The 56,547-nt window shown below is 46.9% G+C and carries 56 protein-coding genes, 1 pseudogene and 1 riboswitch (2 of these 58 cut by a window edge); of the genes and pseudogenes, 37 read left to right on the top strand and 20 right to left on the bottom strand.

What is annotated here, in order from left to right:
* The 8 genes from QUE62_RS08900 to QUE62_RS08865 all read left to right on the top strand — a co-directional run.
* A protein-coding gene (locus tag QUE62_RS08900; protein WP_286261606.1) for a class I SAM-dependent rRNA methyltransferase crosses the window boundary here: on the top strand, positions 1–1,100 show its 3' portion. The gene continues 109 nt to the left of window position 1, outside the view; the window shows 1,100 of its 1,209 coding nt (coding positions 110–1,209); its start codon lies beyond the left edge, outside the window; the stop codon is at positions 1,098–1,100.
* Between the two features lie 46 nt (positions 1,101–1,146).
* Positions 1,147–2,199 (top strand): CobW family GTP-binding protein, encoded by a 1,053-nt coding sequence (locus QUE62_RS08895; RefSeq protein ID WP_286223678.1) that lies wholly within the window; start codon positions 1,147–1,149, stop codon positions 2,197–2,199.
* Positions 2,200–2,383: 184 nt separating this feature from the next.
* On the top strand, positions 2,384–2,869 hold the full coding sequence (gene dksA / locus QUE62_RS08890) for an RNA polymerase-binding protein DksA (protein ID WP_286223677.1): 486 nt from the start codon (positions 2,384–2,386) through the stop codon (positions 2,867–2,869).
* Positions 2,870–2,883: 14 nt separating this feature from the next.
* Positions 2,884–3,789, top strand: a complete 906-nt coding sequence (argB, locus tag QUE62_RS08885; RefSeq protein WP_108509220.1) for an acetylglutamate kinase — start codon at positions 2,884–2,886, stop codon at positions 3,787–3,789.
* 10 nt (positions 3,790–3,799) lie between these two features.
* Positions 3,800–4,453 (top strand): nucleoid occlusion factor SlmA, encoded by a 654-nt coding sequence (gene slmA / locus QUE62_RS08880; RefSeq protein WP_286223676.1) that lies wholly within the window; start codon positions 3,800–3,802, stop codon positions 4,451–4,453.
* Positions 4,450–5,592, top strand: a complete 1,143-nt coding sequence (gene metX / locus QUE62_RS08875; protein ID WP_286226779.1) for a homoserine O-succinyltransferase MetX — start codon at positions 4,450–4,452, stop codon at positions 5,590–5,592. Before slmA ends, metX begins: the two co-directional genes overlap by 4 nt.
* On the top strand, positions 5,583–6,170 hold the full coding sequence (gene metW / locus QUE62_RS08870) for a methionine biosynthesis protein MetW (protein WP_286223674.1): 588 nt from the start codon (positions 5,583–5,585) through the stop codon (positions 6,168–6,170). The genes metX and metW overlap by 10 nt, the downstream gene beginning before the upstream one ends.
* Entirely contained in the window at positions 6,157–7,482 is a 1,326-nt protein-coding gene (locus tag QUE62_RS08865; RefSeq protein ID WP_286223673.1) for an AmpG family muropeptide MFS transporter, read from the top strand. Before metW ends, QUE62_RS08865 begins: the two co-directional genes overlap by 14 nt.
* Here the strand turns inward: QUE62_RS08865 and QUE62_RS08860 are convergent.
* Positions 7,454–8,236 (bottom strand): exodeoxyribonuclease III, encoded by a 783-nt coding sequence (locus QUE62_RS08860; RefSeq protein ID WP_286261604.1) that lies wholly within the window; start codon positions 8,234–8,236, stop codon positions 7,454–7,456. The genes QUE62_RS08865 and QUE62_RS08860 overlap by 29 nt on opposite strands.
* 8 nt (positions 8,237–8,244) lie before the next feature.
* On the opposite strand from QUE62_RS08860, the gene pyrE reads away from it, so the two are divergent.
* Positions 8,245–8,916, top strand: a complete 672-nt coding sequence (pyrE, locus tag QUE62_RS08855; RefSeq protein ID WP_286223671.1) for an orotate phosphoribosyltransferase — start codon at positions 8,245–8,247, stop codon at positions 8,914–8,916.
* Here pyrE and dapF read toward each other — a convergent pair.
* The 3 genes from dapF to QUE62_RS08840 are packed head-to-tail and all read right to left on the bottom strand — an operon-like array spanning position 8,913 to position 11,590.
* Positions 8,913–9,800, bottom strand: coding sequence for a diaminopimelate epimerase (gene dapF, locus QUE62_RS08850; RefSeq protein ID WP_286261602.1), 888 nt, complete (start codon positions 9,798–9,800; stop codon positions 8,913–8,915). The genes pyrE and dapF overlap by 4 nt on opposite strands.
* A 22-nt stretch (positions 9,801–9,822) precedes the next feature.
* On the bottom strand, positions 9,823–10,722 hold the full coding sequence (locus QUE62_RS08845; RefSeq protein ID WP_286261600.1) for an LpxL/LpxP family acyltransferase: 900 nt from the start codon (positions 10,720–10,722) through the stop codon (positions 9,823–9,825).
* A gap of 7 nt (positions 10,723–10,729) precedes the next feature.
* Positions 10,730–11,590: a lysophospholipid acyltransferase family protein gene (locus tag QUE62_RS08840; protein WP_286261598.1), complete on the bottom strand. Its 861-nt coding sequence runs from the start codon at positions 11,588–11,590 to the stop codon at positions 10,730–10,732.
* A gap of 178 nt (positions 11,591–11,768) precedes the next feature.
* Between QUE62_RS08840 and metK the strand changes: the two genes are divergently transcribed.
* From metK to metF, 3 genes are all read left to right on the top strand, one after another.
* On the top strand, positions 11,769–12,935 hold the full coding sequence (metK, locus tag QUE62_RS08835; protein ID WP_286226777.1) for a methionine adenosyltransferase: 1,167 nt from the start codon (positions 11,769–11,771) through the stop codon (positions 12,933–12,935).
* Positions 12,936–12,962: 27 nt separating this feature from the next.
* A riboswitch (S-adenosyl-L-homocysteine riboswitch) is annotated at positions 12,963–13,054 on the top strand.
* 62 nt (positions 13,055–13,116) lie between these two features.
* Positions 13,117–14,556: an adenosylhomocysteinase gene (ahcY, locus tag QUE62_RS08830; protein ID WP_286223666.1), complete on the top strand. Its 1,440-nt coding sequence runs from the start codon at positions 13,117–13,119 to the stop codon at positions 14,554–14,556.
* 18 nt (positions 14,557–14,574) lie between these two features.
* Entirely contained in the window at positions 14,575–15,417 is an 843-nt protein-coding gene (gene metF / locus QUE62_RS08825) for a methylenetetrahydrofolate reductase [NAD(P)H] (RefSeq protein ID WP_286225372.1), read from the top strand.
* Here metF and QUE62_RS08820 read toward each other — a convergent pair.
* The gene (locus tag QUE62_RS08820) at positions 15,407–16,024 is read right to left on the bottom strand and encodes a 5-formyltetrahydrofolate cyclo-ligase (RefSeq protein WP_286223664.1); all 618 of its coding nucleotides are present in this window, start codon (positions 16,022–16,024) and stop codon (positions 15,407–15,409) included. The two genes, metF and QUE62_RS08820, sit on opposite strands and share 11 nt — an antisense overlap.
* A gap of 29 nt (positions 16,025–16,053) precedes the next feature.
* Between QUE62_RS08820 and QUE62_RS08815 the strand changes: the two genes are divergently transcribed.
* From QUE62_RS08815 to QUE62_RS09140, 3 genes and pseudogenes are all read left to right on the top strand, one after another.
* On the top strand, positions 16,054–18,015 hold the full coding sequence (locus QUE62_RS08815) for a lytic transglycosylase domain-containing protein (RefSeq protein ID WP_286261596.1): 1,962 nt from the start codon (positions 16,054–16,056) through the stop codon (positions 18,013–18,015).
* The gene (locus QUE62_RS08810) at positions 18,012–18,923 is read left to right on the top strand and encodes a complex I NDUFA9 subunit family protein (protein ID WP_286261595.1); all 912 of its coding nucleotides are present in this window, start codon (positions 18,012–18,014) and stop codon (positions 18,921–18,923) included. The genes QUE62_RS08815 and QUE62_RS08810 overlap by 4 nt, the downstream gene beginning before the upstream one ends.
* Positions 18,920–19,555, top strand: a pseudogene (locus tag QUE62_RS09140) (hypothetical protein); the annotation flags it as partial. The gene QUE62_RS08810 and the pseudogene QUE62_RS09140, both read left to right, overlap by 4 nt.
* A 488-nt stretch (positions 19,556–20,043) precedes the next feature.
* On the opposite strand, the gene QUE62_RS08800 reads toward QUE62_RS09140, so the two are convergent.
* The gene (locus QUE62_RS08800; RefSeq protein ID WP_286226775.1) at positions 20,044–21,222 is read right to left on the bottom strand and encodes a class I SAM-dependent methyltransferase; all 1,179 of its coding nucleotides are present in this window, start codon (positions 21,220–21,222) and stop codon (positions 20,044–20,046) included.
* A 35-nt stretch (positions 21,223–21,257) separates the two neighbouring features.
* On the opposite strand from QUE62_RS08800, the gene QUE62_RS08795 reads away from it, so the two are divergent.
* The 8 genes from QUE62_RS08795 (at position 21,258) to QUE62_RS08760 (ending at position 32,660) form a co-directional block, all read left to right on the top strand.
* Complete coding sequence (locus QUE62_RS08795) at positions 21,258–22,052, top strand: SDR family oxidoreductase (RefSeq protein ID WP_286261590.1); 795 nt, start codon at positions 21,258–21,260, stop codon at positions 22,050–22,052.
* An 8-nt stretch (positions 22,053–22,060) separates the two neighbouring features.
* Complete coding sequence (locus QUE62_RS08790) at positions 22,061–22,462, top strand: dihydroneopterin aldolase (RefSeq protein ID WP_286261589.1); 402 nt, start codon at positions 22,061–22,063, stop codon at positions 22,460–22,462.
* 12 nt (positions 22,463–22,474) lie between these two features.
* A complete protein-coding gene (gene ttcA / locus QUE62_RS08785) occupies positions 22,475–23,386 on the top strand; it encodes a tRNA 2-thiocytidine(32) synthetase TtcA (RefSeq protein WP_286223657.1) in 912 nt (303 codons plus the stop codon).
* Between the two features lie 51 nt (positions 23,387–23,437).
* Complete coding sequence (gene glmU / locus QUE62_RS08780) at positions 23,438–24,853, top strand: bifunctional UDP-N-acetylglucosamine diphosphorylase/glucosamine-1-phosphate N-acetyltransferase GlmU (protein WP_286223656.1); 1,416 nt, start codon at positions 23,438–23,440, stop codon at positions 24,851–24,853.
* A 9-nt stretch (positions 24,854–24,862) separates the two neighbouring features.
* Positions 24,863–26,695, top strand: a complete 1,833-nt coding sequence (gene glmS / locus QUE62_RS08775; RefSeq protein WP_286261587.1) for a glutamine--fructose-6-phosphate transaminase (isomerizing) — start codon at positions 24,863–24,865, stop codon at positions 26,693–26,695.
* Between the two features lie 39 nt (positions 26,696–26,734).
* Positions 26,735–28,297, top strand: coding sequence for an efflux transporter outer membrane subunit (locus QUE62_RS08770; RefSeq protein WP_286261585.1), 1,563 nt, complete (start codon positions 26,735–26,737; stop codon positions 28,295–28,297).
* A 167-nt stretch (positions 28,298–28,464) separates the two neighbouring features.
* Positions 28,465–29,607: an efflux RND transporter periplasmic adaptor subunit gene (locus QUE62_RS08765; RefSeq protein WP_286262610.1), complete on the top strand. Its 1,143-nt coding sequence runs from the start codon at positions 28,465–28,467 to the stop codon at positions 29,605–29,607.
* The gene (locus QUE62_RS08760) at positions 29,604–32,660 is read left to right on the top strand and encodes an efflux RND transporter permease subunit (protein ID WP_286261582.1); all 3,057 of its coding nucleotides are present in this window, start codon (positions 29,604–29,606) and stop codon (positions 32,658–32,660) included. The genes QUE62_RS08765 and QUE62_RS08760 overlap by 4 nt, the downstream gene beginning before the upstream one ends.
* Here the strand turns inward: QUE62_RS08760 and QUE62_RS08755 are convergent, their stop codons facing one another.
* From QUE62_RS08755 to QUE62_RS08745, 3 genes are read right to left on the bottom strand one after another with little or no spacing between them, the layout of a single operon-like run.
* Positions 32,661–33,305, bottom strand: a complete 645-nt coding sequence (locus QUE62_RS08755; RefSeq protein WP_286223652.1) for a glutathione S-transferase family protein — start codon at positions 33,303–33,305, stop codon at positions 32,661–32,663. It abuts the gene before it with no gap.
* On the bottom strand, positions 33,305–33,808 hold the full coding sequence (locus tag QUE62_RS08750) for a flavin reductase family protein (RefSeq protein WP_286225360.1): 504 nt from the start codon (positions 33,806–33,808) through the stop codon (positions 33,305–33,307). Before QUE62_RS08750 ends, QUE62_RS08755 begins: the two co-directional genes overlap by 1 nt.
* A 10-nt stretch (positions 33,809–33,818) precedes the next feature.
* The gene (locus QUE62_RS08745; protein ID WP_286223650.1) at positions 33,819–34,097 is read right to left on the bottom strand and encodes a hypothetical protein; all 279 of its coding nucleotides are present in this window, start codon (positions 34,095–34,097) and stop codon (positions 33,819–33,821) included.
* A gap of 89 nt (positions 34,098–34,186) precedes the next feature.
* On the opposite strand from QUE62_RS08745, the gene acuI reads away from it, so the two are divergent.
* A complete protein-coding gene (gene acuI / locus QUE62_RS08740; protein WP_286261579.1) occupies positions 34,187–35,170 on the top strand; it encodes an acrylyl-CoA reductase (NADPH) in 984 nt (327 codons plus the stop codon).
* Here the strand turns inward: acuI and QUE62_RS08735 are convergent.
* Positions 35,160–35,357 carry a DUF1289 domain-containing protein gene (locus QUE62_RS08735; protein ID WP_286261577.1) on the bottom strand — a complete coding sequence of 66 codons (198 nt, stop codon included), beginning with the start codon at positions 35,355–35,357 and terminating at the stop codon, positions 35,160–35,162. The two genes, acuI and QUE62_RS08735, sit on opposite strands and share 11 nt — an antisense overlap.
* Entirely contained in the window at positions 35,354–37,147 is a 1,794-nt protein-coding gene (gene aceK, locus QUE62_RS08730; RefSeq protein ID WP_286261575.1) for a bifunctional isocitrate dehydrogenase kinase/phosphatase, read from the bottom strand. Before aceK ends, QUE62_RS08735 begins: the two co-directional genes overlap by 4 nt.
* 37 nt (positions 37,148–37,184) lie before the next feature.
* Here aceK and QUE62_RS08725 point away from each other — a divergent pair, with 37 nt between their 5' ends.
* On the top strand, positions 37,185–38,285 hold the full coding sequence (locus QUE62_RS08725; RefSeq protein ID WP_286261571.1) for an MBL fold metallo-hydrolase: 1,101 nt from the start codon (positions 37,185–37,187) through the stop codon (positions 38,283–38,285).
* Here the strand turns inward: QUE62_RS08725 and QUE62_RS08720 are convergent.
* Positions 38,191–38,625, bottom strand: coding sequence for a PhaM family polyhydroxyalkanoate granule multifunctional regulatory protein (locus QUE62_RS08720; RefSeq protein WP_286261570.1), 435 nt, complete (start codon positions 38,623–38,625; stop codon positions 38,191–38,193). The genes QUE62_RS08725 and QUE62_RS08720 overlap by 95 nt on opposite strands.
* 78 nt (positions 38,626–38,703) lie before the next feature.
* Between QUE62_RS08720 and QUE62_RS08715 the strand changes: the two genes are divergently transcribed.
* Positions 38,704–39,780 carry a homocysteine S-methyltransferase family protein gene (locus QUE62_RS08715; protein ID WP_286262608.1) on the top strand — a complete coding sequence of 359 codons (1,077 nt, stop codon included), beginning with the start codon at positions 38,704–38,706 and terminating at the stop codon, positions 39,778–39,780.
* On the top strand, positions 39,777–42,521 hold the full coding sequence (gene metH, locus QUE62_RS08710) for a methionine synthase (protein WP_286261568.1): 2,745 nt from the start codon (positions 39,777–39,779) through the stop codon (positions 42,519–42,521). Before QUE62_RS08715 ends, metH begins: the two co-directional genes overlap by 4 nt.
* 1 nt (position 42,522) lies before the next feature.
* Here metH and QUE62_RS08705 read toward each other — a convergent pair whose 3' ends face one another.
* Positions 42,523–42,837 carry a DUF1840 domain-containing protein gene (locus tag QUE62_RS08705; RefSeq protein WP_286261566.1) on the bottom strand — a complete coding sequence of 105 codons (315 nt, stop codon included), beginning with the start codon at positions 42,835–42,837 and terminating at the stop codon, positions 42,523–42,525.
* Positions 42,838–42,874: 37 nt separating this feature from the next.
* Between QUE62_RS08705 and argS the strand changes: the two genes are divergently transcribed.
* From argS to QUE62_RS08690, 3 genes are read left to right on the top strand one after another with little or no spacing between them, the layout of a single operon-like run.
* A complete protein-coding gene (gene argS / locus QUE62_RS08700) occupies positions 42,875–44,620 on the top strand; it encodes an arginine--tRNA ligase (protein WP_286261564.1) in 1,746 nt (581 codons plus the stop codon).
* A 47-nt stretch (positions 44,621–44,667) separates the two neighbouring features.
* Complete coding sequence (locus tag QUE62_RS08695) at positions 44,668–45,300, top strand: SPOR domain-containing protein (RefSeq protein WP_286223641.1); 633 nt, start codon at positions 44,668–44,670, stop codon at positions 45,298–45,300.
* The gene (locus tag QUE62_RS08690) at positions 45,297–45,944 is read left to right on the top strand and encodes a thiol:disulfide interchange protein DsbA/DsbL (protein WP_286261562.1); all 648 of its coding nucleotides are present in this window, start codon (positions 45,297–45,299) and stop codon (positions 45,942–45,944) included. Before QUE62_RS08695 ends, QUE62_RS08690 begins: the two co-directional genes overlap by 4 nt.
* Before the next feature lie 2 nt (positions 45,945–45,946).
* Here the strand turns inward: QUE62_RS08690 and QUE62_RS08685 are convergent, their stop codons facing one another.
* Genes QUE62_RS08685 through QUE62_RS08665 form a run of 5 tightly spaced genes read right to left on the bottom strand, consistent with a single transcriptional unit; the run spans position 45,947 to position 50,745 of the window.
* On the bottom strand, positions 45,947–46,723 hold the full coding sequence (locus tag QUE62_RS08685; protein WP_286223639.1) for an SDR family NAD(P)-dependent oxidoreductase: 777 nt from the start codon (positions 46,721–46,723) through the stop codon (positions 45,947–45,949).
* A gap of 8 nt (positions 46,724–46,731) precedes the next feature.
* Positions 46,732–47,982, bottom strand: coding sequence for an SAM-dependent methyltransferase (locus QUE62_RS08680; RefSeq protein WP_286261560.1), 1,251 nt, complete (start codon positions 47,980–47,982; stop codon positions 46,732–46,734).
* Positions 47,979–48,764, bottom strand: a complete 786-nt coding sequence (locus tag QUE62_RS08675) for a DUF1365 domain-containing protein (RefSeq protein ID WP_286261558.1) — start codon at positions 48,762–48,764, stop codon at positions 47,979–47,981. Before QUE62_RS08675 ends, QUE62_RS08680 begins: the two co-directional genes overlap by 4 nt.
* Before the next feature lie 23 nt (positions 48,765–48,787).
* Positions 48,788–50,173 carry an NAD(P)/FAD-dependent oxidoreductase gene (locus tag QUE62_RS08670; protein WP_286225346.1) on the bottom strand — a complete coding sequence of 462 codons (1,386 nt, stop codon included), beginning with the start codon at positions 50,171–50,173 and terminating at the stop codon, positions 48,788–48,790.
* The gene (locus QUE62_RS08665; RefSeq protein WP_458574686.1) at positions 50,170–50,745 is read right to left on the bottom strand and encodes a glutathione peroxidase; all 576 of its coding nucleotides are present in this window, start codon (positions 50,743–50,745) and stop codon (positions 50,170–50,172) included. Before QUE62_RS08665 ends, QUE62_RS08670 begins: the two co-directional genes overlap by 4 nt.
* Positions 50,746–50,878: 133 nt before the next feature.
* On the opposite strand from QUE62_RS08665, the gene rfaE2 reads away from it, so the two are divergent.
* Entirely contained in the window at positions 50,879–51,376 is a 498-nt protein-coding gene (gene rfaE2 / locus QUE62_RS08660) for a D-glycero-beta-D-manno-heptose 1-phosphate adenylyltransferase (protein WP_286223635.1), read from the top strand.
* Here rfaE2 and QUE62_RS08655 read toward each other — a convergent pair.
* Both QUE62_RS08655 and QUE62_RS08650 read right to left on the bottom strand, forming a co-directional pair.
* Positions 51,373–52,182 carry a type III pantothenate kinase gene (locus QUE62_RS08655; RefSeq protein ID WP_286261555.1) on the bottom strand — a complete coding sequence of 270 codons (810 nt, stop codon included), beginning with the start codon at positions 52,180–52,182 and terminating at the stop codon, positions 51,373–51,375. The genes rfaE2 and QUE62_RS08655 overlap by 4 nt on opposite strands.
* The gene (locus tag QUE62_RS08650) at positions 52,179–52,979 is read right to left on the bottom strand and encodes a biotin--[acetyl-CoA-carboxylase] ligase (protein ID WP_286261553.1); all 801 of its coding nucleotides are present in this window, start codon (positions 52,977–52,979) and stop codon (positions 52,179–52,181) included. The genes QUE62_RS08655 and QUE62_RS08650 overlap by 4 nt, the downstream gene beginning before the upstream one ends.
* 38 nt (positions 52,980–53,017) lie before the next feature.
* Here QUE62_RS08650 and QUE62_RS08645 point away from each other — a divergent pair, with 38 nt between their 5' ends.
* The 6 genes in view from QUE62_RS08645 to lipA are tightly spaced (at most 39 nt apart) and all read left to right on the top strand, a layout consistent with a single transcriptional unit that may run on beyond the window.
* Positions 53,018–54,142 carry a VanZ family protein gene (locus tag QUE62_RS08645; RefSeq protein WP_286261551.1) on the top strand — a complete coding sequence of 375 codons (1,125 nt, stop codon included), beginning with the start codon at positions 53,018–53,020 and terminating at the stop codon, positions 54,140–54,142.
* A 39-nt stretch (positions 54,143–54,181) separates the two neighbouring features.
* The gene (locus QUE62_RS08640; protein ID WP_108509177.1) at positions 54,182–54,487 is read left to right on the top strand and encodes a (2Fe-2S) ferredoxin domain-containing protein; all 306 of its coding nucleotides are present in this window, start codon (positions 54,182–54,184) and stop codon (positions 54,485–54,487) included.
* Positions 54,488–54,506: 19 nt separating this feature from the next.
* A complete protein-coding gene (locus tag QUE62_RS08635; RefSeq protein WP_286261549.1) occupies positions 54,507–55,226 on the top strand; it encodes an alpha/beta hydrolase in 720 nt (239 codons plus the stop codon).
* A complete protein-coding gene (locus tag QUE62_RS08630; protein ID WP_108509175.1) occupies positions 55,223–55,498 on the top strand; it encodes an HP0495 family protein in 276 nt (91 codons plus the stop codon). The genes QUE62_RS08635 and QUE62_RS08630 overlap by 4 nt, the downstream gene beginning before the upstream one ends.
* 9 nt (positions 55,499–55,507) lie before the next feature.
* A complete protein-coding gene (lipB, locus tag QUE62_RS08625; RefSeq protein WP_286226758.1) occupies positions 55,508–56,167 on the top strand; it encodes a lipoyl(octanoyl) transferase LipB in 660 nt (219 codons plus the stop codon).
* Positions 56,167–56,547, top strand: partial view of a lipoyl synthase gene (gene lipA / locus QUE62_RS08620; protein WP_286261546.1) — the 5' end (the start) only. 591 nt of this gene lie beyond the right edge of the window; the window shows 381 of its 972 coding nt (coding positions 1–381); its start codon is at positions 56,167–56,169; its stop codon lies off the right edge, out of view. The genes lipB and lipA overlap by 1 nt, the downstream gene beginning before the upstream one ends.

Below are 56,547 nucleotides of genomic sequence, written 5' to 3'. Positions count from 1 at the left end.
GCGCAACAGTTCAGATCCTTAGTCAAGATGGTCGTTGGATTGCTAAGGGAGCCTACAGTCCGCTCTCGAAGATCCGTGTGCGCGTTTGGTCATGGAATGAAACCGAAGCCATCGATCATGCCTTCTTCAAGCGCAAAATTAGTACCGCAATACAGCATCGGCAGCAATGGATAAAAGGCACAAATGCAATTCGATTAATTGCTGGCGAGGCCGATGGATTGCCTGGTCTGATTGTTGACCAATATGACTGCGTAATTGTTTGTCAATTTCTAAGTGCAGGTGTGGAATATTGGCGAGATGCCATCATCAGCGCCTTACAAGAGCAAACCCAGTGCTCTTTGATGGTCGAGCGATCGGATGCTGCAGTGCGAGCCCGAGAGGGATTAGCTGAGCAGAGTGGTATTTTGTCTGGCGAGCATGATGGAGAGCTCATTTTGGTCAATGAGCATGGGGTTCAGTATGGAATCGATGTGCTAGAAGGTCATAAGACCGGTTTTTATATTGATCAGCGAGATAACCGCAAGCTGGTGTCTGGGCTCGCAAGCAATCGCCGGGTGCTCAATATGTTTTGCTACACCGGCGGCTTCTCTTTGGCGGCTTTGCAAGGAGGGGCAAAGAGCGTTATGTCGGTTGATTCATCGGGGGATGCCCTAGCGTTGGCGCAGCGTCAAATGGCAATGAATGGCTATTCTCCGGAATTGGCCACTTGGCATGATGCCGATGCCTTTTCTACCCTTCGAGAATTACGAAGCGCCCAAGAAAAATTTGACTTAATCGTCTTGGATCCCCCAAAGTTTGCCCCATCGGCTCAGCATCTCGAGCGTGCCCTAAAAGCTTATAAAGAGATTAATCGTGCCGCCTTGCAATTGCTCAACCCGGGCGGTCTGCTATTCACATTTTCCTGCTCGGGCGCTGTTAGCCCCCAGCATTTTGAGCAAATGATCACCTCATCCGTGAATGAGGCCATGGCACATATGCAAGATCATGGAACAAGCTACCGGGTCATGCGGCGTTTGGCGGCGGGATTGGATCACCCGGTTCTGGCTAGTTTTCCGGAAGGGGAGTATCTCAAGGGATTGCTGCTCCAGCGTACCCAATAATCGGTAAGATAGCTCTTTATCCATTCTTTTTAGAAATGACATCACGATGGCATTAATACCAGTAACGATTCTCACGGGATTTTTAGGCAGCGGCAAGACCACTTTGTTAAAGCATATTTTGACCGGTGAGCATGGCAAGAAAATTGCGGTGATTGAAAACGAGTTTGGTGAAGAGAATATCGATAACGATATTTTGGTTCAAGATACGCAAGAGCAAATTGTGCAAATGAGCAATGGCTGTGTCTGTTGTTCAATTCGCGGCGATTTGGTTGAAGCATTAAATCAGCTATGGGAGCAGCGCAAGAGTAAAAAAATTCAGTTTGACCAGGTTGTCATTGAAACGACTGGTGTGGCAAATCCTGGTCCGGTTGCGCAAACGTTTTTTATTGATGATGACATTGCGAATCATTACGTGTTAGATGCCGTTGTTACGCTGGTCGATGCTAAGCACGGACAGAAACAACTCAACGAGCACGAGGAAGTGCAGCGCCAAGTTGGCTTTGCCGATCGCATCTTTATTACTAAAACAGACCTTGCAGGCCCAGAAGAAATTGCGGCTCTAAAAAATCGGTTGATGCATATGAACCCGAGAGCACCTATCCAAACAATTACAAAGGGTGTTGTGCCGCTCGATTCCGTCTTGGATTTGCGGGGATTTAATTTAAACGCGAAGCTTGATATTGACCCCCATTTTTTGGAAGAGGATGATCACGACCATAGCGAGTGCGGTCATGATCACCACCATGATCATGAGCATCACCATGACCATGGCCACAATCATCACAATCACCATGGTCATACCGATCGGATTCAATCATTTGTTTTTAAGAGCGACAAACCCTTTGATCACCGCAAGTTAGAGGACTTCTTAGGAGGGGTCTTGTCTGTGTTTGGGGAGAAGATGTTGCGCTACAAAGGCGTCTTGTATGTGAAGGGCTCGGCCCGCAAAGTGGTTCTTCAGGGCGTTCATGAAATGATGGGTAGTGATTTGGCTGGCCCATGGGGGGCGGAGCCCAAACAAACTCGGATGGTATTTATTGGGATTGATCTACCAAAAGATACTTTGCTGGCCGGATTAGAAGGCTGCTTGGCTAACTAATTGAATTAATTGAATTACTGTACAATGCGCCGCCACGGTTGCATTTAAAAAGCCATTGAAACTTTTATAGAAAGCGTAATAATGCACCCTTGAAAGTGCAATTAAGTAACTTTTAGTAGTAACCCTGATTGGCGATTTTGCTCTAGGGTTTAAGGTGTTGATTATTTGGAACGAAGGAAAAACGATGACGACAAAAGAAGCGAGTACCAAAGCGAAGTCTGCTGAGTCCAGCAAGAAAGCTTCTGGATCGTCCGCTAAGGGCGCCCCCCTAACTGAGGCTGAATTACTAAAAATGTCTGAAAAGGACTATATGAATGCCGCTCAGTTGGAGTTCTTTCGCTCCAAATTGCAGACGCTCAAAGAGGATATTTTGAAGCACGCGAGCGAAACAACCGAGCACTTACGTGAAAACATACTGGTCCCCGATCCTGCTGATCGGGCGACGATTGAAGAGGAGCACGCGTTAGAGCTTCGAACCCGGGATCGTGAGCGTAAGCTCTTAAAGAAAGTTGAGCAAGCGTTGGCAAGGATTGAGTCGGGTGACTATGGATGGTGCGAAGAAACCGGTGAGGCGATTGGCTTATCGCGCCTAATTGCCCGTCCAACCGCTAATCTCTCACTCGAGGCTCAAGAGCGTCGTGAGCTGCGCCAAAAGTTATTTGGTGAATAGGATTTCTATTCATCATGACTAAAGCAGTACCAACACTCGCTGACATCCCCCCATTATTGAAGGCCGAGATTCTGGCCGAGGCCTTGCCTTATATTCGGCAATACCATGGCAAAACCATTGTGATTAAGTACGGCGGCAACGCCATGGTTGAAGAGCGTCTCAAAGAGAGTTTTGCGCGCGATGTGATTTTGCTAAAACTAGTTGGTATGAACCCTGTTGTCGTTCATGGTGGCGGCCCTCAAATTGATGAGGCCCTCAAGAAAATTGGTAAGACCGGCACCTTTATTCAGGGAATGCGGGTTACGGATGAGGAGACCATGGAAGTGGTTGAGTGGGTGTTGGGCGGCGAAGTGCAGCAGGACATCGTGATGTTAATTAATCATTTTGGCGGTCAAGCGGTTGGTCTAACTGGCAAAGATGGCGGTTTGATTCATGCCAAGAAAATGATGGTGCCTAATGAGCAAACCCCCTCTGGTGCCCCAATCGATCTCGGCTTTGTCGGTGAAATCGAATCGATTAATCCGGCCGTGGTGAAAGCCTTACAAGATGACGCCTTTATTCCCGTAATTTCACCGATTGGCTTTAGTGAAGAGGGTCAGGCCTACAACATCAACGCGGACCTAGTTGCGGGCAAAATGGCTGAAATCCTCAAAGCTGAGAAATTGGTGATGATGACCAACATACCGGGCGTCATGGATAAATCAGGTAAGCTCTTGACCGATTTAAGTGCGCGCGAGATCGATGCGCTCTTTGCAGACGGTACGATTTCAGGGGGCATGCTACCCAAAATTTCATCTGCGTTAGATGCCGCCAAGAGCGGCGTCAACTCGGTTCATATTATTGATGGGCGTATTGAGCACTCTCTACTCTTAGAAATTCTGACCGAACAAGCTTTTGGTACCATGATACGTTCTAGATAAAAAATAAATCATGAACAGTAGCGGTAGCCCCCTTCATCAAGAATCAGCTTCTGAGGTTAGCGGGGGCGATACCAAGACGCGTAAGCGCCCACGCCCGGGCGAGCGTCGTTTACAAATTCTGCAAATTTTGGCCGAGATGTTGCAAAACCCAAGTGGGGATCGCGTCACCACAGCCGCTTTGGCTGCCAAGATTGGTGTTTCAGAGGCTGCTCTCTATCGACATTTTGCTAGTAAGGCGCAAATGTTTGAGGGATTAATAGCATTTATCGAGCAAACCATTTTTGGACTGATTAATCAGATCAATCAAAAAGAGGAATTGGGCATTGCACAAGTGAAGGGGATGGTGCAAATGCTCTTGGTTTTTGCTGAGAAAAATCCTGGTATGGTGCGCGTTTTATTGGGCGACGCATTGCTGCAGGAAGACGAGCGGCTACAAGAGCGTATCAATCAAGTTTTGGATCGCGTCGAAACATCCTTAAAGCAATCATTGCGGATTGCACAGAGTCAACATCAGGATGGAGCTGTTACCGATACGGCTGGCTTGCAGTCTGCGCTTCTGATGAGTTATGTGGTTGGTCGCTGGCATCGCTTTGCTCGAAGTGGTTTTAAGAAGTTACCCAGCGAAGGAATTGAGCCAAGCCTACGAATTCTGCTGACTGCATGAGTGAGTTGTATCTTTCAAAGAAAACCTATCATTTTGATGCACCGCTGAGGTTGCAAAGCGGGGCTAGCATTGGTCAATACGATTTAGTCGTTGAGACTTATGGACGGCTGAATGTAAATGCAAGCAATGCGGTTCTAATTTGCCATGCGCTCAATGCATCGCATCACGTTGCAGGCATTGATCCAGACAGTGCCAATGAGTTGGGTTGGTGGGACAACATGGTTGGACCTGGCAAGCCAGTCGATACCAATCACTTTTTTGTGATTGGGGTAAATAATCTAGGCTCATGTTTTGGCTCAACGGGCCCGATGAGCATTAACCCACAAACCAATGAACCCTATGGGGCTCGCTTTCCAGTGCTCACCGTTGAGGATTGGGTTAACGCACAAGCACGTTTAGCCGATCAGATGGGGATTGAGAAGTTTGCGGCGGTTATGGGGGGCAGTTTAGGTGGTATGCAGGCCATGTCATGGGCGATCCAATATCCAGAGCGTGTTGCCCATTGTGTGGTTATTGCCTCGACGCCAAAGCTTAGTGCACAAAATATCGCATTTAATGAGGTTGCGCGCAATGCAATTTTGTCAGACCCTGATTTTTATGGCGGCGATTATTACAAGCATGGCGTCGTTCCCAAGCGAGGCTTGCGCTTAGCGCGGATGGTGGGACATATTACTTATCTATCAGACGATGATATGGCTGAAAAGTTTGGGCGTGATTTGCAGCGCTTAGCTGGCGCGCCAGACGAATATCGTTTTAGTTTTGATGTGGAGTTTGCCGTTGAGAGTTATTTGCGGCATCAGGGCGATAAGTTCTCGGGATATTTTGATGCCAATACGTATTTGCTAATTACGCGTGCGCTAGACTATTTTGATCCAGCAAAACGTCATCAGGGGGACTTGAGTCAAGCCCTAGCGCATGCTCAAGCTAAATTTTTAGTCATCAGTTTTTCAACGGACTGGCGGTTTTCACCTGATCGTAGTCGCGAAATCGTGCAAGCTCTACTCAACAACAAAGCAGATGTGAGCTATGCTGAAATTGATGCACCGCATGGACATGATGCATTCTTACTTAATGATGAGCGCTACCATCGCCTAGTGCGAGCCTATTTTGCGACGATGGCGGGGGCGCAATGCAATTAAGATCTGATTTTGATGCGATCGCTAATTGGGTTGAAACGAACAGCTCTTTACTAGACTTGGGTTGTGGTGATGGATCGTTCCTCGAGTTCATTCGTACAAAGCGTCAAGCGATTACTTATGGTGTTGAAATTAAAGATAGCGCGGTATTGGCGTGTGTGGAAAAGGGCTTAAACGTAATCCAGCAGGATTTAGAAGGTGGTTTAGCGCTTTTCAAGGATCAAAGCTTTGATACTGTTGTGCTGTCTCAAACTCTACAGACGATCCATCAAACCGAGCGAATCTTGCGTGAGGTGGTGCGGGTTGGAAAGCAATGCGTTGTATCTTTCCCAAACTTTGGACACTGGTCACACCGCTATGCAGTCGCGCTTGGTCGCATGCCTGTTTCGAAATCCTTGCCCTATGAGTGGTTCAATACCCCCAATGTACGAGTTCTGACCATTGCTGATTTTGAAGCCTTGGCACACAAATTAGGAATTGAGATTTTGGGGCGGGTTGTTTTGCATCATGGCAAGACAGTCCACTGGTTACCTAATTTATTTGGTAGCTTAGCAATCTACCGCGTGCGTGGAGCCAAATAGCATTCGCTCGTGGTTCAGTGATTTACGGGTCTATTTTGAGTGGCCTAGTATTCGTATTTTCTTTTTAGGATTCTCGGCCGGTCTTCCACTTCTCTTAGTATTGGGCACCTTAAGTTTTCGTTTAAGGGAGCTTGGCATTGATCGCAGCACCATTGGCTATTTATCGTGGGTGGGTCTGTTCTATGCTGGTAAATGGCTCTGGGCTCCCTTAGTGGACCGGGTACCAATTCCTGGGGTTACAAAATACTTAGGGCGTCGGCGCAGTTGGTTGCTATTCGCTCAAGCGCTCATCATGATTGGTCTAGTCGGTATGGCCATGAACGATCCTAAACAAGATTTACAGATCATTATTTGGTTTGCATTGTTGGTTGCCTTTGCTTCAGCCACACAAGATATTGCACTGGATGCCTTTCGGATCGAGTCGGCCAAGCCAGAGTACCAGGCTGCTTTAGCAGCGAGTTATCAAACGGGCTATCGCTTAGCCATGATTTGGGCAGGAGCTGGAGCATTGTGGCTGGCGGCCCGTGCTGAAGAAAGCACCAGCCTCTACTTTGCCAACGCTTGGCAATTTGCGTATTTGGTAATGGCATTGTCGATGGGCGTTGGTGTGATCACCACTTTACTAAGCCCTGAGCCCCAAATGGTTCAGCTACCCAAAGCGCGTACCACAGGCGAGTGGTTGCACCAAACCCTGATTCAGCCATTTGCAGATTTTATTGGCCGCTACCGCTGGCATGCTCTTTTGATTCTGGCACTGATTGCGGTCTACCGCATCAGTGATGTTGTGATGGGGATTATGGCGAACCCGTTTTATGTGGATATGGGCTATACCAAGGATGAGGTGGCGGCAGTCACTAAAGTATTTGGGGTCATCATGACCCTATTGGGCGCATTTATTGGTGGGGTTCTGGCGCTGCGTTTTGGAGTGATGCGCATTCTGTTTTTAGGAGCCATTCTCTCGGCGGCCAGCAATTTTCTTTTTGCATGGCTCAGTACGCGAGGCCATGATCTGACCGGTTTAGTTTGGGTGATCTCAGCCGATAATCTGAGCTCCGGCATTGCGTCAGCTGCGTTTATCGCCTACCTTTCTTCATTAACCAATGTGCAATATTCAGCAACGCAATACGCATTATTTAGTTCGATGATGCTGTTGCTGCCAAAATGGCTGGCAGGATTTTCTGGGGTGTATGTCGATCGCTTTGGCTATGAGAGCTTTTTTATTTCAACCGCATTGATTGGTATCCCAGTACTCATCTTGATTGGAATCGCGATTCGGATGCAGGCTAAAGTTTCCAGTCATATTCAATCGTAAGCGGCGCATGGTCTGAGAAGCGCTGTTTTTTATAAACACTCGCCTTCTTAGCGGATTTGCCAAACTCTGGTGTGGCGATTTGATAATCAATGCGCCATCCAACATTATTGGTATACGCTTGGCCGCGCTGACTCCACCAGGTATAACAAGTGTCACTCGCATGAGGCTCGAGATGTCGATAGACGTCCATATAGCCTTCTTCGGTAAACAGTCTGGTTAGCCAAGCGCGCTCTTCCGGTAAGAACCCAGAATTTTTTAAATTACCTTTCCAGTTTTTAAGATCAATCTCTTGATGCGCAATGTTGACATCCCCGCACAAAACAATTTGCCGCCCTTTGTTTCGAAGTTTGATGAGGTGGGGTAAAAACGCATCTAGAAAACGAAATTTAGCCTCTTGTCGTTCAGGAGAACTTGAGCCAGAAGGCATGTAGACCGAGACCACTGACAGGGAGCCTATCGAGATCTCGACATAGCGCCCTTCGGCATCAAATTCAGGGTTACCAAAACCAATTTGTAAGTCATCGATGGGATGAGGGGTGAAGATCCCGGCGCCACTATACCCTTTTTTCTCGGCGTAATGGAAATAGGTATTTAGTCCATCGGGTGAGAGGATTGTGCTTTCTAGGTCAGCTTCTTGAGCCTTGAGTTCTTGGACACAGATAAAATCAGCACGCTGATCCTGCATCCACTCCATAAAGCCTTTTTTGGCTGCTGAGCGAATACCATTGAGATTGGCAGAAATGATGCGTAACATACAGGCCTATGAGTGTAAATTCAGAACAAATTCAATCGGACTTTATTCAATTCGCGCTTGAGGCAAAAGTATTGTCCTTTGGCGAGTTTAAAACGAAGGCTGGGCGACTGTCCCCCTATTTTTTTAATGCCGGACTCTTTAATGATGGTGCACATCTGGGAAGGCTAGGTGAGTTTTATGCCCAAGCACTACTGGAATCCAAAATTGATTTTGATATGCTCTTTGGGCCCGCATACAAGGGCATTACTTTGGCGGCGAGTACGGCAATCGCACTAGCGCATGCCGGTTGTAATACCCCGTTTGCCTATAACCGTAAAGAGGCCAAAGATCACGGTGAAGGCGGAACCCTGATTGGTGCTCCAGTTTGTGGTCGGGTTGTCATTATTGATGATGTGATTTCAGCGGGCACCTCGGTGCGTGAGTCGGTTGATTTAATTGAACGGGCCGGTGCCAAGCCCTGCGCGGTATTAATTGCGCTCGATCGCATGGAAAAATCAGGAGACGCAGTCAACATTGGCCAATATTCTGCGGTACAAAGTGTCGGGCAAGAATTTGGTTTACCAGTAATTGCAATCGCTAATTTGGATAGCTTAATGCGTTATTTACAGCAATCAAATGATCAGCAATTACAAACACATCTACCCGCAGTTCAAAATTACCGCGCTCGATACGGAATTTAAAGCGTATTTAAATCAATTTCGCCCTGATACACGGTTTGAGTGGGTCCGCGCATCAAAACAGGGGCATGGGGATTCTGAAAGCCATCCCACAAAATTTCGAGCTCCCCGCCACGGGTGCTTACCTTCACGGGGGAATCTAGCAGTCCGCGTCGAATGCCCGATACTGCTGCAGCACACGCTCCGGTGCCGCACGATAGGGTCTCGCCTACCCCACGTTCATAAACTCGTAATCGAATTGAATGGCGATCAATCACCTGCATGAAGCCAGCGTTGACTCGATTTGGAAAAGCAGGGTGTGACTCAATGAGAGCACCATCCGTTAATACTGGTGCGCTATCAATATCTTCGACCACTTGAACGGCATGAGGGTTACCCATTGATACAGCAGCAATCCAATCGGCATGTGCACCGCTATTGCGGCTAAGTGGAAGCGCATAAAGAGTTTCGTGTAATTCTTGTTTGCTTGTAAGGCCCGAGGGATCAAATGGAATATCGTGAGGGGCAAAGACGGGGCTGCCCATATCAACTTCTACATATCCGTTCGTTAAGCGTTTAAGCGTTAGAAGACCATTGCGCACCTCAACCCGGATTTGGTCTTTAGTGCTGAGGCCTTCTTCATGAACAAAGCGAACAAAGCATCTCGAACCATTGCCGCATTGCTCCACTTCACCGCCGTCTGCATTCAAGATGCGGTATTTAAAATCAACATCCGGCAGGTTACTTTGCTCCACGAGCAAGATTTGATCGGCCCCGATACCAAGTTGGCGATGTGCTAGCTTGCGCCAAATGCTTGGGGTAATCGATCGAATGTCTTGGCGAGTCGCGTCAATCACAATAAAGTCATTGCCGGCGCCATGCATTTTGGTAAAACGTAATCGACTCATAACATGCGTTCAATGTATGTGACTAATCATACAAGCTTATCTCCCCTGGAGGGCGATATTTGAAGCGCTTATGAACCCAATAGTATTCAGCAGGCCGTTTACGAATTTCTTCTTCAAAGTATTGATTTAACCGAGCAGTGTCAGACACCGGATCATCGCTTGGAAAATTGGGTAGCGCTTCATGGATTTTGCAAATGTATTTACTCTTATCCGCATTCAGTGTTGTGATCATCAAACAAACTTCTGCATTGCATGCTTTTGCTAGACGCGATATTGCAGTGATTGTATTGGTTGGTATGCCAAAAAAGGGTACAAAAACCGAGTCTTTAGGACCAAGATCAATATCGGGGGCAATGACGACAAAATTACCTTTACGAATTTCTCGAATTAAGTCAAAAAGTCTATTTTGTCGATTAATAGACTTCGCGCCGAAGCGATTACGCCATTCAATAATTTTTTGATTGAAAAATGGGTTCTTCATATTTTGATAAAAGCCAGCACCTCGCTGCCAGCCATTTTTTTCCCCAAGGGCGGAGAGCGCCATGAATCCACATTCAAAGCCGACAAAGTGGGGGATCACCAAAATCCGAGGTTTGTTATCTCCCAAAGGAATTTCGGTCTCAATGTCGACCATCGAGAAAATTTGTTCTGCACTGCCAAGCCAAACACGGCTGCGCTCAATCACTGCACGACCCAATAGGCGCCAGTGCTCATTAGCTAAGGTTTGTAGTTGATCGGTGGCGAGATTTGGAAAACACAGTTCTAAATTACGAAGAACAACATATTTACGTTGGTGAGGCAGTCGCCCAAATAGTGATCCGAGGCCGTACCCAATTTGAACGGTCCATGCGTAGGGCAGGAAAGCAAAAAGCTTAAGAATGCTCAGGCCAATGTAATTGAGGAGGGTATGTAGCCAGCTCATCGAGTGATTAGTCTTGGGGCGGAAGCTCGGCGCCCTCGGGGTGTTTATAACGGTTGTACGACCAAATAAATTGCTCTGGAGCCTCAAGAATAACTGCTTCAATCGCCTCGTTCATTTGAGTGGCCGCCTGATAGGGATCTTCTGAAAATGCCTTTAGGCGTTGCGCTTTAATGATCCAGCCTTGGCCAAGCGATTTGCGAATGGCTGAAAACAAGATGACAGGGGTTTGATTGCGATTCGCTAAGCGAGCGGGCAGTGGGGTCGTATAGGCATAGCGATTAAAAAACTTTACCCACACCCCATCACCGCCACTGGGCACTTGATCTGGGAGAATGCCAATTGCCTCACCCTCTTGAAGGGCTTTGACCATTTTTCGCACTCCTTGCAGATTGGTGGGTACAAAGTGCATATTGGGATAGGCGCGTTGCTCTTCGATCAGATGATTTAACCATTCTTGACGGGCCGGCCGATACAAGATGGTGGCCGGGAAATGACTGGCCAATATGCGAGGGATGATTTCAAAGCCGCCAAGATGGGGTGTGAGCATCACCAAGCCCTTACCCTCTTGAACCGCTTGATCGACTGGGCTCCAGTCTTGAATGTGAGCGCGTGAAAGTGCTTTTTGGGGGTTATGCCAGATCCAAAGGCTGTCGATAAAAAGCATGCCAGAGGCTGCAGCCGCTTTCCATGGATGAGTTGTCTTGCCATGAAGTTGCATCGCATGGCGATAGTTTTCTTGAAATAAGCCACGAAAATGAGAGGAAAAGGCATAGGCCATCATTCCGCCCAAGCCACCCAGAATCTGAGCCAAACTCAAGGGGAGACTGGCGATACCTTTTAGAATGAAATTCAAAGCCCACTGTGACATTTCCTAATGATATTCAATTCACTATGCGATTTGGTGGCCAGTCCATAGATGCGATAGAATTTAGTTATTCGCCGAGTTAAAGACAACTTGCGGGGCGAATTAAAAAAATCTGCTAAAGCGTCGCCGTTGTATTCCCCGGCACGTGGTGTTGTCAGTGCTTAATTAAATGGAGAATAGAATGGCTAATGATTATTTCTTTACCTCAGAATCGGTTTCTGAGGGACATCCCGATAAAGTTGCAGACCAAATCTCAGATTCAATCTTAGATGCGATCTTGGCACAAGATCCAAAGGCACGTGTTGCCGCTGAGACACTTTGCAATACTGGCTTAGTAGTTCTCGCTGGTGAAATTACCACCAATGCTAATGTTGATTACATTCAAGTCGCACGCAATACCCTGCGCGAGATTGGCTATGACAACACTGAATACGGCATCGATTACAAAGGCTGCGCAGTTTTGGTGGCTTATGACAAACAAAGCCCAGACATTGCGCAAGGTGTTGATAAAGCGCACGATGATGGCTTAGATCAAGGTGCAGGCGATCAAGGATTAATGTTTGGTTATGCCTGCGATGAGACCCCTGAGTTAATGCCCCTTCCAATTTATTTGTCGCACCGTCTAGTCGAGCGCCAATCTCAATTGCGTCGCGATGGGCGTCTAAATTGGCTACGCCCCGATGCAAAATCCCAAGTGACCTTGCGCTATGTCGATGGAAAGCCTGACTCGATTGATACGGTAGTGCTATCGACACAGCATGCTGCGGATATTCCTTTGGAGAAATTACGTGAAGCGGTGATTGAAGAAATTATCAAACCCGTTTTACCTAAGCATTTAATCAAGGGCGATATTAAATATTTAGTAAACCCAACCGGTCGTTTTGTGATTGGCGGCCCCCAAGGCGATTGCGGTCTCACCGGACGCAAAATTATTGTGGATACTTACGGTGGCGCAGCTCCTCACGGTGGCGGTGCATTTTCTGGGAAAGATCCATCCAAGGTGGATCGATCGGCTGCCTACGCTGGCCGCTATGTAGCTAAGAATGTAGTCGCTGCAGGTCTGGCCAGTAAATGCCTCATTCAGATCTCGTATGCGATTGGTGTGGCACGTCCTACATCGGTCATGGTTAGCACCTTTGGTACTGGCAAGATTGCGGATGAGCAGATTGCAAAACTTGTATCTGAGCATTTTGATCTGCGTCCGAAGGGTATTGTGAAAATGCTTGATCTCTTGCGGCCTATTTATAAAAAGACCGCTGCATATGGCCATTTTGGCCGCGAGGAGCCGGAATTCACATGGGAGCGCAAGGACAAGGCGGCTGCTTTGAAGGCTGCCGCAGGCCTCTAGTCCAAAATTGATTACAATTTAGGCAATTCCTTCAAGGAGCGTTGCAAGGGGCGCATCGTCGCCCCCCAGGCTTGAAGGGGAGTTACTTAGTAACTTCATTGCAACTGCGCTCGCTAACCCGAATGCTGGCGGTTAGCGAGTCACTATTGGCTCCGCTGGCGTTCTTTAGCTGGAGCTATTCATGAATACCGTTGCTGATTTAAAGTTAAATGGCGATTTTGCAATTGCCGATATTGGCTTAGCCGACTTTGGCCGTAAAGAAATCAAAATTGCTGAAACCGAGATGCCTGGTTTGATGGCGATTCGTGAAGAGTTTGCCGCCAAGCAGCCATTGCGCGGCGCGCGCATCACCGGATCGCTACACATGACCATTCAAACTGCGGTTCTGATTGAAACGCTTGAGGCCTTGGGTGCCGAAGTGCGCTGGGCATCATGCAATATTTTTTCAACACAAGACCATGCTGCTGCCGCGATCGCTGCGAATGGAACCCCAGTATTTGCGATTAAAGGTGAGACCCTCGAGCAGTATTGGGATTTCACTCATAAGATCTTTGAGTGGGCCGATGGTGGATACAGCAATATGATCTTGGATGACGGTGGTGACGCAACCCTGTTGCTACACCTAGGCAGTAAGGCTGAAAAAGACCAAGCCGTTCTGAACCATCCAACGAGCGAAGAGGAACGTATTCTCTTTGCGGCGATTAAGAGTAAATTGGCGATCGATCCAACATGGTACTCAACTCGGTTAGCGAAGATTAACGGCGTTACCGAAGAAACCACAACGGGTGTGCATCGTCTTTATCAAATGCACGCCAAAGGCGAATTGCATTTCCCAGCCATTAACGTCAATGACTCAGTTACTAAGAGCAAATTTGATAATTTGTACGGCTGCCGCGAATCCTTAGTCGATGCGATCAAGCGCGCAACTGACGTGATGATTGCCGGCAAAATTGCTGTTGTCGCTGGCTATGGTGATGTGGGTAAAGGCTCAGCTCAAGCATTGCGAGCTCTCTCAGCTCAAGTATGGGTTACAGAGGTTGATCCAATCTGTGCGCTTCAGGCCGCGATGGAAGGATATCGCGTAGTCACAATGGAGTATGCTGCCGATAAAGCCGATATTTTTGTGACCGCGACCGGCAATTACCATGTCATCACACACGATCACATGAAGAAGATGAAAGACCAGGCGATTGTGTGCAATATCGGTCACTTTGATAACGAAATTGATATTGCTAGTATTGAAAAATACCAATGGGAAGAAATTAAGCCACAGGTTGATCACGTGATCTTCCCAGCAGCCAATGGCCTTCCAGAAAAGCGTCTCATTATTTTGGCCAAGGGCCGCTTAGTGAACTTGGGCTGCGGCACTGGACACCCCTCATATGTCATGAGTTCTTCGTTTGCTAATCAAGTGATTGCGCAGATTGAGCTCTGGGGTGCGGCAGGGACGAATAAATATCCTGTTGGGGTCTATACCTTGCCTAAGCATTTAGATGAAAAGGTTGCTCGTTTGCAATTGAAGAAGTTGAACGCACAGTTAACGGAGCTTTCGGATCAACAAGCGGCTTACATTGGCGTTAAGAAAGAAGGCCCATTTAAGCCCGAAACTTATCGTTATTAAAAAGCTAAAGGGTTTGCTATGGAATTAAGCGTCGAGTTCTTCCCCCCCAAAACCCCGGAGGGGGAGGCACGCTTGTTGCAAACGCGAGAGCGAATCACAGCGGCACTGCAGCCCGCCTTTTATTCGGTGACTTTTGGTGCGGGTGGTTCGACTCAATCGGGAACTTTGCAGACCGTTGAGGCAATTCATCGGGCGGGGGAGGTGGTAGCTCCTCATTTATCGTGTGTGGGTAGCTCTAAGGAATTAATTGGGAAACTTCTTGCACAATACAAGGCCTTGGGCATCAAACGAATTGTGGCCTTACGTGGTGATTTACCTTCTGGCATGGGGCAATACGGTGAGCTGCAGCATGCCAATCAGTTAGTGGAATTTATTCGCCAAGAGACCGGTGACTGGTTTCATATTGAGGTAGCCGCTTATCCCGAGACCCATCCGCAGGCGCAGTCGCCCAGCAAGGATGTCGCCTACTTTGCCCAAAAAATTAAGGCGGGCGCTAACTCAGCAATTACCCAATACTTTTTTAACAGCGATGCGTATTTTCGGTTTGTAGATGACGCTTATCAATTAGGTGTTGATGTACCTGTGGTTGCAGGCATTATGCCGATTACCAGTAGTACCCAATTGCTACGTTTTTCAGATGCATGCGGCGCAGAAATACCGCGCTGGATTCGTCTGCGTCTTTTGGCATACGGCGATGACAGCGCTTCGATTAAAGCCTTTGGCGAGGATGTGGTGAGCGCATTGTGCGAGCAACTTATCGTTGCTGGAGTGCCTGGACTACATTTTTACTCGCTAAACCAAGCAGAGCCCGTGATTCGTATTGCTCAGAATCTACAATTGGACCAAGCATCTAAGACTTAATCGAGCTTCGATAGATACCAGAGTTTGTGACCACCAAATCAAGCGCCTGATCATGAACCTCGGGGGTCCAGCGATCAAGATCTAGTGCCTGCCAGTCAAATGCGATGCCAATCGTTGTGAATCGATGCCCCGCCTGCTTCAAAGAAGCAATGGTACGATCAAAATAACCTCCTCCATAGCCAAGCCGCCAGTATTGGTTCTGATAATTGAGCCACCCAACACAGGGAATCAGGATGCAGTCGGGGGTCTTACTTTCCACACCGCTTGCAGTCGGATCGGGTTCCGCAATCCCATAGGTATTGAGAATCAGGGGGTCAGAGTCCGACCAGGTATAAAAGCTTAATTGCCGATCGGGTCTAACTTTGGGTAATAGGAGGTATCGATTCGGGTTTGAGGATCGCCATTCACGCAGGGGCTCGCGTAGATCAAGTTCGTCACGATAAGGCCAGCAAAATGCAATGGATTGATATGCCCCTGCTTCTTGAAGTAGAAATTGACTGAAATACGATAAAAAATGGGCATGTGCAGGATCAAATTCGGGGGATTGAGCAAATGATGCGCGCCGCCTCAAAAGATCCTGTCGAATTTGATGAATAGGGGTATGCATAGCACTTATTATCGGGTGAAAATAACAAAATGACCCAAAATTTTGCTTTTATGCCAAAACCTCCGATCAAGCATCTTCTTCTTTTTGCAATCCTAGTACTTTGCTTGGGAGGCTGGGAAAGTGGCTTTGCTAAAAAGCCAAATCTCAACAAATCTTCCCAAGGTCAGCCAACTCCTTTTGAGATCACAGAAGCTGATAAATTATTTATTGAGCTACGCGATGCTGCACGGCGTAATGATGTACCAAAAACCCAACAGCTCTCAGCGCAATTAAGTAACTATCCGGATACGGATTATGTGAGGTATTTTCGAATCAAACCCCAAATGTTTGATAGGGGAAATGAGGCGCGGGCAGATTCCTCGGTCGACGAAGAGGTTGGGGCTTTTCTAAAAACCTATGAGGGGACTGCGATTGGTGATCGCATGCGTAACGATTGGCTACTAGTTCTTGGCAAGCGAAAAGATTGGACCCAATTTGATCGAGAGTATCCAAAGTTTGTTTTGGATGACGATACGAATGTGAAGTGTTATGCGCTTCATTCACGGCTGATAAAGCAAGAGGACGCAAAGCGTGTTGGTCAAGATACACTCAAAATCATGGTTGATCCTCGCCAGTTTGGGTCTGCTTGCCAAGAGTTGGTGCCTGCATTAGTCCAGGCAAATGGTCTATCCAACTCTCAGGCAAGAGCGCTTGGTCGCGCTGCTGCTGAAATGAATTTTGAAACCGCAGGGCGACGCATCGGTGGAGAAGACCCAATTGCTAGCATAGTGCGTAGCGCAAGAGCAGACTCAACTAAAACGTATCGTGACTTCTTGCAAACTAGCTTGCGCTATAGCAAAGAAGATCAAGCGATGGCATGGGGTGTGATTGGGCAATTTTTAGCAAAACGCTTAGATCGCAACGCACACGATGCCTATCGGCGTCAACAGCAATTGGGCTTTAATTCCTTACTATCCGCAGAAACTCAGGAATGGAAAGTTCGTACGGCTTTACGGGCTCACGATTGGCAGCTGGTGCGCGAGTCGATTGAGTCCATGAATCCGGTCGTTCGCGAACGCGATCCAGCTTGGACTTATTGGTACGGCAGATCATTAAAAGAGTTGGGCGATCCCGAGAAAGCCAATGTGCAGTTTCAGTTGCTGGAAGACCAATTTAATTTTTATGGACAGTTAGCCCGCGAGGAGTTGGGTAAGCCTATTGTGATTCCGCCCAAAGTGAAAGTTAGCGACGGGGAAATTAAGGAGATGGGTAAGCGCCCTGGGTTTACTCGGGCTGAGCGTTTTTACGCCATGAATCTTCGCTTTGAAGGAAATCGTGAATGGAACTGGGAGTTACGTGGCATGAGCGATCGCCAGTTATTAGCCGCTGCAGAATATGCCAAACGCATCCATTTATATGATCGTACGGTCAATACAGCCGATCGTACCAAAGGCGAGCATGATTTTGCCCTGCGTTATCCAACTCCCTTTAAAGATCAACTCAGTCCAATTGCTAAAAACATCGACTTGAACTTAGCCTGGGCTTATGGTTTGATCCGTCAAGAGTCTCGGTTCATTACCAACGCCTCATCATCAGTGGGCGCTTCGGGTTTGATGCAGGTGATGCCCAATACCGCCAAGTATGTTGCTAAGAAAATCGGTATGAATTCCTATACCAATGAACGTCTCAAAGAAACGCAAACAAATTTGACCTTGGGAAGCCATTACTTAAATATGGTTTTAAAAGACCTTGATGACTCTTGGGTATTGGCGTCTGCCGCCTACAATGCCGGCCCATCACGGCCAAAATCGTGGCGAGAGAGATTAAACCAATCCACTGAAGGAGCAATTTTTGTGGAATCGATTCCCTTTAATGAGACACGTACTTATGTGAAGAATGTACTCGCCAATGCGAGCTACTATTCACTTTTAATGGATGGACAAACCACTCCCATGAAACAACGCCTGGGAGTGATTGCTCCTAAAACTGCCGTATTGAGTGAACTACCATGAAACATGACATTTTATTAATTGGCGGGAGCGGCTTTGTTGGCAAGGCGATTAGCCAGAAGCTGCAAAGTAAAGGCTACTCCGTATTGATTCCATCGCGGCGTTATAGCGCTATGCGAGACCTACGACTATTACCTAGTGTGACCTTAGTTGAAGCAGATGTAAATCAGCCTGGGGTTATTGAACGATTGTGCGGACACGTAAAGCCACACGGAGCGGTTATCAACCTAGTTGGTATCTTGCAAGATCAAGTAGCAAAACCATATGGCCCTGGTTTTAAAAGAGCTCATGTGGATTTACCTCAGATGATCATTGAGGCCATGAAAGCCAAACAGCTCAGACGCTATTTGCACATGAGCGCTTTGGGTGCCGACTCGAATGGCCCTTCCATGTATCAACGCAGTAAGGGCGACGGTGAAAATCGGGTGCTAGCCAGCGGTTTAGATTGGACCATTTTTAGACCATCGGTCATTTTTGGAGAGCATGATCAGTTCATTAATACATTTGCTAATCTAGCGAAGGTATTCCCAGTGATTCCATTGGCATATTCACATGCCAAGTTTCAGCCGGTAAGCGTAAACGATGTTGCCAGTGCATTTGTCATGGCATTAACTCACCCTAATACCATTCATCAGACCTATGATTTGGTCGGTCCTGAAGTGTTCACGATGAAACAATTGGTTGAATTTGCGGCTCGCAAAGCGGGTAAGGATCGTCTCATTGTTTCATTGCCAAATTGGGTTGGATACCTTCAGGCATTGGCATTTGAGTTTGGCCCAGGCCCCACTTTAATGTCCCGTGACAATATTGCCTCCATGAGTATCCCCAATATATTGCCTGCGGGTGGAAAAGACGCTTTGGTTGATGAGTTTAGGATTGCCAAACAGCGTATTGAGAGTTTGCTGACTTGAAGATTTATCAAGTCGGCGGGGCAGTACGGGACCGTTTGCTTGGAAGAGCGGTTCATGATGTCGATTACGTGGTGGTTGGCGGAACTGCCGATGAAATGATGCAAAAAGGATTTCGGCCGGTGGGGAGTCATTTCCCAGTATTTTTGCATCCCACCACCAATGCAGAATACGCACTAGCTAGGACGGAGCGCAAGACAGCGCCGGGTCACCAGGGCTTTACTTTTCATGCAGATCCAAGCGTGACCCTAGAGGAGGATCTGCAACGGCGCGACTTGACCATCAATGCCATGGCCGAAGCAGTCAATGATGTCGGTGAGCCGGTCGGAGAGATCGTTGATCCCTATGGCGGTCAGGTTGATCTGAGGGCGGGCATATTGCGACATGTCTCAAATGCCTTTTTAGAGGACCCTTTAAGGGTATTACGCGTTGCCCGATTTGCAGCACGTTTTCCAGATTTTCATATCGCGCCCGAGACACTCGTTCTCATGGGGCGAATGGTTCGCACGCGTGAGTTAGAAACCTTATCAAAGGAGCGCATCTGGCAAGAGCTAGCGCGTGCCATGGAAGAAACAGATCCACTCCGCTTTATCGAAACACTTAATCAGTGCAATGCCCTATCGGATGTATTGCCAGCTAGCTTTGAGAAACAGTGGCATCAGGAAGCTGCTCAAAAGAGCATTCGGCATTCAATGCATTTAGTTGTCGCGGCGCGCCCCGAGCTAAATCAGCGTATCGCCTGTTTATTAAGAACCATTCCTCCAGCCGAAATCCAGGAGTGGGCTCGTGGGTCGAAGGTGCCAAATGAGATTGCCGAATATTGCCAGATTGCGGCGGATTTTGAGTCAGTGCACTCCAAATTAATTCCAATCGATATTCTGGCATTTTTTAATCGGGCTGACTTATGGAGAAAGCCTCACCGTATCATGGAACTACTTAGTCTTTTTGAGGTGCTAGGGATTGATATAGCAGTTTGGCAAAAGCTGGTTAGCAAATTGATAGGTATTGATGCCGGACAAATTGCGAAGTCTGTAAGCCAACGCTCAGATGTCAATGAGTTAGGTAAAGCAATTCATACGGAGCTTGAGAGGGTGCGCCTCTTCACCATTCAAGAAGCGCTGTCTTAATAAACTCGGTTACGGCCCCCAAAGCCGGGGAGTGCATAGAGATCCAAATCAAGAGCTTTTAGGTGTTTACCGAAAGCCAATACTTTGAAGAGCTCTCCCATTTCAGCTTCTGAAATTAATTTCTGTATTCCATTCGATATAGCGATCATCTGCTGGGGGTCACTTGGATCGGATTGCTGCAATACTAAATCGGTAATGCCAGCATCCAACAAGTACGATGCTTGGCTAGAAAAAAATGACTGTACATTTTCTTTGTTCTCTATTGAATGCAAAAGCTTCGAGAAATTGATGTGGCAGGTGATATCCGAGATACCGGGTAAGGCTAGCACATTGCTTAGCGCTTGATGATGGAAGTGCGCCATGAGTGTGCCGGTATTTCGTTGGGGGTGGTAATACTCCTGCTGGTGAAAGCCGTAGTCAATTATCAGCAATAAACCCTCATCGAGCCGATCAATCACTTTTGCAAACCAAGCCTCGGCCTGAGGGTGGATTTCAGTCATATACCCATTGCTAGCGCAGTTGATCAATGGTTGGACCTCTAGTTTTTCTCCGGGTACAGATATAAGAAATTGATCAGGCTCTGTTCCAAGCCCAACCCCAGCATAGTGCCAAGCATGGTCTTGATACACAATACGTTCACAGGGAATTGCATCGAGTACTTCATTGGCCAGAACGACGCCATGAAAAGAAGGCAATACCTCTGAATGCCACTGACAATGCGTTTCAATCCCATGACTGCGACATGTGTCTAGCAGTAATTTTTGTTGACGTTCAGTTAAATTCGGTGACACATCAATGATGTGATATTCATCGAGCTTAAAGCCGCGTCGGTGCAGATCCAATAGGATCGTCTTGGCAAGCTGCCCTGTCCCCGCGCCGATTTCAATGATGCGGGTCTGTTGCCCCTGCTTTCTTAATCCTTCTAGTACGGGCAGAATCGTATTAACAATGGTTTGGCCAAAAAATGGGCTGATTTCTGGAGCGGTTATGAAATCACCAGAGCGTCCAAATTTTTCTAGGGCGCTGGTGTAGTAACCCAGGCTAGGCTGATACAGGGCGAGCTCCATGTAGCGTGAAAAGGGGATCCAACCACCCTTTTCCTGAATTTCTTGGGAAATTTTGGTTAGGATGGCCTCTAAATGTTCCGCTTGCGCCCGTGTCAGGTTAATATCCATAGCTCGCTAGTCTAAGTGAGTTTTTTCTACAGCACATGAAAACAATGGCAGATCGGACAGTTTTGGTCACCGGCGCAGCCAAGCGCCTTGGTCGAGAAATCGCCCTGTATTTTGCTCGCGAAGGCTGGAATGTCATTGTTCATTATGGCCAATCTACCCAAGAGGCAAAAGCCGTGGTTGCTGAGATTCATGGATTGGGAGTCAAAGCAATTGCTGTGCAGGCAAACCTATCGCGTCCCGCAGAGACCGAATCTCTAATCCAAAAAAGTATTGACCAATTCTCGAGGATCGATTGTTTGGTTAATAGTGCCGCGATTTTTGAATACGATCGGCCTAGCCAGGACGATTATCTGGTGAGTGCGAACTTAATTGAGCGCCATGCCCAAATTAATCTTGCAGCCCCAATTCTGATGGCTCAAGCAATGTTTCATCATCTTAAGACTCAGCCAATCAGCAAAGACTTTGTTCCCGCAACCATTCAATTATTAGATCAAAAGTTAATCAATTTAAATCCGGATTATTTTTCGTATACGCTTTCTAAAAGTGCCTTATTAACCGCTACCGAAATGATGGCTCGCGATTTCGCCCCATATATGCGCTCTGTTGGTTTGGCCCCAGGGATTACCTTGCCATCGGGTGATCAAAATCAATCCGAGTTTGAGAAAGCCCACCAAGCTACTCCGCTGGGGCAATCATCTACCGCACAGGATATTGCGAGCGCCGCATTTTTCTTAGCCAATGCTAAGTCGATTACGGGGACTGCGCTATATGTTGATGGCGGACAACATTTACTTGCATCCGATCGGGATGTGATGTTCAAAATTAAATAACAGCTTCTATGCACTCATTACTATCTCATCCAAGCCTGATTCATTGTCGACGTCTCTTTTTGAAAGACTACGAGGTTTATATCAATATTGGCGTTCATGATTTTGAGAAGCGCGCTGAGCAGAGGGTGATCTTCAATGTCGAGATTTATGTTCCCCTGGAACTAAATACCCCGAAGCAAGATCTTTTAGAAGAGGTACTTGATTATGATTTCATTCGAAAGACCATCGTAGAGCGCGTTAAACGCGGCCATATTCATTTACAAGAAACCCTCTGCGATGAGATCGTGGCAGCAATTCTTGAGCATCCAAATGTGATGGCGGTACGAGTTAGTACTGCAAAGCCCGATATCTATCCGGATTGTGAAGCGGTTGGTGTTGAAGTCTTTAAGATGAAGCAAGCATCTGACTAATGGGAGCCGCCGATGGTAGACCCTCGTAAGCAAGCATTTGAAGAGAATAAGCTAGATAAAAAACTATGTCGCCTGGTTGGTCAAGCGATCGGTGATTTTGGCATGATTGCCGATGGTGATAAGGTGATGGTGTGTCTGTCTGGCGGTAAGGATAGCTATACCTTACTTGATATTTTATTGAAGTTACGTGAGCGGGCGCCGATTTCATTTGATCTGGTTGCTGTGAACTTAGATCAAAAACAACCTAACTTTCCCAGTGACACGCTACCTAATTATTTACGCGAACTCAATATCCCTTTTCATATTGAAGAGCAAGATACCTATAGCATTGTGAAGCGGGTGATTCCTGAGGGGAAAACAACCTGCGGATTATGTTCTCGTTTACGTCGTGGGATTTTGTATCGAGTTGCCGATGAGCTGGGGGCAACTAAGATCGCATTAGGTCACCACCGCGATGACATCTTAGAAACATTGCTACTCAATATGTTTTATGGAGGCAAGTTAAAAGCAATGCCGCCTAAATTGCGCTCTGATGATGGACGTCATTTGGTCATTCGGCCTTTAGCGTATGTTCCTGAAAAATTAATCGAGCGCTATGCACAATCGATGCAGTTTCCAATCATTCCTTGTGATTTATGTGGCAGTCAGCCCAATTTGCAAAGGGCTGCCATGAAAAAATTACTACGGGAGTGGGAGAAGGAGTTTCCTGGTCGGATTGAAAACCTGTTTCGTTCCTTACATCACATTGTTCCATCTCACCTTTTAGACCAAGACGCTTTTGATTTTCAGAATCTATCTATTCACTCGGATTTGACCCATTTCGTTAAATCGTATGAGGGTGATCGTGCAATCGATGAGGGTATTGATGTGTGTGTCGCAACAGAGCCCGCTTGGTCATCGCTAACCTGGATCCATAAAGACTAAAGTACGTCCATCTGCATCACTAGCTTGCTTCTAAGACCTATAATTAATCCCATGAATATCGTCATCTTGGCTGCTGGGCAAGGCAAGCGTATGAAATCCGCTTTGCCAAAGGTATTGCAGCCTCTAGCGGGAAAACCGTTACTACAGCATGTGCTTGAAACCGCATTAGCGCTTGTGCCCAAGGCCCAGCCGCTTGTTGTGATTGGGCATGGTGCACAACAGGTTCAAACATTCTTAGGCCATTTAGCTGATTTTGATCAGCGCTTTAATAAGGTCAAGACCGTTTTGCAAAAAGAGCAAAAAGGAACGGGCCATGCACTATTGCAAGCTTTGCCAAAATTAAATCCTGCGTTGCCCACACTCGTGTTGTATGGCGATGTACCCCTATGTTCTAAAGAAACCTTAAATAAGCTTGCCCGCTTAAGCGATGGAGCAGTTGGTTTACTAACTCACCGCATGCAAAATCCATTTGGTTATGGTCGTATTGTGCGCGACCTTGATGGCAATGTGCAAGCCATTGTTGAGGAAAGGGATGCTAATTCGACCATTCGCTCGATTTCAGAAATTAATACCGGCATCATGGTTTTGCCCACTAAGCAATTGGGCAAGTGGCTTAAAGGGATTAAAGCTAAAAATGCGCAAGGTGAATATTACTTAACGGATGTCATCGCCATGGCGGTTAAGGCGGGTGTGCCAGTGCGATCTGCCCAAGCGATCGATGATTATGAGATTCTGGGGGTAAACGACCGCATACAATTAGCGGAGTTAGAGCGCGTGTTGCAGCGTCAGATCGCTCAAGCGCTTTTAGAGAATGGTGTCACGCTTTTTGATCCTAATCGAATCGATGTTCGCGGTGAGTTGCGCTGTGGCAAGGATGTATGGATTGATGTCGGTTGTGTTTTTGAAGGAATCGTAACCCTAGCTGATCAGGTTCGCATCGGACCCTATTGCGTCTTAAAAGATACGAACATTGGAGAGGGCACCACGATCGAAGCATTTAGCCATCTTGACGGCGCTAGGATTGGCCCTGCTAATCGAATAGGACCCTATGCACGGATTCGGCCGGGCGCTGAATTGGCAAGCGATGTTCATATTGGCAATTTTGTAGAAGTTAAAAATAGCAAAATTGCATCACAGAGCAAAGCCAATCACTTAGCGTATGTGGGTGATTCGATTGTTGGATCACGCGTCAACATTGGCGCAGGCACGATTACTTGCAATTACGATGGAGTTAATAAGCACCAAACAGTGATTGAAGACGATGTATTTATTGGCTCGGATACGCAGTTGGTTGCCCCTGTAAAGGTAGGCAAAGGCGCCACGCTAGGTGCAGGCACTACACTCACTAAGGATGCACCTGCAGGAAAATTAACTGTATCGCGGGCAAAGCAAATTTCGATTGAATGGCAACGTCCCACGAAATTGAAAAGTGCGTCGCCAAAAACAAAAAAGATTGCTCGAAAGTAAATCCTTTTTATGTGTGGAATCGTTGGGGCAGTTGCCAAAACAAATGTAGTCGATACCCTAATCGAGGGATTGCGACGCTTAGAGTATCGTGGGTATGATTCCTGCGGATTCGCCGTGATTGATAGTCAGCAACCGGGTCATCCGATCGAGCGAGCTAGAACTACTGCGCGTGTGGCTGATTTGGCAAAGCAAGCACAGGAGTTTTGTGGTCAGGTTGGGATCGCGCACACGCGTTGGGCGACGCATGGCAGACCCGATACGCATAATGCGCACCCACATATTTCGAATGGTCAAATAGCGGTTGTGCATAACGGCATCATTGAAAATTATGAAGTATTGCGCGATCAGCTAAAAGCATCTGGCTATGTGTTTGAATCGGAAACTGATACCGAGGTCATTGCCCATTTAGTTCATCAGGAATTTATTAAGCTTGCTAAGCCAGATCTAAAGAACGCAGTTGCGCAAGCGATCGAACAATTAAAAGGTGCTTATGCGATTGCCGTCATTGCTCAAGCCGAGCCCCATCTCTTAGTGGGCGCTCGTGCCGGCTCACCGCTCATTATTGCAATCGGTGATGATGGCCACTACTTATCTTCAGATGCGCTTGCTTTAGCCGGTAAGGCCAAAACTATGGCTTATTTAGAAGAGGGCGATCTGGTTGCTATGACTATTAATGGATTTGAGGTTTGGGATCGAACCGGTCAGGCGATGAAGCGTGAAATTACACCGATGCCCGTTCAGGCGCAAGCAGTTGAATTGGGGCCCTATCAGCACTTCATGCAAAAGGAGATATTTGAGCAAGCCCGTGCGGTCTCCGACACGATTGCTAATATTGCTGAACTGGGCCCGGCTTTATTTGCAGCGGATCCGCAAGAATGGCAGGAATTTGATCAGGTATTGATCCTTGCCTGCGGAACAAGTTATTACTCAGCCTGCGTCGCTAAATATTGGTTTGAAGACATTGCAAAGATTCCGACGCAGGTTGAAATTGCTAGCGAATACCGGTATCGACAATCGATTCCAAATCCAAGAACCTTGATTGTGGTTGTCTCCCAATCTGGAGAAACAGCAGACACCTTAGCCGCCTTACGTCATGCCAAAGAGCTAGGTCACCCACTAAGCTTATCAATTTGCAATGTAGCGTCGAGCGCGATGGTGCGAGAAACGAAATGGCACTTTTTGACACACGCCGGTACTGAAGTTGGAGTAGCATCTACTAAGGCCTTCACTACTCAATTAGTTGCTCTTTACCTGTTGGCTAATGCGATTGCCAAACGCTCGGGGCATTTATCACTTCTGGCCGAGAAGAAAGTATTCGATGATTTGCGCCATTTGCCACAAGCCATTCATGCTGTATTGGCATTAGAGCCACAAATCATTGCCTGGAGCCAGGCATTCGCGAATTGTCAAAATGCGCTTTTCTTAGGGCGCGGCTTGCATTTCCCGATCGCACTTGAGGGCGCCCTAAAGTTAAAAGAGATTTCTTATATCCATGCGGAAGCTTATCCAGCTGGTGAGCTCAAGCACGGACCGCTTGCTTTGGTGACTGAGGCGATGCCGGTTGTCACCGTAGCGCCCAATGATGTATTACTCGAAAAGCTGAAATCAAATATGCAAGAGGTCAAAGCCCGTGGTGGCCGCCTTTATGTCTTTGCTGATCAGGGTACGGAAATTAAAAGTGAAGATGGTATTCAGGTGATTCGCTTACCAGAGCATTACGGTAATTTATCCCCGCTATTACACGTTATTCCGCTCCAGCTCTTGGCTTATCACACCGCAGTAGCCCTTGGTACAGATGTTGATAAACCACGTAATTTAGCTAAAAGCGTTACGGTCGAGTAATTCATCCAAAACTAAGCTCGTTGTGGTCAAATAATAGGTGTGAAGAGCCTTTTCGATTTTCAATCTTCTCTTTGTCATTCCATTTCGCTAAATCCACTCAAGCATGGCTTTAGTCTTTTGGTTTGCCTTGGCTTAACGGCCTGCGCTGTGGGTCCAGACTTTAAAAAACCCGATGCTCCAAAAGTTGCTTCTTATACAGAAAAACCCGTTTCCTCAGAGTTGGCAACTGCACCAAGTATTGGTGGAACAAAACAGTCCTTAGATCCTGCTGCTGATATTCCAGCGGAGTGGTGGTCTCTGTATCGTTCCCCTGAATTAGATGCACTCATCAAGCAAGCTTTAAAGCGGAATCCAACCCTAGCCTCAGCTGATGCAACTTTGCGAGCTGCTCAAGAGAATGCGAACGCAGCCTTTGGATCTTTATTGTTTCCAAGTATTGGTTTGGGAGCATCAGCAACGCGCCAACAAATTACGCCGTCGACCTTTGGGCTCAGCTCAGGCAATCCAAACATATTCAATCTTTACAATACCTCGGTTTCCGTAAATTACAACTTGGATGTATTTGGAGGGGCGCGACGTGCCGTGCAGAGCGCCCAGGCTCAAGCAGAAATCACCGGATTTCAATTAGAAGGTGCTTACCTAAGTTTGACAGCCAATATTGTCACGACGGCAATTCGCGAGGCTGCACTTCGTGCTCAATATCAATCCAATTTAGAGATCTACGAGTCCCAGAAAAATCTGGCTGATCTAATTAGTAAGCAGTTAGAAATAGGAACAGCATCGCGCGTTGATCTAACTTCACAGGTTTCGCTTGCAGCCAGCTCACAAATTGATTTATTGAATATTGATAAGAATCTTTCGTTCACCCGAAATCAATTGGCAGTTTATGTGGGCGATTTTCCTGGTAATGCACAGTTGGCTAAGTTTGATCTGGCTAAATTGAACCTACCGGAGCGCATCCCACTTTCAATCCCATCGGATCTGGTTCGTCAACGTCCTGATATTCGTGCCGCTGAGGCGTATATCAAGTCAACGAATGCGCTAGTAGGTGTTGCAACTGCTAACCTCTTGCCTCAGATTACCTTAAGTGGTGCGATGGGCTCGCAGGCTTTGACGACTGGCGCCTTATTTGGACCAAATGCTGCTATTTGGTCTGTGGCTGGCGGGGTATTTCAGCCTTTATTTCAAGGGGGTGCATTGCTAGCTCAACGGCGTGGCGCTATTGCAACCTATGAGGCTGCAGTATTTCAGTATCAAGCAACGGTATTGAATGCATTTCAAGAAGTAGCAAATGCGCTGCAAGCCCTTGAGAGTGACGCTCTTGCACTGCGGGCTGCTTCAGAGGCAGAGCGCAATGCCTTGGAGTACCTCAATTTATTAGAGCAGCAATATAAACTCGGCACCGGTAGTTATCTTGCAGTATTAATTGCTCAGCGACAATATCAGCAAACCAAATTTCGCTTAATTGATGTGCAAGCAAGTCGGTTTGCGAATACTGCCGCATTATTTGCTGCACTGGGTGGTGGCTGGTGGAATCGCAGTGGCCCCGCTTTTCAGGCCCAAGCCAGTGAGCAAGTTAATCCGCCTAAACAAAGTCATTAAGAGATCGATTCATGAATCTAGTTCATCAACTCATCGCATGGATAAAAAATACGCTTCTCACTGAGAAAACCCTTAGGCTGATCTGGGCACCATTTGCTTGGATTGGGGCTCGTCTGCGCCCGCGTGAGCGTTTTAAAAAGACCAAAGCATACGCCGCTTTAATGCAAATGCCCCCCTTAAAGCGTCGCATGATAGTGATGCTGGTTGGGGTATTTATTTTGTTAGGTCTAATCTTCGGATTTAACCAATTAAAAACATTCATGTTTAATCGGTTTATGGCGGGCATGGGGATTCCTCCTGCGACGGTGACCACTGCTGTTATTGAAAAACAAGAATGGCAACCCCGCATGAACAGTGTCGGTAATGTGCGCGCATTCCGGGGCGTTGATCTAAGTACTGAAGTTGGCGGATTGGTTGTAAAAGTTCCGGTAAAGTCCGGAGTGGATGTTAAAGAAGGTTCATTGCTTATCAAGCTCAATGACTCCGCGGATGTCGCCCAACTGAACTCTTTAAAAGCGATGGCTGATTTAGCGAAGGTGATTAATGAGCGTGATAAGGCTCAATTAGCGATTCAGGCGATCAGTAAGAATGTCTATGACACCAGCACTGCGGATATGAAGGCAAAGCAAGCGCAGGTAGAACAGCAAATTGCTTTAATTGCCAAAAAGAATCTCAAGGCTCCATTTAGCGGTCGCGTTGGCATCGTCACGATTAATCCTGGCCAGTACGTCAATCCTGGTGACAAGCTATTAACTTTGCAGACTATTGATCCTATTTTTGTGGATTTCACCTTGCCACAAAGCTCCGCCGGTATTATCGAGGTGGGTCAAACCATTGAGTTGCAGACCGATGCATTTAAAGAAACGCCATTTGTTGGAAAAATTACGGCCGTTAGTCCCAAGGTGGAGCTCAATACTCGCAATATTCAGATTGAGGCTCAAATTAGTAATCCAGACAAGAAGCTCTTGCCTGGTATGTTTGCGAATGTCAACATTAATTTGGGCGATAAAGTTGAGTTGCTAACCTTGCCCCAAACCGCTGTTACCTACAATCCGTATGGCAGCACCGTATTTATCGCTAAGAAAACCAATCGCCTAGATAAAAAAGGCGCTCCTGTTCTTGAGGCGCAGCAGGTCTTTGTCACCACTGGACCCACCCGAGGCGACCAGGTTGCTATTCTTAAAGGTTTAGAGCCTGGTATGACCGTTGTCACCAGCGGACAGTTGAAATTGAAAAACGGTACCCCTTTAATCGTGAATAACAGTGTCTTGCCAACTAATTCACCAGATCCAAAACCACAAGAGCAATGAGCCAAGATTTTCAGCGCCATCAATGGACGGATTTATTTATCCGTCGCCCCGTCCTTGCAATCGTGGTCAGCTTGCTGATTCTGCTATTGGGCCTCAAAGCAGTTGGTTCATTGCCTGTTAATCAGTATCCCCAAACCCAAAATGCAGTAGTCACGATCACGACGACCTATTTTGGTGCGGATCCAGAGACGATTGCTGGATTTATTACGCAGCCCCTGGAGGGAGCCATTGCTCAAGCTCAGGGTATTGATTATTTATCCTCTATCAGTATCAGTGGCGTCTCTACTATCACCGCTACTTTGCGCCTCAATTACGATGCTAATCAGGCGCTCACTCAGATCAATACACAGATTAGTTCGGTACGCAATCAATTGCCGCCCCAAGCACAACAACCCATTTTGACTGTGCAGGTGGGGCAAACGACCGCGGCAATGTATATGGGCTTTTATAGCGACGATATTGCCAATAACAGCATTACCGATTATTTATTACGTGTTGTTAAGCCTAAATTGGATTCAATTAACGGCGTGCAAAATGCCGAGATCCTAGGTGGTCGTAAATTTGCCCTGCGAGCTTGGCTTGATCGTGACCGAATGGCAGGCCTTGGCGTTGCTCCAGACGATGTATATGCAGCACTGGCAGCCAATAATTATTTGGCTCCCGTAGGAAGTACTAAAGGGCAAATGGTTTCGGTGGATTTAGTGGCCAATACTGATCTCCATTCCTTAGATGAATTCCGTAAATTGATTATTAAGCGCAATGGCGCGGATATTGTGTATTTGGACCAAGTTGCAACAGTCACCTTGGGCTCTGAAGACTACAACAACAATGTCGCGTTTAATGGCAAGCAGTCGGTCTTCATTGGTATTAAGGTCGCACCCGATGCAAATCTTTTGGATGTGGCTAAGCGGGTTCGGGATACGTTCCCCGATATTCAGAAGCAATTGCCAACTGGATTAAATGCCAAGATTGTGTATGACTCAACCGACTTTATTAATACTTCCATTGAAGAGGTCGTTCAAACGCTCTTAGAAGCTTTGATTATTGTGACGGTCGTGATCTACCTATTTTTGGGTAGCTACCGTGCAGTTGCAGTACCCGTACTTGCCATGCCATTGTCATTGATTGGCACCTTTTTCATGATGCAAGTCCTTGGTTATTCGATCAACCTATTGACATTGTTGGCCTTAGTGTTAGCTATTGGCTTGGTGGTGGACGACGCGATTATTGTGGTCGAAAACGTTGATCGCCATATGAAAGAGGGCAAGTCGCCGCTAGAGGCATCCTTGATTGCTGCACGCGAGTTGGGGAATCCAATTCTGGCGATGACGATTGTATTGATCGCTGTTTATATCCCGATTGGGTTTCAGGGGGGGTTAACGGGAGCCCTATTTACCGAGTTTGCATTTACGCTAGCGGGGGCAGTCGCGGTTTCCGGTGTGGTTGCATTAACGCTATCGCCGATGATGTGCTCACGATTATTTTCACAAGAGGAAGAGATGTCTCCTTTTGTGAAAAAGATCGATCGAGTGTTTGAGGGCGTGCGACATTCGTACCAAAACACATTGCGAGACCTGCTATCAACTTGGCAGGTCATCATCGTGATGGGCGTTTTATTGCTAATCGGGGTTGTGTATCTCTATGCAACCGCTCGCTCTGAGCTTGCTCCCACTGAAGACCAGGGTATCGTTTTGGTCTCAGCAGTTGGGCCGCCTAATTCCACTGTGAATCAAATGCAGGGGTATGCCGATCAAGTTTTTCAGATTGCGAGTAAAGAGCCCGAATACAAGCAAATGTTTCAGATCACGAGCCCAAATTCAAGTTTTGGTGGCGTGATTATGAAAGATTGGGGCGAGCGCAGTCGCAGTGCGAGTAAATTCCAAGAAGACCTGCAAAATAAATGGAATAGCATTGCAGGAACACGGATTGCTGCATTCCAGTTTCCAGCACTGCCAGGTGCCCAGGGCTTTCCTGTTCAGGTAGTTATCAATACGACAGAGCCCTATTCCAATTTAAACGAGGTATCCCAAGCAGTTCTTGATAAAGCCAGACAAAGTGGTATGTTTTTCTTCGTCGATTCTGATCTAAAGATTGATAAGCCCCAAGATGTATTGCAAATTGATCGTGAGAAAGTGGCTGCTTTGGGAATGACCCAGCGAGATGTTGGTAATGCTTTATCTGCCGCCTTAGGTGGTGGCTTTGTTAATTATTTCTCGGTTGCAGGCCGCTCCTATCGAGTTATTCCACAGGTAAAGCAGGCGGATCGATTAAACCCCGATCAGATTTTGGACTATTACATTAAAACGCCGACAGGAGCGATGATTCAGGTGAGAACCATTGCGACGATACAAAGTCGCGTTGTACCCCAATCGATTAATCGCTTTCAGCAGTTAAATTCAGCGACGATTAGTGGTGTCAGTACGCCATTCGTTTCCCAAGAAGAGGTCTTGGATTTTCTGGAGCAAACGATTAAAGAAGCTGCACCATCGGGCTACTCGATCGATTATGCAGGGCCATCGCGTCAGTTTAAGGCTGAGTCGGGTGGATTTTTGGTGACCATGATGTTTGCTGTATTAATCGTCTTTTTGGTTTTGGCCGCTCAGTTTGAGAGCTTCCGTGATCCTTTAGTAATTCTGGTTTCAGTGCCGCTTGCATTATTTGGGGCATTAATCTTTATTAACCTTGGATTTACCACCTTAAACGTCTATACCCAGGTGGGATTAGTAACCTTAATGGGATTAATTAGTAAACACGGAATTCTGATGGTGGAGTTTGCCAATGAGCTTCAAGAAGCTGGACGTTCAAAGCTTGAAGCCATTATCGAGGCAAGCAGTGTGCGTCTGCGCCCAATTTTGATGACGACCGCTGCGATGGTATTGGGCGTTATTCCACTCGTGATTGCCTCAGGCGCTGGGGCGGCCGGCCGTCAATCAATGGGAATCGTGATCTTTACTGGCCTTGCTATCGGCACACTATTTACTTTATTTGTAGTGCCGGCGATGTATCTCTACATCGGTGCCGATCACCAACAAAAGAAATTTAAGCAGGTTTAATTACTGTTCAACCGCTTTGGTAAATTGAGTTGATTTACAAATTTGGTCGTACCAACGGGCAATATGGTTTAACTCTGCGCGTGGACCTGTTTTGTCTGGGTATTGATCGCTCAGCATGAACCAGCGCTTGACGCATAGAGTTAGAACAATGTCACCTAAGTGAAAGCTAGGGCCTGAGCAATAGGCTTGCTTGCTCAAAACACCATCGAGAATCCCCAGCAATTGATTGGACTCTTGGAATGCCTTATGGATTGCCGCATAGTCCCTCTCGGCCTCAGGAATGCGCGTTAATCCTAAAAACGGGATACGAAGCGCTGGCCACAGGGTTGTTAATTGCCAATCGAGCCATTTATCAGAGGCTGCCATTGGCGCAAGTTCAACTGAGAAGCGCTTGCGATCAGCGTACTTGTGGGCCAGATAGCGCAAGATAGAATTTGATTCCCAAAGGATTAACTCACCATCTCGTAAAGTCGGTACTAAACCGTTGGGGTTCAGTGCTAAAAACTCGGGCGTTTTATTGACTCCAAAGTGTAGACCGGCATCGATCCGTTCAAAGTCGCGTCCCTCAACAAGCTCTAGTTCAGCGAGTACCCACAATACTTTTTGAACATTAATGGATGATTTTCTGCCCCAAAGCGTCATCATCAGAGACTCCCTTCTGGATCAAATGCCAGTTGTGTAAATTGGCTATGTGCAAACAGCAATGGTTGTAAATCTGGATCGTGTTCAATCGCTAAAACGCGAGCCACAATAATTTGATGATCGCCACCATCATGTACTGCAACAGTCTCGCACTCGTAATAGGCGGCGCAGTCTGCGAGTTGATATAAACCACTACTATTGATACTGTGATTTAGTTCAAGAATATTTTTCTTGATTTGCTTGGCAAAAATGAGAGCCAGATCCTTTTGATTGGCTTCTAGGACATGAATCAGCTGTCGTTGTCCAACACTAAAACAATCTTTCAGGTCAGATTGTTTTCCAATGCTCCATAAAATGAGGGGAGGCGATAGAGATACGGTATTGAATGAACTTATCGTAATGCCAACCGGTTTTTTATCTGAGCCAAGCCCCGTGATGACCGTGACACCAGTTGGAAAGCTAGAAAACGCTTGTCTTAACTCGAGGGATGAGAATTGAGTTTGCAATGAAAAAACTTTATTTAGACGGATTGATTTTGGTGGTGGGAATCGGAACTAGAGCTTCATTTTCATCGGCCCTGACACATTTAAACCGATAATCTTTGCCTGCTTTAGAAATAAAACTGGCGCCCATATAAAAGTCATCTTTACAGACTTTATTTGCAAAATCCATCACTTGCTGAGGATCGGCGCTCGAGCTAATTAAGCGCATATTGCCTAAAGACATCGTTAGCTCGGTCGAGGCGCAGGCGCTTAAAACAAGAGGGGTCACAACTATTAATACAATACGTTTCATGAAAAGCCCCATAATCGATCCTGACACAGTAGGATAAACGGTTTTATAAAGTACACGCATTCAATATTTAATCTATTTTGGAATCAGCTATGTTTAAAGCCATTTTAATTAATAAAGACGAACAAGGTTATCGTGCTCAATTAAGTGATCTTGATGAGAGCGCCTTACCCGCAGGGGATGTCCGGATTAAGGTGCATTACTCGACCTTAAATTACAAGGATGGCTTAGCAATTACGGGTAAGGGTCCAATTGTTCGGCAATTTCCGATGATCCCTGGAATTGACTTAACCGGAGAGGTCATTGAAAGTCAGAGTCCCGAGTTTAAGGTTGGTGATCTAGTGGTATTAAACGGTTGGGGTGTGGGGGAGTCTCACTGGGGCGGCTTGGCCCAGTTGGCAAGTGTGAAGTCTGAGTGGCTGATTCCCTTACCCAAAGCCTTTACACCTAAGCAATCCTTGGCGATTGGGACAGCAGGGTATACCGCCATGCTGTGCATTATGGCACTTCAAAAACATGGTCTGAAGCCTGCCGACGGTGAAATTTTGGTAACTGGTGCAGCAGGTGGAGTAGGTAGTTTTGCAATTAGTCTTTTGCATCAATTGGGCTATACCGTTGTCGCTAGTAGCGGCCGTCCTGAAGAAGCAAATTATTTGAAATCACTTGGCGCATCTGAGGTGATTGATCGTGCCTCCTTATCTCAGCCAGGCAAGCCTTTAGCAAAAGAGCGCTGGGCCGGGGTGGTTGATTCAGTAGGAAGTCATACCTTAGCGAATGCATGTGCTGCCACTAAGGCTAATGGTGCGGTTGCCGCATGCGGTCTAGCACAGGGAATGGATTTTCCGGCCACGGTTGCCCCATTCATTTTGCGGGGCGTTACCCTCTATGGAATCAATAGCGTTACTCAGCCAAAGCAAAAACGCATTGAGGCTTGGGCCCAGCTAGCATCCTTGTGTAAACCTGAGCAATTAATGACGATTGCTAAGGAAATTTCCTTGGGTGAGAGTATTCAATATGCTGAAGATTTGATGAACGGCAAGGTTCGTGGTCGCGTGATTGTGGACGTTAATCGTTAGAGTTCGCAGTCGCCTGGCGAAAGGTAAGCGACTGCCAAACCGCTTCTTTTTCTGCCTCGCTGAAGACAGACCAATTTGCGATTTCATCAATGCTTCGAAAGCAGCCATAACAGTAGTTTGAGGTAGGATTCATTTCACACCAGTTGACGCATGGTGAGCCAATGCTGCCATCTATGTTTCGAATCATCGGTAATTGTCCGGGAAAATATTTCTAAGCCGTAAGGACTGATCATACTCAATAAAGTCAGGAATTTCTCCTGCGAGTAAACGATTCTTATACGATTGCCACATCGCAGGTTGGAATAGATCAGCATGGTGTTTAAGTAGAAGATCACGGATTTGATCATTACCAAGCAAAAATGTTTTATAAGTCTCTGGAAAAATATCTTTAGGGCCAATGCGATACCAGGGCTCGCTCGCCATTTCATCATCTTCATTGCGAGGCGCAGGAACTTCTCGGATTTCGCAATCGGTTAAGTATTCAATTTCATCGTAGTCGTAAAAGGCGACACGTCCATAGCGCGTGACCCCAAAGTTTTTATAAAGCAAGTCGCCTGGAAAAATATTGGCCGCGATGAGATTTTTTATCGCTTCGCCATACTGAATCACACCATCTTCAATTTCAGCGGGCGAGCCCTCTTGAAGGCGAATATTAAGAGGGGTCATGCGCCGTTCGATATAAAGATGTTTGATGACTAATTCGGCATCAGGGCCTTTTCCACCGCTGAACTCCAAAAGTGATGCACAGTGCTCCTCAAGCTCGGCTAGTAATTCCGGGGTAAACCGATTTAACGGAAAGGCAACATTGGAGAACTCCAGTGAGTCAGCCATTCGTCCAACCCGATCATGCTGCTTAACCAATTGGTATTTCGCCATAATTTGATCGCGTGAGGTCTCTTTGGGTGGCGGAAAATAATCTTTAATGAGCTTAAATACATAGGGATAGCTCGGTAGATCAAACACCAGCATCACCAGACCCCGTATTCCGGGGGCAATCCGAAATTGATCGGTGGAATGCATCAAGTGATGCTGAAAGTCACGGTAAAACAGATTCTTGCCGTGTTTTTGCAGTCCAACCATGTTGTAGAGCTCAGCCCGGGGTTTATGCGGTAAGAGGCTTCGCATAAACGTGACATAAGCCGATGGGACCTCCATATCAACCAAGAAGTAACTATGCGTGAAACTAAAAATAAGACGCAGGTCAACTTCCGAGAGCAAGATGCCATCAATAATCAATTCACCTTTTGGGTTATGCATCAGAGCCAGCACCAGGGGAGAAATCTTTTCTCCATTAATGATGCGCCCCATGATGTAGGCGGTCTTATTGCGAAAAAATAGTGTACTTAGAGCATGAATCTGAAAATCCGTTGAGCTCGTTGTGTTCGAGAGGGACTGCTTGATGAGTTTGGTTGTTAGCTCAAGATCACGATCCAAATTTTCAAAGGAGTTTTTAAGATCAAAACTAGTAACCAAACTTTTTAAGACAGCTTGAAGACCCCCAATATCGCCTGGGTAGTACGCCCGGTAGGACGGCTTTGAGGGGGCCTCATCGTTTTCTAAATATTCAGTGGATATGGTGGGGCGCACAAAGATAAATTTGTTATTGAAATACTTACTTGCCAGAATCCGTGTGGTGACCGAGTTAAAAAATGTTTCTGCTAACTCTGGCTGATGTAGATTCGATAAAAGTCCGATGTAATGTAATTTCACCTGCTGCCAAATTTCATCGGACAAGGCAGGTGCGTCAAACTCTTCCTCAAGGTGGCGGGCTGTTTCAAGAACCCGTTGGTCATAAAAGGTGATCCGATCCCGTAGTAGCTGGCGAATGCCATGCCAATCTTGGTTCTCAAATGCTGCCTTGGCTAAGCGGCCAGCATCTCTGAAAATGCTGTAATGGCGCATAAATCCTTGCAGCAGGGTTTGGGCCATATCAAAAGCGACTTGCGACGATAATAGTTTTGGAAACGGATTGTTCATACCAAGAGTGTATCTAGCAATTAATTAGGATTCAAAGATGACCCAGCCAGGCCCTACAGGCAACCATCATGTAATAAAGCAATTGGTCTATCCATATGGAGAGACCCTAGTGGCGCAGGGAGCAACCTTAGAAGTTGCCCATGGCGTGTATTGGATACGGATGCCACTGCCATTTGCCCTTGATCACATTAATTTATGGCTCTTACGGGATCAATTGGATGGCCAAGAGGGTTGGACCATTATTGACTGTGGAATTACCAACGACCTTACGAAGTCGTGCTGGGAATCCATCTTTGCCAATCATCTCCAAGGTTTGCCAATTTTGCGAGTATTGGTAACCCATATGCACCCTGATCATATTGGACTTGCTCATTATTTATGTGAGCGCTGGCAGGTTGGCTTGTGGATCTCCATGAGCGACTTTCTAATGGCTCAATGGTTAAGTAGTAAAGAGGGTGGTGCTGCGATTGGTTCTACGCCAGGCAATGGCGGAACGGCTGATCACTATGCGCGCCATGGCTTGCAGCATGCCGAAGATCTCGAGCGCATTCGTAGCCGTGCAGACTATTACAGTCGCTTGGTGCCTGAAGTACCCAAACGGTATCGCCGCATCATGGATGGTGACCATATTCGAATAGGCCGGCATGATTGGATAGTATCGATGGGCTATGGGCATGCACCTGAACATGCCACCCTCTATTGCGCATCCTTAGGGATCTTTATCTCGGGTGATATGGTCTTGCCCCGTATCTCTACCAATGTCAGTGTCTACGATGCCGATCCCGATGCAAACCCCTTGGATCTTTATTTACGATCGATTGATCATTGGCGCTCATTGCCTGCTAAAACCCTAGTTTTGCCATCGCATGGTAAACCGTTTGTGGGCTTACATGAGCGGATTAAGCAGTTGCATGAGCATCACCGAGCTCGGTTAAGTGAGACCGTGATGGCCTGTCAAGAGCCGCGAACCGCTTATGAGATTGTTCCAGTCTTATTTCGGCGACCGCTTGATAACCATCAGCTTAGCTTTGCGATGGGCGAAGCTATTGCTCACTTGAACTATCTGTGGCACCAGAGGATCTTGCAGCGCTCTTTGAGCGCGGACGGGATTTGGCGCTTTTGCGCTCTCTCGATTTAGACTCTGAGGATTTTTTGGCACCCGATGGGCTGGGAGGATTGGCCATTGCATCACCAAATGATTTGATTGCCATGAGAGTGGCACGCTGCACCTCAAGGGTCTGAATGGTTGACTTTAGAACATTGAGGTTCATGCTCAGCCAAGACTCAACGCTTTTGAGATCTTTGATGCGCTTATCCAATTCCTCAATATCGAAAGTTGGCATGGCACCGTTAAAGCCTGGCATGCCAGTACTCATGTCTGGCATAAAAGAGGCTCCAGGAGCCCCAGTGGCATTCTGACCCCACATCGTTTTGAACATTTCCAGGCTTTGGTTAAAGTCAGGTATTGCGCCAAACATATTCTCTCCTCGCGGGCTAAATAATCCCATTATCGATAAAATAACGGGTCAATGAAGATTAATACGAGTTCTGCGCCAATGCAATCCCAAGGAAGTCAATCGAAGTCTGCTTCGCCCTATACCCGGGGCACTATTCTTCCTGCCTTATTAAGAGAACGAATCTTAATTCTGGATGGGGCGATGGGGACCATGATTCAGCAGAAAAAATTTACGGAAGAGGATTATCGGGGTTTAAAAACCACGCAGCGCTTTGCTAATCATCCGATTGATCTCAAAGGTAATAATGAATTACTGGTGATTACTCAACCAGAAGCCATCTTAGATATTCATCGGCAATATCTTGAGGCGGGCGCTGATTTGATTGAGACCAATACCTTTGGTGCCACTTCGATTGCCCAAGAGGATTACAAAATGCCAGAGCTGGCGCGCGAGATGAATGTGCAGGCAGCGAAGCTGGCACGTCAAGCCTGTGATGAATACTCAACGCCCGATAAACCTCGTTTTGTAGCTGGTGCCATTGGACCGACTCCCAAGACTGCGAGCATTTCGCCGGATGTAAACGATCCTGGTGCTCGCAATGTTAATTTTGATAGTTTGCGTGCTGCTTATCGCGAACAAGTCGAAGGACTCTTTGAGGGCGGTGTTGACTTGCTATTGGTGGAAACCATCTTTGATACCCTCAATGCCAAAGCCGCATTATTTGCAATTGATGAGTTTTTTGAAGAATCCGGTGAGCGCTTACCGGTAATGATTTCAGGAACGGTCACCGATGCATCGGGTCGAATTCTTTCGGGGCAAACCGTTGAAGCATTTTGGAACAGTTTGCGCCATATTAAACCTCTGACGTTCGGATTAAATTGTGCTCTTGGTGCAGCATTAATGCGACCTTATATTGCTGAATTAGCACGCGTTTGCGATACAGCGGTTTCGTGCTATCCCAATGCAGGCTTGCCAAATCCAATGAGCGATACCGGTTTTGATGAGACTCCCGAAGTGACCTCAGGACTTGTTGATGAATTTGCTCGGGATGGCTTAGTCAATCTAGTTGGTGGCTGTTGTGGAACGACCCCGGATCACATCCGTCAAATCGCAAAGGCGATGACTAAACGAAAGCCCAGGCCCTTTCATAGCGATCGAACTGAGGAAGTGGCATGAGTAAAGTAACAATGCAGCCAATGCGCTTATCTGGCCTCGAGCCCTGTAATATCTCGCCCCAGATTGGCTTTGTGAATATTGGTGAGCGCACCAATGTGACCGGCTCAAAAGCTTTCTCACGCATGATTTTGAATAATCAATTTGATGAAGCGTTAGCAGTTGCCCGTCAGCAGGTTGAAAATGGCGCCCAAATGATTGATATCAATATGGACGAGGCCATGTTGGATTCAGAAGCGGCCATGGTGCGCTTTCTCAACCTGATTGCTTCCGAACCCGACATCGCTCGAGTGCCCATCATGATTGATTCGTCCAAGTGGACTGTCATTGAGGCGGGACTGAAATGTATTCAAGGTAAGCCGATTGTTAATTCAATTTCGTTGAAAGAGGGCGAGGAGCAATTTAGGCAGCAGGCAAAATTAATTAAACGCTACGGAGCAGCAACGGTTGTGATGGCTTTTGATGAAAAAGGCCAGGCCGATACCTATCAACGAAAAATAGAAATTTGCCAACGTTCATACAAGATCTTGGTTGATGAGTTGGACTTTCCGCCCGAAGACATTATTTTTGACCCCAATATTTTTGCCATTGCAACGGGCATCGAAGAACACGATAACTATGCGGTCGATTTTATTGAAGCTACCCGTTGGATTAAAGAGCATTTACCAGCCGCCAAAGTCAGTGGTGGTGTATCGAATGTGAGCTTCTCTTTCCGGGGTAATGACCGAGTTCGCGAGGCTATTCATACGGTCTTTTTGTACCACGCGATTCAAGCGGGTATGGATATGGGAATTGTGAATGCTGGGCAGCTTGGTGTATATGCTGACCTAGACCCTGAGTTACGTGAGCGTGTTGAAGATGTCGTCCTAAACCGCTTTGTGGAGAAAGACGGCCAAACGCCGACGGAGCGATTACTAGCGATCGCGGATCAGTACAAGGGTGGGGGCATCAAGCAAGAAGAAAATTTGGTGTGGCGCCAGGCACCTGTGCGCGAGCGCTTAACCCATGCACTTGTTCATGGCATCACAAATTTCATTGTGGACGATACCGAGGAGCTGCGCGCTGAGATTATGGGATCCGGTGGAAGACCTATTGAGGTAATCGAGGGTCCACTCATGGATGGAATGAATGTGGTGGGCGATTTATTTGGTGCTGGCAAGATGTTCTTGCCTCAAGTGGTCAAGAGTGCTCGCGTGATGAAGCAGGCTGTGGCCCATCTAATTCCGTATATCGAGGAAGAAAAGAAGCAATTAGTTGCGGCTGGCGGGGAGAGTAAAGCCAAGGGCAAAATTGTGATAGCAACGGTCAAAGGTGATGTGCACGATATTGGAAAGAATATTGTGACGGTAGTCTTGCAATGCAATAACTTTGAAGTGGTCAATATGGGGGTGATGGTTCCCTGCGATCAAATTCTAAAGAAGGCGAAGGAAGAAAATGCCGATATCGTTGGCTTATCTGGATTAATTACACCCTCCTTAGAAGAGATGACCTATGTTGCCCAAGAAATGCAACGGGATGCGCATTTTCGGGAGAAAAAAATCCCATTACTAATTGGCGGTGCAACAACTTCGCGTGTCCATACAGCCGTTAAGATTGCACCACACTACGAAGGTCCAGTAGTTTACGTACCGGACGCATCTCGTTCTGTTTCGGTTGCATCGAGTTTGCTCTCCGATGAGGGGGCAAAGAAATTTGTGCATGATTTGCTGACCGATTATGAGCGTATTCGTCAGCAGCACGCGAATCGAAAAAGTACCCCTTTAATTAGTTTAGAGGCTGCCCGTGCTAATCGTGAATCGATTGATTGGACGAGCAGTCAGCCAGCCAAGCCAAAATTTATTGGCCGACGGGTCTTTAAAAATTACTCATTGGCTGAGATTGCTAAGTTTATCGACTGGACTCCATTTTTTCAGACTTGGGACCTCGCAGGTAAATTCCCTGCTATTTTGGACGATGAGGTTGTGGGGGTTGAGGCCCGCCGTGTCTACCAGGATGCGCAGGCTATGCTGGAGAAACTGATTAAGGGCCAATGGCTTCAGGCGGATGCGGTGATTGGTCTTTTCCCTGCCAATAGTGACGGCGACGATATTTTGTTTTATGCCGATGAGGAGCGCTCACAACCATTCCTTGTATGGCATAACTTAAGACAGCAAGCCGAGCGCCCCATCGTTGATGGTGTGATGCGACCCAATCGGTGTTTAGCAGACTATGTCGCCAGTAAAGCCAGTGGTGTGCGCGATTACGCAGGTTGCTTTGCGGTGACTACAGGTCATGGGGTTGACGAAAAAGTCGCTCAATTTATGGCCAACCATGATGACTACAGCGCCATCATGCTTAAAGCGCTGGCTGATCGTTTAGCCGAGGCATTTGCGGAGCTCATGCATTGGCGGGTCCGGACCGATCTTTGGGGGTATGTAGCTAATGAGCAACTAAGCCCAGATGATTTAATCGATGAAAAGTATCAAGGAATTCGTCCGGCCCCTGGTTATCCAGCCTGCCCCCAGCATGATGTCAAGCAAGCGATGTTTGCTGCCTTAAAAGCAGACGAAATTGGCATGAGTCTTACAGAGTCATTGGCCATGAATCCTGCATCGAGTGTGAGCGGTTTCTATCTGGCCCATCCGAATGCCCAATACTTCAATGTCGGTAAGATCGGGATGGATCAGGCAGATGATTTAGCCAAGCGAAGCGGACAATCGCTTGATCACATTAAGCGATCGCTTGCCAGTTCTTTGGATCAGTGATTTACACGCCCCAGACTATGGGCTCTTGGTCTTTTAGCGCTTGACGCAGCAGTTCAAGAAACGGGTAAGCCCTTCGTCCTAGAGGGTCCGATTCAGACGACTGATCCTCGTCATCGTTTGTACCGTCTGAGCTAGGCGCTTTATCTTGTTCAGCATCAATCGCGGTCTGCAGTCGTTCGATATATCCGGGAATTTGTTCTGGGAGAAAAATACCCTGATTCTCAAAAGGGCGTCCAATCGCATTAAAAATCCGATGGGTTAGGTCATCTAACATGATGACGGGAGCCGCATTTTTGGTCTGAAATTGATGAATCATCCATCAAGCATACCATCACTGATAAACTTTCATTTCTATGTTGTCTAGCCAAAAAATTCAGCTTACGCAATGCATCACGAATGCTTTGAATGCCCTAGCGCAAGAGCGTGGACTCGCAGCCGGTGAGTTTCCGATTCCGCATCTGGAGCGGCCTAAGGTGGCTGACCATGGTGATATTGCTTGCAATATTGCCTTGCAAATTTCGAAGGCATGGAAGACTAATCCGCGCGAGTTGGCACAAGCCATTCTTAGCCAATTAAATCAATTTCCTGAATACGGACAACTGATTGCAAGCGCTGAAATTGCTGGGCCTGGATTTATTAATTTTCGTTTGAGTCTTGCGGCCAAGTCTGCGGTGGTAGGGCTTATATTGCGTGAGGGCGCACGTTTTGGCCGTCGGGATCGTATGGGTAAGGCAGACCCGAGCTTGCCTAAGCGGGCCATGATTGAATTTGTATCTGCCAATCCCACCGGACCTTTGCATGTTGGACACGGGCGTCAGGCAGCTCTCGGTGATGCATTGGCCAATCTTTTAGACAGCCAAGATACTGATGTGCATCGGGAGTTTTATTACAACGATGCCGGAGTTCAGATTCATAATCTCGCGCTATCGGTGCAAGCACGTTTACAGGGTTTAAATCCCGAAAGTCCCAATTGGCCCAAGGAGGCCTATAACGGTGAGTATATTGCTGAGATTGCTGAGTCTTACCAAAGTACTGGCCATGATCTGTCTGATTTAGAACAGATTCGTCAGTATGCAGTTGCCTATTTGCGCAAAGAGCAAGATATTGACTTGAAAACCTTCGGTGTGCAATTTGACAAATTTTATTTGGAATCCTCTTTGTATACCGATGGAAGCGTTGAGCAAGTGATTAGCGATCTGCAGGCGGTTGATAAAACTTATGAGGCTGATGGCGCTTTGTGGCTAAAGACGACCTTAGATGGTGACGACAAAGACCGTGTAATGCGTAAGTCCGATGGTAGCTATACCTATTTTGTTCCAGATGTGGCTTATCACATCAATAAATGGAGCCGCGGTTTTGAAAAGGTGATTAATGTTCAGGGCAGTGATCATCATGGCACGATTGCTCGAGTTCGCTCTGGAATACAGGGAGTAGCACAAAAACGTAATTGGCCAATTCCAACCACCTATCCCGATTATGTGTTGCATAAGATGGTCACGGTCATTCGCGATGGCGAAGAGGTCAAACTCTCCAAGCGTGTTGGCTCCTATGTCACGTTGCGAGATTTGGTCGAATGGTCTGGTGGTACCCATCCAGACATGAGCAATGATGAGCGCAATTTAGCCTTGCAACGCGGGCGCGATGCGGTCCGCTTTTTCTTGATCTCACGTAAAGCAGATACCGAATTTGTATTTGATGTAAATCTAGCTTTGCAACAAAATGATGAGAATCCCGTCTTTTATGTGCAGTATGCCCATGCACGGATTTGTTCGATTCTTCAGCAATGGGGCGGGTCCTCTAGCGCCCTAGAGCATGCGAATTTAAGTCTGTTAGATAGTAAGGCGGCCGATCACTTGCTACGGAGATTATCGGAGTACCCAGAGGTATTAGCTAATGCTGCGCATGATTTGGCCCCACACGCCGTCGCCTTCTATCTGCGCGATCTTGCCGGGGATTTTCATACCTTCTACAACGCCGACCGCGTTTTGGTGGACGACGAACAGTTGAAGTTAGCGCGCTTGGCATTACTAGCTGCCACACGCCAAGTCTTGGAAAATGGCCTAAAAATATTAGGGGTTAGTGCCCCACAAAAGATGTAATTTGAGAGGCTTGCTCGCATTTTTGAGCAAAGGTTAAGATAGAGGTCATGAATGACATTAAATCATCTGACGCACTAGAAAAGCGATCTGCTACCCAACTACTGGGCTCATCCGAGTCGGGCGGAATGATTATGGGTGTTTTGATTGGCGTTTTTGTTGGGGTTGGTTTAGCGCTGATTGTGGCTTGGTATTTAATGAAATCGCAGCCGCAAGAAAAGCCAGGAGTTCGGGCCCCAAGCGCGCCCGCATTTATGAAGCCGCTCCCACCAAAATCAGACAAAGAGACCGAGGAAGAGACTGCGGTTGCCGCACCTCAGCTTGACCTTAATAAGCCGCTACAGACTAAAGTTCCTGGCATTGGCGGAGCCGACCCCGCACGCGATCCAATTGCAGATATTGCAGCGGGTAAGACCCCCGAAGCGAAGCCTGAGCCTAAAGCCGATACGATGTTTTATGTTCAGACCGGAGTATTTAATCAGCGCACTGAAGCCGATGCACAAAAAGCAAATTTAGCGATGCAGGGTATTCAGGCGCAACTGAGTGAAAGTGCAGTCGATGGAAACTCAGTTTGGCGTGTTCGTATCGGCCCATTTGGTAGTATCGAAGATACCACTACTGTGCGAAGTAAATTAACCATCCTTGGAATCAAACCAACCGTTATTCGTGTAAATCGATCATGAAATCGTTATTCAAATCCCTTGTCCTGATCTTGACCTTATTTAGCCTGCAATCATTTGCGCTTGCCCAAGCCCCGATTAAGGTTGAAGAAGGTTTTGATTACCGCGTTTTACCAATTGCCCAGCCAATTGATGTCAAAGGCAAGGTCGAGGTGATTGAATTTTTTTGGTATGGTTGCCCGCATTGCTTTGAGTTTGAGCCCGATCTAAAGGCTTGGTTAAAGCGTCAGAATAAAGACGTCGTATTTAAGAAAGTGCCCATTGCCTTTCGTGACGAACTCATGCCCCACAGCTTATTGTTTTATGCCCTCGAGTCTTTAGGAAAAGGTGAAGCGCTTAATGACAAAGTGATGTTTGCCATGCATCGTGAAAATAAGCGACTCCTGAATGAAAACGAAATTGCCGATTGGGTCGCCGCTCAAGGCGTTGATCGTAACGCATTCTTAGCAGCCTATCGCTCGTTTGCTGTTCTTTCAAAAGCGCGTGCTGCTAATCAGTTAGGGAATGCCTACCGAATTGATGGTGTTCCAACTGTGGCGATTCAGGGGAAATACATTACATCGCCATCGATTGCTGGGTCACGCGCCAAGTCCATTCAGGTGATGGATTTCTTAGTGAATAAAGTCCGCAAAGACGGCTACAAATAGATTTAGATCTTCACAAACTTACGCAATATCCAAAAGTAGATTGGGTAGGGCAAGATGCGTAAGAACTTTAAAAAGCCTGAAAAGCGTTTAGGGAAGTGAATATCAAATTCTCCGCGCGCAATTCCATCTAGGATCTCATTAGCAGCGGTCTGAGCAGAGATCAGGGCCGGCATTTCAAAGTCATTTTGTGCGGTTGCTTCTGTCTCTACAAAGCCCGGAGAAATCATATGAACCCCGATACCCTTGGGCTGCAGATCATAAAACAAGGTTTCGCAGAAGTTAATCATGGCTGCCTTTGTGGGCCCGTAAGCCAAGGCCTTGGGTAAACCACTATAGCCTGCAACACTGCCGACAATGGCAATATGACCGCTACCGCGGGCAAGCATGGCCGGCAATACAGCCCCAACAGCACGCATCGGACCCAAGAGATTCGAATCGACAGTTTTCTCAGCATCGGCCATATTGAAAGTATCGGCTCGCATCGGAATATAAATTCCGGAGACAAAAAGCAGTAAATCAATGCCGCCCCATTCTTTCTCTATCTTTTGATAGGCTCCTTGGATATCCGCCTCGCGCATGACATCAACGGGCAGAATTAGATAATCATCCTTAGCATGATTCTGCACAATTGCCTCAAGGCGTTCGACGCGACGACTAGATAGTGCAACACGAGCACCTTTTTGAAAAAGAGCCTTAACGCAAGCCTCACCGATGCCACTCGATGCCCCAATCACCCATACGCGTTGTTGCTGATAGTTAGTAATCGCTGGTTGCTTCATTGCTTGACCTATTTCGGTTGGTGGCTTAGCGTGAATTGAACGACATCAATATTTTGCTCTTTGAAGCCGGCTGCACAGTACATCAGATAAAAGTTCCATAACCGAATGAAGGGTTCATCAAACCCAAGCTCTCGGATTTCAGGCAGTTTTTGATTAAAGTGCTCATACCAAATACAAAGGGTTTTGGCATAGTCATGCCCAAAGGCGAATTCACATTCGATCTGGAGCCCCGCTTGTTGTGCATAGTGTTTAAATGCTTCTCGGGATGGCAACATCCCACCCGGGAAAATATATTGCTGAATAAAGTCTGTACTTTTACGATAGCGGTCAAATAGGTTTTCAGCAATCACAATCGTTTGAATACATGCTTTGCCATTTTGCTTCAGGCAGCGAGCAATCGTTTCAAAATACATTGACCAATATTGTTCGCCAACCGCCTCAAACATTTCAATGGAGGCGATTCCATCAAATTGATCCTTGCAATCCCGATAGTCTTGAAGTCGTACTTCATGACGATTAGGCCATTGTCGATTGACGCGGTCCATTGCAAATGACTGCTGTTCAGTTGAGAGGGTGAGTCCTGTAACCCGGTGACCAGCAAGGGCTGCTTCTTCCATAAATCCACCCCACCCACAACCGATTTCCAGAATCTTGCTATTGGGTTGAAGTGCTAGAGAATTTAGGATATTGCGATATTTTGCCCGTTGCGCAAGCTCCAAACTGGCATTCGAGTCAGCCCCAAACCAAGCGCTCGAATAGGTCATGCTGGGATCAAGCCACAGGCGATAAAAGGCATTGCCTAGATCGTAGTGCGCATGAATATTCTTTTTGCTGCCCGCCTTATTGTTTCGGTTCAGAAAATGCCGAAATCGATACACTAGGGACCCAAACCAATTGCCGTAGATAGCACGCTCGAGAACATTTCGGTTCTTAACGGCAAGATCGAGTAACTTCTCAAGATTGGGGCTGTCCCAATCCCCGCGGATATACCCTTCAGCAAAGCCAATATCACCATGCCGCAAGATATCTTGGAATGCAGACCAGCGATGGAAGTGAATCTCAGCATGTAAGGAGTCGGTGCGATTGCCAAATTCACGCTGTTCACCATTTGGAAAAGTCATCACCAGATGACCGATCGATAACTGCTTTAAGAGGCGCTCAATGGTCCGAGCAGCAAGACTAAGTTTTCCATCTGCCGGGATTTTTTCAGTGCGCGATGCCGATAATTTATGAAGTAGGGTTTGTCCGGGACGAATCATGAACTCACTTCAATTCTGGGAGGTGTTGGTTTTGAATGAAATGGTACCCCTTTTAACCAAAGTTTGAGAGCTTGCCAATGAATGCGCGCAATCACGCCAAAGGTCATCATTGGGTAGCGCAACTTCGCGCGGCTTAGAGCAGAGCGTGATAGGGGAAAATCTTGACCGCTAATGCTGGTGTAGATCAGTGGCTGATGATCGGTATAAAGCTCAATGCGACATACCGAATCCATTTTGCGTTGGCTGTCTTTGGAAAAAAGAAACCGAAACTGATACTCACCAGAAACATCACAAAATGGCGATACATGGAAAATTTTATGACTAATCAGTGTTTCGCCTGAAAAAATCTCACCGCCATCTTTTTTGTGAAGCAGGTAACAATGCCGCTCACCAAAAGTGTTATTCACTTCAGCTAATATCGCTCGTACGGCTTGATATGCATCCGTGTAGATCCAAAAGCTGACAGGATTAAAAACGTAACCCAACACTCTTGGAAATGTTTGTAGCCAAATTTCACCATCAGGAATTGAAATACCCTCTTGCTCAAAAAGAGACTCTGCCCAGGCCAAAGAATTTTCCGTACCGTGACCATGATCGCGATCGTAAAACGAGTAAAAGGCCCATTGGTTATCGCCCATGCCATATTGCTTGAGAAGCTCGGGGTTGCGATTGCGCTCTCGCATCGGGATCTTTAATGTAAAGACTCCATAACTAAAGCGATTGACTACCGGTCTTAAGCGGCTATGCTTGACTTGACCAAAATTAATCAGTGGATGCGCCATCGCTTGCAATACCAATCTTTATATTAGTTAGCCGATTGCAATGGCGGGCGCTTAAGCGGAGCATGGAGCGAGGCAACAAGGTCAGCTGCGACTAATTCTCCCGAGCGAAGACCGTCCTCATGAAAACCATATCCAGTCCACGCGCCACAGAACCAAATTCCCGCCTTACCTTGAATTAATGAAAGGTTCTTTTGTGCCGAAATCGCTTTGGCATCAAAAATAGGATGTGAATAGGCAATTTCTTTAAAAACAAATTCAGGTTTTGGTTCAACCAGAGGGTTAAGGCTCACAATAATGGGTTCTTGACCCAATGCGGCTGGTAGGGGCTGTAGCTTATTGATGAGATAGTCCACACTGACCGATTGGATCTGATTTTTGGCGTAAGTGGTTTTATAGTTCCAGGCCGCCCAGCAGCGCTTGGTCTTCGGCAAAAGGCTGGCATCGCGGTGCAACACTGCACGATTTGCTTGATAGGGGATGGCCGCCAAAAGAGAGCGATCAAACTCGTCAATCCCATGGAGTAGTTTTAGGCTCTCATCACTATGGCAAGCCATGATGACCTCGTCAAAATAATGAATTCCCTGAGAGCTAATCAATTCAATGCGTTTATCTGGGCTTTGTGCGTCTGGCACATTCACTTTTTTGACCGACTCGCGAATTAACTTGAATCGCTCTGGATGCATAGCGTTGATTAGCCTTGCCACATACTCTTTCGATCCGCCCTTCACTGTTAGCCATTGGGGACGATTGTTGACCTGTAAGAGTCCATGGTTATGACAAAACCGCACCATCGTTTCGATCGGAAATTCGAGCATTTGTTGGGTGGGGCACGACCAGATCGCACCAATCATTGGTAAAAAATACCACTCCCGAAACGATTGACTAAAGCCATGTTCATCCAGAAATGATGCGATTGATTGCAACTGATTTGGATCTGTGCTGTGCCCAGCGCTAACTTGCTTTGTTGCTAGCGCAGTTGCTAAGCGATTAAAACGTACGATATCAGCAACCATTCTCCAAAACGCTGGGCGAAGTAGATTCTTTCGTTGCCCAAATAAAGTACTCACGTTATCGCCCGACCATTCGAGGGAGCGATCAATGGAAACCGAAAAGGTCATTTCCGATAGGGCAATTGGAACCTGCAGCTCCTCGAATAAACGTGTTAGGCGGGGATAGGTTTTTCGGTTAAAGACTAAAAACCCAGTATCCACGGCGCACTTGATCGCACCATTACGACTTGGAACTTCGATATCAACCGTGTTACTGTGTCCACCAATATGAGATGCCTCCTCAAACAGCGTGACATGAACCCCTGCATTTTTTTGTAATGCATATGCGCAACCAAGGCCAGAAATACCAGCTCCAACAATTGCAATTTTTTTGGGGTAGGGATGAGAGGGAGCGTTCACGAGGCCTTAGACTTTAATAGTTTTTCAATTTCAGAAGTAATCGATTTGCTATCGGGTTTCGTTAAGCTATTAAAGGAATCCACAATATTACCGTCGCGATCAATCAGGTATTTGTAAAAATTCCACTTCGGCGTGGTGCCCGTTTTGGCAATCAACATCTTGAAGAGGGGATTCGCTTCTTTGCCACTAACAGAGCTTTTAGCAAACATCGGAAATTTTACATCGTAAGTATTTTTACAAAACTCAGCGATTTCTTTATTCGACCCCGGCTCCTGTTGCCCAAAATCATTTGATGGGAAGCCCAGAATTACAAAGCCACGATCTTTATAACGGGCATAAATTTTCTCAAGTGACTCATATTGGCTGGTAAAACCACAAAAACTAGCCGTATTCACGACCATGATGACCTTACCTTGGTATTGGCAAAGACTTTGAGGAATTTCATCCTGCAGCCTTGGAAAGGTATGTGACAGAGCGGGGCTGCACTTATTCGCCGATGGGTTGGCGTGGGCATCATTTGGACTTAGCATGGTCGTTGCACCAAATAGGGAAATCATGATTAACCATTTCATCAAGAATCCTCACTTTTAATCTAGAAACCTTGAAGTCTACCGTCTTCCGCCTTCTTTTGTGTTTTGGGGAAAATTACCCCTTTAATTCAGGATCGGGCAGGGTTTTGGGTTGGAATCATCTAGAATTTGGCTTATGACAGAGCCAATCTTGAAGCCCCCTGCTTTTGAAGCAAAACTATGTGCCACTAGTGGGGATTTAGAGCAAAAGCTAAAGTCCTTGGCTCGTCCTATGGTTTTTACAAACGGCGTATTCGATCTTTTGCACCGGGGACATGTCAGTTACTTAGCGCAAGCCCGCCAGCTTGGCGGTAGTTTGGTCGTGGGCGTTAATTCAGATGCATCGGTGCGAATGTTGGGAAAAGGTTCTGATCGCCCGATTAATGGTCAAGAAGATCGAATGGCCCTCTTAGCGGCATTAGAAAGCGTTGATTTGGTGGTTTTATTTTCAGAGCAGACCCCTGTCGAGTTGATTCGTAAGATCCGTCCAGACATTTACGTCAAAGGCGGAGACTATGCAATTGAGACTTTAGAGGAGACGAAGGTTGTAAACGCATGGGGTGGAAAAGCATACGCGATCCCCTTTATTCATGAGCGCTCTACTACAAACCTACTTGGTAAGATTCGTTCTTAGTTCCTTGCGACTTGGGTATTGAGCCAAGCCCAGAGTCCTCGAAGTACCAAACCCGGCATTTTTTCTGCGGGGATTTGATTTTGAATCAGCCCATCAAATAAGGTATTCGCATGACCACCATCAATCCATATACGGGTAACGGCTTGATGCCGCTGTTTAGCAAAATTGATTGCCTGTGTAATGGCTCCCAAATGGGCTAGCCGCGATCCCTCGTCAATCGCGCTTGCAGTATCTAATCCAATGCCACTCGATGCTTGATCAAGACTCGCTACATTGAGACCGGCGGTATGTTGCAATAGGCCTTTACGCATTAGTCCCAGACCTGGCAGAATCCAGCCGCCATAATGCATTCCATTACCACCCAAAAAATCAATGGTTGTTGCGGTACCGGCACTAATCACTAAGGTGTTGTCATTGGATAGCTCTCGTGCAGCAATTAATGCAGCCCAGCGATCGGCACCCAGGGTGTGGGTGTTTTGGTATTGCGTCCGCAGAGATGGATATGATGAGTTTCCGAGTAGACGAAACTGGGGACAGTGTTGCCAGGGCTGAAGTAGCTCATTGATCTGTTGGACTGCAGATTCTGTCGCCACACTGCAAAGACCAATCGCACTTGGGGTTGGGATGGTATTGAGAATGTAGTGAGCCAGCTCATCACGGTGCTCTTTTGAGCCTAGTAACTTAGTATCAATCGCACCGGAGTGATCCCATAATTTTTTATCGCGCTCGATGGGATTGCGTTTGCTATTCACACTTGCCCACTTTAAGCGCGAGTTACCAATATCAATCAGTAAGAATGAGCTCATAGATGCTTTCTTAAAGAGACATCTCCGGCATAGATCGCCGTTAATTCGCTATTACCGGGCACTTGCAGTAAAAGTGCGCCCTCTTCATTAATGCCATGGGCAATGCCTGTTTGCTTAACTACGCCTGACTCCGAAATACTCACTGGTTGATCGCGATAGGCATCCCAAAAATCCCATTGCGAACGAAAAGGCGCAAATCCTTTTTTGGCAAAGAGTTCAAGATAGTCGCCCAGAGCGTTGAGAATGGCGAGCCAAACCAAATCAGCCTCTATTGGCATGTGCTTGTGATTGAGTTCTGAGAGAGCGCTAATCGGCAGTTGCGCAGCGTTCTCTAAGGATTTGGAATGGCTTAAGTTCATGCCAATCCCAATGATCATCCAAATTCGCTCATTTAGATTGGAGCCCGACAGTTTTCCACCCTCAATTAGAATCCCACCTAATTTGCGTTCCTTGATCAAAAGGTCATTGGGCCACTTTAGTGAAAGACCGTGCTGACGCAGACTCATTTCATCAAGTCCAAGACTCTTGGAGATCCCCTGGATCACCGCGAGTCCGCAAACAAGACTTAGCCCACGCAGCGATTGTTGTGTTTGATCAAAGGGATAAGCGAGCGAAAACGATAAAGAAGCATTTGGCTCTGTAAACCAATGTCGCCCAGATCGCCCTTTACCCTTGGTTTGGTTTTTGGCCAAACGGGAGATGGGGTCGATGAGCGCCCCAGAGCGCCATCGCGCCATGAGATCGTCGTTGGTTGATTCAGTTTGAGCAACGCGCTCAAGAATGCAATTCCAGTTCATTTGTCTATTGTAGAAAGGTCTCGATAGAATGGGTACTTATGTCAGGCAAAGCCAAAAAAGACCTTACTCAAGAACCTACTGATACGCCAAGAGTGCCTCAGCGTATCCATTGGCCTTTGCAGGCAATGCCGCTGGCTCGGGCAATCGCCATCATTTATGTCTTGCTCATTGGCTATGGATGTTTAAACCCTTTTAATGTGGATTGGAAGTTTGGTTTGGATCCATTTGCGTGGTGGTCGGGCCCCCTGCCTAAATACATTACCTTATTTGATGTGACGATCAATGTCTTGGGATATATTCCCTTGGGCTTTATTTTGGTGTTCGCTCTTTATCCTCGCTGGCAAGGATTTCGAGCAATTACCATTGCCTTAGTATTCAGCGCCCTTCTATCGGGTGCGATCGAGAGTGCACAAAGTTGGTTACCCACCCGAGTACCGACACAAATTGATTGGATCGCTAATTTAATGGGTGCCTTAATTGGTGCACTATTAGCTCAACCTTTAGGCCCACATTGGTTATCTGGAACCGCACTGCGTAAGCGCTTTGATTACTGGTTTGGTACACGTTGGTTAAGTGTTGCCCTATTCATTTTGTTTCCGTTCGCACAAATTTATCCCCAAAGTGCATGGTTAGGCATGGGCTTTTTAGGTCTGGGTATCAATCCGGTTGCAAGCTGGGGTTTGGATGGAATGCACCACACGATTTATGAGGCTTTAGTAACCGGTCTTAGTTGGTTTGGCGTTTGCCTATTCTTTTCTTTAGCACTTCGCAACAATATTCCTAAACTACCAATCCTTGCAGGATTATTAGCGATTACGATCACGATCAAATCCTTATTTACCTCTCTACAGTTTGGTTCGGACTTTGGCTTTGTGTGGTTAAGTGCGGGTGCAATTTGGGGGATGGTGCTCAGTAGTCTTCTGACTAGTATTTTTATGCGCTGTTCAACTAGCATTCGGCTCATTGCCTGTATCAGCGCTTTAGTTGCTCTTATGATTTTAGTGAACTATTTCCCAGATAATCCCTACTTCACCATTAGCTTGCCTCGATGGAATCACAGCCGTTTAGCCCATCTCAACGATTTAATGCAATGGCTGTCTTGGCTGTGGCTGCCAGTGGCATTCATTTGGCTGATTCATTACGCCCGACGCGCAAATCAGTGAGTTCGGCTAGAAGCCTCATCCATCGATATAATTTCTAGGATGAGCTATCAATACCACCTATTCTTTTGTTTAAACGAGCGGAGCAATGGCGATGATTGCTGTGCTCGGCACAATGCCCAAGCCTTGTTTGATTTCACTAAAAAACGAGTCAAAGAATTGGGACTCAACGGTGCAGGCAAGGTACGTGTGAATAAAGCAGGTTGTTTAGATCATTGTGCGAACGGCCCTGTTATGGTGGTTTATCCCCAGGGTGTGTGGTACTCCATGATCGATACCGAAGATGTAGAAGAAATTATCGACTCTCATTTGATGCAAGGTAAGCCTGTCGAACGTTTAATGATTTAACTAAGCGATTAGGCATTGCATGAACAGTCGGACTCAAATCATTACGATCCCAGGCCCAGTTGGCCAGATTCAGCTCTCGATTGATTTGCCAGAGAGCCTCAAACATAATCCCCACACTGAGTTGCGAGGATTGGCCTTGATTGCTCACCCCCATCCCTTACTCGGTGGCACCATGGATAACAAGGTAGTGCAGACCTTAGCAAGAACGTTTAATCAGTTGGATTATGTATGCGTGAGACCAAATTTTCGGGGGGTTGGTTTATCAGAAGGCGTCCATGATGAGGGGCGTGGTGAGCTTGACGACCTGATTTGCATTAGTGATTGGATGCGCACGCCAGGAGCTTGGACGCAAAGCCTGCCAAATGCTAATGAGCAGTTTTGGATTACCCAAGTCAATCAATTGCCATTGGTGCTAGCCGGTTTCTCCTTTGGTAGTTATGTGGGCACCCATTTGGTTCAAAAACTAGCTGAGCTTGGACGACCGGTAGAGCGCTTTGTCATGGTGGGTAGCGCAGCAGGCAAGTGGGAGCTGGCCGAACGTGTTCCCACCGATACGATTGTGATTCATGGGGAAAATGATGAGACCATTCCGTTGAGTGCGGTATTTGATTGGACTCGTCCTCAAGAATTAACTGTGCATGTGGTACCAGGAGCCGATCATTTTTTTCATCGCAAGTTGCACTGCATACGCAATATTATTTTGTCTAACTGGTTGGGCTTTCCGAGAACATCATCATGAACACCAATACTCCTGCAGAGTCCCTGATACAGTACCCATGTGATTTTCCAATCAAGGTAATGGGTAAAGCTGCTCCCGAGTTTTTGCCAGCCGTGATTCATATTGCCAAGCAATTTGATCCCAATTTTCAGGAGACAAGCATTGAAGAGCGGCCATCGCGTGATGGTAATTATCTGGGCCTAACCATTACAGTGCATGTAACCAGTCGTGAGCAGCTCGATGAAATCTATCGAACACTATCCACCCATCCCTTGGTGAGCGTCGTACTCTAGTGAGTTGCTATGCAGGCTAGCCCAGTACAAATTCGGTTCTTGGGCATGGTGGGATACCAAGAAGCTTTTGAATCCATGCAACGGTTTACACAAGAGCGCTCTGCGACGACGATTGATGAAGTGTGGGTCTTGCAACATCCTCCGGTCTTTACCTTGGGCTTGGCTGGAGAGCCAAGTAATTTACATACTCCGATTGATTCTATTCCTCTTATTGAAGTTGATCGTGGCGGTGAGATTACCTATCACGGGCCAGGCCAAATCGTGATTTATTTATTACTTGATCTTAAGCGTAAGAAGCTCTATGTCAAAGAGCTGGTTTCGCGCATTGAGGAAGCGCTTATCCAGACCCTAATTGATTGCAAGGTAATTACTGAGCGTAAGTCCGGTGCTCCTGGCATTTATCTTAGTGAGCAGCCTCAGGTATCACCGTCCCTTTGGGGTGCCAAGATTGCAGCCCTGGGGCTTAAAATTACCAAACAATGTAGTTACCACGGTCTAGCACTGAATATTGATATGGACTTATCACCCTTTGAGGCAATCCACCCTTGTGGCTATGAGGGCTTAAAAACGATTGATCTCAAGTCGCTTGGAATCAGCGAGAATATCGATACCGTTGCAGGAAATTTACTGAATCACCTACAACAGCAGTTGCAACTGGAACCTGTTTGATGAGCGATCTAAAAAAAGAATACGATCCCCTGCAAAAACAAAAATCGGCAGACAAGACTGCGCGGATTCCAATTAAGATCGTGCCTCTAGCCGAGACCTTAAAAAAGCCGGACTGGATTCGGGTGAAGGCCGCATCGAGTAGTTCGCGCTTTAATGAGATTAAACAGATTTTGCGTGAGAACCAGTTGGTCACTGTATGTGAAGAGGCAAGCTGTCCTAATATTGGTGAGTGTTTTGGTAAAGGCACGGCCACCTTTATGATCATGGGCGATAAATGTACGCGACGCTGCCCGTTCTGCGATGTGGGGCATGGCAGACCTGACCCCTTGGATACGCAAGAACCGATTAATCTCGCGAAGACAATAGCTGCACTCAAACTT

Origin of the sequence: Polynucleobacter sp. HIN9 (genome assembly GCF_030297635.1) — a bacterium.
Lineage (GTDB): Bacteria > Pseudomonadota > Gammaproteobacteria > Burkholderiales > Burkholderiaceae > Polynucleobacter.
Note: the sequence above shows the minus strand (reverse complement) of the source record. Positions and strands in the feature narration are given on the sequence as shown.

What these genes read in the sequence shown, in the direction of transcription:
- QUE62_RS08735 (WP_286261577.1), bottom strand. Translation starts at nt 35,357, where the DNA reads ATGATTCGAAACATAGATGGCAGCATTGGCTCACCATGCGTCAACTGG.
- acuI (WP_286261579.1), top strand. Translation starts at nt 34,187, where the DNA reads ATGTTTAAAGCCATTTTAATTAATAAAGACGAACAAGGTTATCGTGCT.
- QUE62_RS08760 (WP_286261582.1), top strand. Translation starts at nt 29,604, where the DNA reads ATGAGCCAAGATTTTCAGCGCCATCAATGGACGGATTTATTTATCCGT.
- QUE62_RS08685 (WP_286223639.1), bottom strand. Translation starts at nt 46,723, where the DNA reads ATGAAGCAACCAGCGATTACTAACTATCAGCAACAACGCGTATGGGTG.
- metW (WP_286223674.1), top strand. Translation starts at nt 5,583, where the DNA reads ATGCAATTAAGATCTGATTTTGATGCGATCGCTAATTGGGTTGAAACG.
- QUE62_RS08845 (WP_286261600.1), bottom strand. Translation starts at nt 10,722, where the DNA reads ATGAGCTGGCTACATACCCTCCTCAATTACATTGGCCTGAGCATTCTT.
- QUE62_RS08665 (WP_458574686.1), bottom strand. Translation starts at nt 50,745, where the DNA reads ATGAAATGGTTAATCATGATTTCCCTATTTGGTGCAACGACCATGCTA.
- QUE62_RS08725 (WP_286261571.1), top strand. Translation starts at nt 37,185, where the DNA reads ATGACCCAGCCAGGCCCTACAGGCAACCATCATGTAATAAAGCAATTG.
- slmA (WP_286223676.1), top strand. Translation starts at nt 3,800, where the DNA reads ATGAACAGTAGCGGTAGCCCCCTTCATCAAGAATCAGCTTCTGAGGTT.
- QUE62_RS08800 (WP_286226775.1), bottom strand. Translation starts at nt 21,222, where the DNA reads ATGGATATTAACCTGACACGGGCGCAAGCGGAACATTTAGAGGCCATC.
- ahcY (WP_286223666.1), top strand. Translation starts at nt 13,117, where the DNA reads ATGAATACCGTTGCTGATTTAAAGTTAAATGGCGATTTTGCAATTGCC.
- QUE62_RS08680 (WP_286261560.1), bottom strand. Translation starts at nt 47,982, where the DNA reads ATGATTCGTCCCGGACAAACCCTACTTCATAAATTATCGGCATCGCGC.
- QUE62_RS08810 (WP_286261595.1), top strand. Translation starts at nt 18,012, where the DNA reads ATGAAACATGACATTTTATTAATTGGCGGGAGCGGCTTTGTTGGCAAG.
- metK (WP_286226777.1), top strand. Translation starts at nt 11,769, where the DNA reads ATGGCTAATGATTATTTCTTTACCTCAGAATCGGTTTCTGAGGGACAT.
- argB (WP_108509220.1), top strand. Translation starts at nt 2,884, where the DNA reads ATGACTAAAGCAGTACCAACACTCGCTGACATCCCCCCATTATTGAAG.
- QUE62_RS08655 (WP_286261555.1), bottom strand. Translation starts at nt 52,182, where the DNA reads ATGAGCTCATTCTTACTGATTGATATTGGTAACTCGCGCTTAAAGTGG.
- QUE62_RS08690 (WP_286261562.1), top strand. Translation starts at nt 45,297, where the DNA reads ATGAAATCGTTATTCAAATCCCTTGTCCTGATCTTGACCTTATTTAGC.
- QUE62_RS08695 (WP_286223641.1), top strand. Translation starts at nt 44,668, where the DNA reads ATGAATGACATTAAATCATCTGACGCACTAGAAAAGCGATCTGCTACC.
- QUE62_RS08630 (WP_108509175.1), top strand. Translation starts at nt 55,223, where the DNA reads ATGAACACCAATACTCCTGCAGAGTCCCTGATACAGTACCCATGTGAT.
- metX (WP_286226779.1), top strand. Translation starts at nt 4,450, where the DNA reads ATGAGTGAGTTGTATCTTTCAAAGAAAACCTATCATTTTGATGCACCG.
- QUE62_RS08840 (WP_286261598.1), bottom strand. Translation starts at nt 11,590, where the DNA reads ATGTCACAGTGGGCTTTGAATTTCATTCTAAAAGGTATCGCCAGTCTC.
- QUE62_RS08815 (WP_286261596.1), top strand. Translation starts at nt 16,054, where the DNA reads ATGACCCAAAATTTTGCTTTTATGCCAAAACCTCCGATCAAGCATCTT.
- QUE62_RS08640 (WP_108509177.1), top strand. Translation starts at nt 54,182, where the DNA reads ATGAGCTATCAATACCACCTATTCTTTTGTTTAAACGAGCGGAGCAAT.
- QUE62_RS08820 (WP_286223664.1), bottom strand. Translation starts at nt 16,024, where the DNA reads ATGCATACCCCTATTCATCAAATTCGACAGGATCTTTTGAGGCGGCGC.
- QUE62_RS08790 (WP_286261589.1), top strand. Translation starts at nt 22,061, where the DNA reads ATGCACTCATTACTATCTCATCCAAGCCTGATTCATTGTCGACGTCTC.
- rfaE2 (WP_286223635.1), top strand. Translation starts at nt 50,879, where the DNA reads ATGACAGAGCCAATCTTGAAGCCCCCTGCTTTTGAAGCAAAACTATGT.
- lipB (WP_286226758.1), top strand. Translation starts at nt 55,508, where the DNA reads ATGCAGGCTAGCCCAGTACAAATTCGGTTCTTGGGCATGGTGGGATAC.
- argS (WP_286261564.1), top strand. Translation starts at nt 42,875, where the DNA reads ATGTTGTCTAGCCAAAAAATTCAGCTTACGCAATGCATCACGAATGCT.
- QUE62_RS08650 (WP_286261553.1), bottom strand. Translation starts at nt 52,979, where the DNA reads ATGAACTGGAATTGCATTCTTGAGCGCGTTGCTCAAACTGAATCAACC.
- glmU (WP_286223656.1), top strand. Translation starts at nt 23,438, where the DNA reads ATGAATATCGTCATCTTGGCTGCTGGGCAAGGCAAGCGTATGAAATCC.
- QUE62_RS08860 (WP_286261604.1), bottom strand. Translation starts at nt 8,236, where the DNA reads ATGTTACGCATCATTTCTGCCAATCTCAATGGTATTCGCTCAGCAGCC.
- QUE62_RS08720 (WP_286261570.1), bottom strand. Translation starts at nt 38,625, where the DNA reads ATGTTTGGCGCAATACCTGACTTTAACCAAAGCCTGGAAATGTTCAAA.
- ttcA (WP_286223657.1), top strand. Translation starts at nt 22,475, where the DNA reads ATGGTAGACCCTCGTAAGCAAGCATTTGAAGAGAATAAGCTAGATAAA.
- QUE62_RS08765 (WP_286262610.1), top strand. Translation starts at nt 28,465, where the DNA reads ATGCCCCCCTTAAAGCGTCGCATGATAGTGATGCTGGTTGGGGTATTT.
- QUE62_RS08635 (WP_286261549.1), top strand. Translation starts at nt 54,507, where the DNA reads ATGAACAGTCGGACTCAAATCATTACGATCCCAGGCCCAGTTGGCCAG.
- QUE62_RS08705 (WP_286261566.1), bottom strand. Translation starts at nt 42,837, where the DNA reads ATGATTCATCAATTTCAGACCAAAAATGCGGCTCCCGTCATCATGTTA.
- QUE62_RS08895 (WP_286223678.1), top strand. Translation starts at nt 1,147, where the DNA reads ATGGCATTAATACCAGTAACGATTCTCACGGGATTTTTAGGCAGCGGC.
- QUE62_RS08675 (WP_286261558.1), bottom strand. Translation starts at nt 48,764, where the DNA reads ATGGCGCATCCACTGATTAATTTTGGTCAAGTCAAGCATAGCCGCTTA.
- dksA (WP_286223677.1), top strand. Translation starts at nt 2,384, where the DNA reads ATGACGACAAAAGAAGCGAGTACCAAAGCGAAGTCTGCTGAGTCCAGC.
- pyrE (WP_286223671.1), top strand. Translation starts at nt 8,245, where the DNA reads ATGAGTGTAAATTCAGAACAAATTCAATCGGACTTTATTCAATTCGCG.
- QUE62_RS08795 (WP_286261590.1), top strand. Translation starts at nt 21,258, where the DNA reads ATGAAAACAATGGCAGATCGGACAGTTTTGGTCACCGGCGCAGCCAAG.
- QUE62_RS08715 (WP_286262608.1), top strand. Translation starts at nt 38,704, where the DNA reads ATGCAATCCCAAGGAAGTCAATCGAAGTCTGCTTCGCCCTATACCCGG.
- metH (WP_286261568.1), top strand. Translation starts at nt 39,777, where the DNA reads ATGAGTAAAGTAACAATGCAGCCAATGCGCTTATCTGGCCTCGAGCCC.
- dapF (WP_286261602.1), bottom strand. Translation starts at nt 9,800, where the DNA reads ATGAGTCGATTACGTTTTACCAAAATGCATGGCGCCGGCAATGACTTT.
- glmS (WP_286261587.1), top strand. Translation starts at nt 24,863, where the DNA reads ATGTGTGGAATCGTTGGGGCAGTTGCCAAAACAAATGTAGTCGATACC.
- QUE62_RS08755 (WP_286223652.1), bottom strand. Translation starts at nt 33,305, where the DNA reads ATGATGACGCTTTGGGGCAGAAAATCATCCATTAATGTTCAAAAAGTA.
- aceK (WP_286261575.1), bottom strand. Translation starts at nt 37,147, where the DNA reads ATGAACAATCCGTTTCCAAAACTATTATCGTCGCAAGTCGCTTTTGAT.
- QUE62_RS08745 (WP_286223650.1), bottom strand. Translation starts at nt 34,097, where the DNA reads ATGAAACGTATTGTATTAATAGTTGTGACCCCTCTTGTTTTAAGCGCC.
- QUE62_RS08645 (WP_286261551.1), top strand. Translation starts at nt 53,018, where the DNA reads ATGTCAGGCAAAGCCAAAAAAGACCTTACTCAAGAACCTACTGATACG.
- metF (WP_286225372.1), top strand. Translation starts at nt 14,575, where the DNA reads ATGGAATTAAGCGTCGAGTTCTTCCCCCCCAAAACCCCGGAGGGGGAG.